Raw genomic sequence first — 53,307 nt, 5'->3', positions numbered from 1 at the left:
CGAAGGAGGAGGCGGACCGCAAGGCCGAGTCCGAGCGCGCCAGCCGCAGCACGGCCCGCACCTCGATCCAGAGCAACTCCGGTTCCTCCTCGAACGGGTCCTCCTCCGCGGGTTCCTCGCAGGGCAAGGGCACCGTCACGGCCCCCGTGACCGGCTCCGCCGCCGCCATCGTCAGCTTCGCCCGCGCGCAGGTCGGCAAGGCGTACGTCATGGGCGGCACCGGCCCGTCCTCGTTCGACTGCTCGGGCCTCGTCCAGGCCGCGTACCGCCAGGCCGGCATCAGCCTGCCGCGCATGTCGCAGGCGCAGTCCTCGGCCGGCACCTCGGTCTCCCTGAGCGCCCTCCAGCCGGGCGACATCCTGTACTGGGGCTCCAAGGGCAGCGCGTACCACGTGGCCATCTACGTCGGCGGCGGCAAGTTCGTCGGCGCGCAGAACCCCAGCACCGGCATCGTCGAGCGCTCCCTGAGCTACGACAAGCCGACGGGCGCCGTCCGCGTCCTCTGACATCTCCCCGCAGTCCCGGGCCGCTCCCGGTGACGCGCGAAAGGCCGGTACTCCCCCGCTCGGGGGTGGAGTACCGGCCTTTCGGCCGTCCTGGGGGCTTCTGAGGCGCCTGGGGTGCCTGGAGGCGGCCGGGAGGCTCCCGGAGCCTCCGGCGGGGCGTGAGGGGCGCCTGAGCCGTGCGCCGTTCGCTGCGCCGTTCCCTGCGCCGTTCCGTCAGTCGAGGAACGTCGCCGAGGTGATCTTGTTCTTGAAGTTGACGCTGGCGTTGCCCACGTAGCCCGGGGGGAGCGAACCGACCAGACCGGCGAGGTTCGGGTCGGTGGCCACCTTCCAGGTGTACGTGTCCCGGTTCCGGTAGGACGCGGTGTCGTCGTTCGTCACCCGGTTCCGGCCGGCGCAGCCCTCCGGCCCGACGAAGAGGTCGTTGAAGAAGTTCCAGTCCGACGACATCAGGTCGAAGACACAGCCGCCTTGGTAGGAGTTGTAGTAAAGGCCGAACTCGCTGGTTTCCAGATAGCCGTTCCGCTCCGTGTTGGCGGCGGCCGGCCCGGCTGCCGTCAGGAGAACGGCGCCGACGGATACCGCGGCGGCGCAGCCGGCGGCGATTCTGTTGAGGGCCTTGCTCATTGGCGATTTCTCCATCTTCAGGGAATTGATTCCGGCCGGGATTAAACCTTCCGGACCACTGCCGGGCAAGGGTCTTCTCGGCTGTTCAGGCCACAACCAGCATGGCGGATAACGGACTTGTCCGTATTGCGGGCATCCGATTACGATCTCCCGCGGCCTTCCGCCCCTCCCCCGCACCGACGCGCCCTTCCACTCCGCCGACCGCAAGGGAAACACCTCGTGCGTGTACGCGAAATATCCTCGTCACTCCTTTTGTGCCTCGCACTCACCGGATGCGGAGGCGGGGAAGTCCCGGGGAAGAACTCCGGAGCGGGAAAGCCCGGGCCCACTGCAACCCCCTCGCTCGCGGCGGCGGACGTCCCCTTCTACACGTGCATGCAACAGCACGGAATGAACGTCTCCTACGGGGAGAACGGGGCTCCTCACTTCGTGGAGAAGGAGAGCCCGCAGTACCCCGAGGCGCAGAAGGCCTGCCTGTCGCTGCTCCCGTCCCCCTCTCCCGTCCAGGCGGGCGCGCAGGAACTCGCCGCCGCGCGCAAAGCCTCGGCGTGCATGAGGGAGCGGGGCATCTCCTGGTACCCGGACCCGGATCCGGTCACCGGCGAGGTGCAGCAGAAGGACGGCGGCACCTCCGAGCAGTGGCAGGAGCTCAAGCGGGACCACCTCGACGCGTACCGGGCCTGCATGCCCCGGCCCTCCTGAGCGGCCCGCGCAGGGCTCAGAGCAGCCCGGCCGCCAGCTTGTAGCGGGCCTCGCGCTGCTTCTTGTACAGCGCGAGGGTCTCGGCCTGCTCCTCCACCAGCCGCTTCTGGTAGGCGGCTTCCACCGCCGCCCAGATGCCCACGAGGTTCACCTCGCGCTTGCAGGCGACATCGGCCTTGGCCGCGGTGACGGCTTTGGGGCCGCCCGGATCGGCCTCCAGGCCGAGCTTCTGGACCACCTCGTAGGGATCCTTCAGGCCGGTGTACCCCGACTTCTCCATGCACGCCGACCAGTTCTTCAGCACCTCGACCACCCGCGAATCGCCCTTGGAGCGTTCGTGCGCCTCCGATGCCAACCCGAACGGGAACAGCAGGTCCACGCTGTCCTTCGTCGGCGCGTAGAGCGTGCGGTAGGCCTCGCGCACGCATCCACCGGCCGGCACCTTCTGCCCGCCGACGTCGATGCCGCTGTCCACCTGGGCGGCCTCCTCCTCGGTCGGGGCGTCCGGGGGCTGCGCGGCTCCCTGTTCCCCGCCCGGCCGTTCGCCGTGCATGACCAGTGCGGCGCTCTCGCTCAGCGGGGCCGCCGGGGGCTTGACGGGCCGCCCCTTGCCCGCAGTCACGTCGTAGCCGTGGGCCGCCGCGAACTCGGGGTCGGCCGCCCCGAAGAGCACCCGGTGCCGCCCCTCGGGCCCCTGGGCGCCGGCCGGATCGGACGGCCTGACCTCCTCGTACGGGAACCCGTACCGGGCCATGCAGCGGGAGAGCAGCCGCTGCTGCACCTGCCCCATGCGGACCGTCTCGGCATCGGTGTCCGTGTACGCGTCGAGGGGCAGCGAGAGCGAGGCGGCGGCCGGGGCGACGGCGACCTCTCCGAGTTCCGGCTCCCCGTGCGCGCCGCCACCGCCGTCCGGATCCGAACAGCCGGCCAGGACGAGCGCCAGCAGGACGGCGGCCGGGAGGGCGGGGTGGCGGAGCGGACGGGGGCGCATGGCGGAAGACCTGTTCACTCTCGGAAATTGAACAGTCCGGCCGCTACCGGGGACAAGGCCTTCTCACCTGCTGGTCAGCCAATCTTGTTGCCTGGAAACCGACTTGCCGGGCCGTCCGCCTGGCGGGCACCTCGTGCCCGCCAGGCGGGGCCCTGCGAAGATGGTTCCGGGCGAGCGCGCCCGAGTCGCCCCAGGAAGTGGTGATCCGTGACGACCAGCCCGTCCGACGAAGCCCCCGGTGCCGGTGCCGTCCCGGCAGCCGCCGGGCTCGGCCTGCTGTCCCTCGGCGGCTGGCTGCTGACCACCACCCGCCCCTGGCAGAAGCCCGGCTCCCCGCTCACGCTCACCCTGGACTGGACGGCCTCGGGGACCCTGATGGTCTGCGGCCTGGTCCTGTTGACCCGCTGCATCCGCCTGGTCCACGGCACGCCCGAGCCCGCACAGGAGACCCCGCAGGAGGCCCCGCACGAGACTTCGTACGAGGCCCCGCGCGAGCTGCACCCGGCCAAGGTCAGGCTCAGGCCTTGGGGGCGACCTTGGTTCCGCTGAGGTAACCATCGGACGAGAAAATTCCTACCGGCGGTGTTACGTTTTAGGTATGAGCAGTCACGTGGCACCCCAGGCCGTCGAGCGGGCCGGCAAGAGATCCGTGTCGCTCGCCCAGTCATTGATCAAGGAAGTCGAGGAACGCGCCGGCAAGAGCGGGTTCTCCTCCGTTGTGGCCGAAGCTCTGGAGGAATGGCTCGCCGCGCAGAAGCTCCGCGAGGTCGTGACCGCCGACCGCAAGGCGTTCGGCCCCGTCTCCGCCGAAGCGCGGCGGCAGGCGGAACAAGAGTGGTAAGCAAGCGCCTCAAGATCAAGGCAAAGAGCGAGGGCACCCTCGTCCTTGACGCCCAAGGGCTTTCACTGCACGTCGACGGCGACGAGGGAATGCGCGCGCGCATCGAGGTCGCTCAGCAGAGCGGCCGGCGCGTGGCGTTGTCCGCGCTGACGCCCTTGGAGGTGCGCCGCACCGGCGAGGCCGCCAAGCGACTCCATTTCCTGCTGTCCCGGTTCGACGTGAAACCGGTCAACGACGCGGTGACAGAAGCCGCAGCGAAGCTGCTGGACGTCTCGGGCCTTGACGGGCACGAATGCCTCGTGGACGCACTCGTGGTGGCCACCGCCGCACTCTGCACTCCCCCGGTACTGCTCGTCACTTCTGACAAGTCGCACATCCCGGCGCTGTGCAAGGCCGCCGAGGAACTTCCGGGCTCACCCAAGGTGAAGATCGTCAACGTCTGAAGGTCGAGCGCCAAGAGCCTGGCCGCTCAGCTCCACCGAGCGGCCAGACCTTGAACGATCAGGCTTTTGGAGCGACCTTCGAAAGGCCGTTGATGACGCGGTCCATCGCGTCGCCGCCCGTCGGGTCGGTCAGGTTGGCCAGCATCTTCAGGGTGAACTTCATCAGCACCGGGTGGCTCAGCCCGCGCTGGGCGGCGACCTTCATGATCTTCGGGTTGCCGATGAGCTTCACGAAGGCGCGGCCCAGGGTGTAGTAGCCGCCGTAGGTCTCCTTCAGGACCTTCGGGTAGCTGTGCAGGGTCAGTTCGCGCAGGGCGGGAGTGGCGCGGGAGTGGGCCTGGACGATGACGTCGGCGGCGATCTGGCCCGACTCCATCGCATAGGCGATGCCCTCGCCGTTGAACGGGTTGACGAGGCCGCCCGCGTCACCGACGAGCAGCAGCCCCTTGGTGTAGTGCGGCTGCCGGTTGAAGGCCATCGGCAGGGCCGCGCCGCGGATGGGCTGCGTCATGTTCTCCGGGGTGTAGCCCCAGTCCTCCGGCATCGAGGCGCACCAGGCCTTGAGGACCTCGCGCCAGTCCAGCTCCTTGAAGGCGGAGGAGGAGTTGAGGATGCCGAGGCCGACGTTGGAGGTGCCGTCGCCCATGCCGAAGATCCAGCCGTAGCCGGGCAGCAGCCGGTCCTCGGCCCCGCGCCGGTCCCAGAGCTCCAGCCAGGACTCCAGGTAGTCGTCGTCGTGGCGCGGCGAGGTGAAGTACGTCCGCACGGCCACGCCCATCGGGCGGTCCTCGCGGCGGTGCAGGCCCATCGCCAGGGAGAGCCGGGAGGAGTTGCCGTCGGCCGCGACCACCAGCGGGGCGCTGAAGGTGACCGGGGTCTTCTCCTCGCCGAGCTTCGCCGTCACTCCGGTGATGTGGCCGGTACGGGGATCGCGTACGGGCTCGCCCACGTTGCAGCGCTCGTACAGCCGGGCGCCGGCCTTCTGCGCCTGGCGGGCCAGCGTCTCGTCGAAGTCGTCGCGCTTGCGGACGAGTCCGTAGTCGGGGAAGGAGGCCAGCTCGGGCCAGTCCAGCTGGAGCCGCTGGCCGCCGCCGATGATCCGCAGGCCCTTGTTGCGCAGCCAGCCGGCCTCTTCGGAGATGTCGATGCCCATCGACACGAGCTGCTTCGTGGCGCGCGGCGTCAGGCCGTCGCCGCAGACCTTCTCGCGCGGGAACGCGGTCTTCTCCAGCAGCAGCACGTCAAGTCCGGCCTTGGCCAGGTAATAAGCAGTGGTCGAGCCGGCGGGCCCGGCCCCGACGACGATCACGTCCGCGGAGTGCTCGGAGAGGGGCTCGGTCACGGCGGGTCTCCCGAAGGCTCGATAAAGGGTGCCCAACGGCACAAGACCTGTGCAGTCTATGCAGCGAGAGAGATCGCGATTCGAAGGGCTGCCCCCTGTGACCACCTCGCCGACCCGGCCGCTCCCCGTCGTCCAGCTCCGTGTGCCCACGGACGAGGACGCGCACGCCTGGCACCGGGTCTTCCGCGACCCCGATGTCATGGAGTTCCTCGGCGGACCCGCCGAGCTTTCCTTCTACGAGGAAATCACCGCCCGACAGCGGATGCACGACGCCCGGCTCGGCTTCTGCCTGTGGACGCTGCTCGACGCGGACGGTGAGGTCATCGGCTTCACCGGGGCCCAGCCGTGGCCGGAGGCGAAGGCGTGGGGTCCGGTCGGGGAGATCGAGATCGGCTGGCGGCTCGGTCGCTCCGCGTGGGGGCGGGGGTATGCGTACGCGGCTGCGCTGGCGACGCTGGAGCGGGTGCGGGGGGCTGGGGTTCCGGATGTGGTGGCGATGATCGACGATGCGAATGTTCGCTCGATCGCGGTGGCCGAGCGTTTGGGCATGACCCTGGCGGACCGCTTTCCGATCCCCGGCGGCCCCCGCCACGCCCGCCGCTACGCCCTGACCCTCCAACCCACCTAACCCCCGCTGCGCGGGGCCGCGCCCGCTTCGCGGGGCCAAGCCGCTCCGGTGAAGCCGTGCCCGCTTCGCCTGAGCGTGCCGCTGCGCGGGGCGGAGTTCCCCTACCCACCCTTCCGCCGTTCCCCGGGCGCTGCCCGGACCCGCGCCTCAAACGCCGGCGAGGCTGGGCGGCGCCGGATGGGCTGGAGGGGGGTGCCGGGCTGTGCCCGACGCCGGCGAAAATCCAGCCCCTCCGGCGTTTGAGGAGCGGGGGCCCGGGGGCTGGCCCCCGGCAACGGCGCCGCACCCGGCGATGGGTCGGGCGCAGCCCGGGGAGGGATCCGAGCGCAGCCCGAGGAAAGGTCCGGGCCCGGCCCCGGAAAGGGTCCGGGCGCAGCCCGGGGAACGGGCGAAGGGCGGGTAGGGGACCTCGCCCCGCAGGGCCAACCCAACCGCACCCGCCCACCGGACCCCACCCCGGGACGGCAGGGGCGAGCACCCCGACCGGGCCCCCGCCGGGCGGAGTCCGGCGCAGCGACGCGAAGCCCGCGCAGCGGTGCGAGTGGCGCGGTATTAGAAAACGCTCAGGCCCGTCAGGGTCGTGAAACGGTCCAGGGCTGCGACCGCGGCAACGGAGTTGCCCTGGGCGTCCAGGCCGGGGCTCCACGCGGCCAGCGTGCACGCGCCGGGCACGACCGCGACGATGCCCCCGCCCACCCCGCTCTTGCCCGGCAGGCCCACCCGGTAGGCAAACTCCCCCGCCGCGTCGTACGTCCCACAGGTCAGCATCACCGCGTTGACCTGCTTCGCCTCGCTGCGCGTGAGGAGGCGGGAGCCGTCCGCGCGCAGGCCGTGCCGGGCCAGGAAGCGGCCCGCCCGGGCCAGGTCGGCGCAGCTCATCTCGATGGAGCACTGCCAGAAGTAGTGGTCCAGCAGCGTCGGCACCGGGTTGTCTATGTTTCCGTAGGCGGCCATGAAGTGGGCCAGGGCCGCGTTGCGGTCGCCGTGTTCCTGTTCGGAGGCGGCGACCTCCGCGTCGAAGGCGATGTCCGGGTTCTGGCTCTCCTCCCGGAGGAACCGCAGCAGTTCGCTGCTCGCGTCGCCCGTCAGCGTCTGGAGCCGGTCGGTGACGACGAGCGCGCCCGCGTTGATGAAGGGGTTGCGGGGGATGCCGTTCTCGTACTCCAGCTGCACGAGGGAGTTGAACGGGTTGCCGGAGGGTTCCCGGCCCACCCGCTCCCACAGGCTGTCGCCGCCCTCGGCGAGCGCGAGGGCCAGCGCGAAGACCTTGGTGATGGACTGCGTGGAGAACGGCGTGTGCCAGTCCCCCACCCCGAACACGTTGCCGTCGAGGTCGGCGATGGCCATCCCGAACTGCCGGGGGTCCACGGACGCCAGCGCCGGGATGTACTCGGCGGTGGTGCCGCTGCCGATCAGCGGAGCGATGTCGGTGGCGACCTGCTCCAGCAGTGCTTGGTAGTCCATCTGCGGGGCCCCGTACCGCTAGTGCTTCGTGCCGCGGTGCAGGGCCACGATGCCGCCGCTCAGGTTGCGCCAGGCCACCTTGGACCAGCCGGCCTTCTGCAGCAGCGTCGCCAGCGCCGGCTGGTCGGGCCAGGCGCGGATGGAGTCGGCGAGGTAGACGTACGCGTCGGGGTTGGAGGAGACCGCGCGGGCCACCGGCGGCATCGCGCGCATCAGGTACTCGGTGTACACGGTCCGGAAGGGGGCCCAGGTGGGCTGCGAGAACTCGCAGATCACGACCTGGCCGCCGGGCTTCGTGACTCGGTACAGCTCGCGCAGGGCGGCGTCGGTGTCCTGGACGTTGCGCAGGCCGAAGGAGATGGTGACGGTGTCGAAGGCGTCGTCCTTGAAGGGGAGCTTCGTCGCGTCGCCGGCCGTCAGCGGGAGCCAGGGGTTGCGCTTCTTGCCCTCGCGGAGCATGCCGAGGGAGAAGTCGCAGGGCACGACGTACGCGCCGGCCGCGGCGAAGGGCAGCGAGGACGTGGCCGTGCCGGCGGCCAGGTCGAGGACCAGCTGCCCGGGGCGCGCGGCGACCGCCTTGGCGACCTCCTTGCGCCACAGGCGGGCCTGCCCGAGGGAGAGGACGTCGTTGGTGAGGTCGTAGTTCGCCGCCACGCCGTCGAACATGGAGGCGACTTCGTGCGGCTGCTTGTCCAGGGAAGCGGATGTCACTGGCGTGGGCCCCTCGGGTGCGGTGCGAATGGTTCGGCGGGCGGTTCGGCGGACGGTTCGGCAGGTCCTGCGGACCGTCCCGCCATTCTCGCAGGCCCCCGTCCCCCACACCCGGCCGCCCGCATTCGGCGCCGTCTTCGGCGACGAGGTGGACAAGGACGACGTGCTGGCGACGGGCGCCAGCATCTTCTTCGCCCTCGTGCTGCCGATCGCGATCGGCGCCGTGACCCTCCTCGGCTTCGCGGCCGCCATCGGCCGGCTCCGCTCGATCTTCGGCAGGCGGACGGCCGCGGGCCGGCCCTGGATGTGGATCGGTCCCGCGCTCGCGCTCATCGCCGCCGTCAGCCATGCCGCGGCCACCGACTGGAGCATCTGGCGGCCGGAGCAGATCCTCCTCATCGCGCTGCTCGGGGTCTGCGTGGGACTCGCCGAGGAGCTCGCGCCGCGCGGCTGGTCCGCGGGGACCGCCTCGGGCGGACGGACTCCCCCGGGCTCAGCGACGACGGTGGAGCAGCCTGCCGCCGATGACCGTGGCCACACAGGTGGTCGGGCCCTCCACCAGCAGTTCCGCCGGGCCGGAGACCGCGAAGACCGCGAACCGCGCCGGAGCGCCCGGCTCCAGGACTCCGTGGAAGGCCTCCTCGGCCGCGGTCCGGCCGGCGAGCGGGTCCAGGGAGGCCGGGCCCTCGTAGGGGGCGGGCGGGACGACGGTGAGCCCGGAGCGGACCACGGCCGTCCGGACGGCCGGGCTGGTGAAGCGGCCGGCCACCGCGACCACCCCGCGGGCGAGCAGCTTCTGCGTGCCGCGCCGCGCGCTGTTGCCCCAGCGCGGCTCGGTCATCTTCAGGTCCGCCAACGCCTCGGCGCCGCTGATCGGTTCGGCCCCGAGCTCGGTGATCTCGTAGGGGTCGTCCGGGTAGTACGTGCGCTCCAGCAGCTCGTCACCGCCGCGCACCAGCAGCCCCGGGGTCAGCACCCCGGGCCAGCTGCGGGCGCGCGCGTGCGGGTAGGCCGCGGCGAGCTCCTCGTACGGGCCCACCCGGGCGATGCGGTCCCCCTCGACCAGGACCGCGCCGCCGGGCAGCGGCGCGGGTCCGGTACCGGTACCGGTCGGTCCGGTGACGAGGAGTTCGGCGGTGTGGATCGTCAGCACGGGCGCGTCAGTTCGAGGAGATGAGCTTCAGCTCGGGGTGGGCCGTACCGCCCTCGATGGCGGTCGAGGAGATGTGCGAGACAACGCGGTCGTCGACCGGGTCGTTCGCCGGGTCCTCGTGCACGAGGAGGTGCTCGTACGTCGTGGCGCGCTGCGCGGGGACGCGGCCCGCCTTGCGGATCAGGTCGATGATCTCCATGCGGTTCGAGCGGTGCTTGGCACCGGCCGAGGAGACCACGTTCTCCTCCAGCATGATCGAACCGAGGTCGTCGGCGCCGTAGTGCAGGGAGAGCTGGCCCGCCTCCTTGCCCACGGTGAGCCAGGAGCCCTGGATGTGGGCGATGTTGTCGAGGAAGAGCCGCGCGATGGCGATCATGCGCAGGTACTCGAAGACGGTCGCCTGGGTCCGGCCCTTGAGGTGGTTGTTCTCGGGCTGGTAGGTGTACGGGATGAAGGCGCGGAAGCCGCCCGTGCGGTCCTGGGTGTCCCGGATCATCGCGATGTGCTCGATGCGCTCGGCGTTGGTCTCGCCGGTGCCCATCAGCATGGTGGAGGTGGACTCCACGCCCAGCTTGTGGGCGATCTCCATGATCTCCAGCCAGCGCTCGCCGGACTCCTTGAGCGGGGCGATCGCCTTGCGCGGCCGCTCCGGGAGCAGCTCGGCGCCGGCTCCCGCGAAGGAGTCGAGACCGGCGGCGTGGATGCGCTGGATGGCCTCCTCCGCCGACACCTTGGAGATCCGGGCCATGTGCTCGACCTCGGACGCGCCGAGGGAGTGGATGACCAGCTGCGGGAAGGCCTGCTTGATGGCGGAGAAGTGGTGCTCGTAGTACTCGACGCCGTAGTCCGGGTGGTGGCCGCCCTGGAACATGATCTGCGTGCCGCCCAGTTCGACGGTCTCCGCGCAGCGGCGCAGGATGTCGTCGAGGTCCCGGGACCAGCCCTTCTTCGCGTCCTTGGGGGCCGCGTAGAAGGCGCAGAACTTGCACGCCGTCACACACACGTTGGTGTAGTTGATGTTGCGCTCGATGATGTACGTCGCGATGTGCTCGGTACCGGCGTAGCGCAGCCGGCGGGCCGCGTCGGCGGCCTGGCCGAGGGCGTGCAGGGGCGCGTGGCGGTAGAGCTCGAGCGCCTCTTCCTGGGTGATCCGGCCCCCCGCGGCGGCTCGGTCGAGGACTGACTGGAGAGCGGCCTGGTCGGTCACCGGTGCGTCACCTTTCGGCTGTGTCGTTCGGCTGGCGCCCGGCTGCGGTCGAGATTCCCGGACCGATCCAGCCTACGCCAGCCCCTCCGGCTCCCGGGCTGGCCCCCTGCGGGATGTCCCGAAGGGCCCGGATCGCGGACCCGCCGCGGGAAGCCGCCTCACGGGGCCCCCGCTCGCCGAGCCCCGTGAGCGGAACCGGCTCGCGGGACGGGCTCACGCAACCGGCTCACGGGACGGGCTCACTCAACCGGCTCACGGAACGGGTCCGGCGCCCAGGACGGGACCCGACCCCAGGTCGAGCCCCAGACCCAGGCCCAGGCCCGCGTAGATCACGCCCGCGAGGGCGCCGCCGGCCATGAACGGCCCGAAGGCGATCGAGGCCCCGGGCTCCACCCGGCGCAGGGCGGCCCGGACGTACCCGTGCACGGCGGCCACGGCGAACGCGGAGAAGCTGCCCACGAGCAGCACGAACCACCCGTACCAGCCCAGGATCTGCCCCACGGTCAGGGCGAGGGTGACGTCGCCGAAGCCCATGCCCGGCGGGTAGATCAGATGGAAGACGAGGTAGACGCACCCGAGGGTGAGCCCTCCGAGCAGGGCGCGCGTCCAGGATCCGCCGGTACCCGTGAACAGGGCGGCAACGCCGAGCGCTGCCGCGGTGGTGGCCGCCAGCGGGAGGGTCACCACGTCGGGCAGCCGGTGCACGGCCTGGTCGACGAAGCAGAGCAGGACGGTGAACGGCGCCAGCAGCAGCCAGGCGACCAGTTCGGGCCGCGCCCCGACCCCGGCGCCCAGCGTGAGGCACACCAGGGTGCTGGCGAGCACGGCCCCCGTGGCGGGCGCATAACCGCCGCGCCACCGGGCTCCGGGCACGCACCGGGGGCACACGGCACGGCCCAGCCAGCCGCGGGCCGGGCCGGTCAGCGGATGCCCGGCCGGGCAGTCCGACCGCCAGGGCGTGCCCAGCTCGACGGAGAGGCGGTAGGCGGCGCGGGGCAGCAGCAGACCTGCCAGCACCCCCCAGAGCGTGACCCCGGCCACGAATCCCGCGATGCCCATGCCAGCTCTCGCCCCCGCCCTGCCCCGCCCCGCCGCGTCTTGGCGATGGACGCTAGCAGGGGCGGCCGTCCCCTACTACCCGCCCTTCCGCCGTTCTCCGGGGCTCCGCCGGGGTCCGGTCCGGGGGCGTTACGGCTCAGGCCGCCGACCTCGCCGAGCCGGCCGGTTCGAACCCGGCCAGCATCTGTTCCAGGGCCTGCTGGTCCGGGCCCACGAAGGGTTCGAGGCCCGGGGCGAGGCCCACGGTGTCGAGCATCCGGGCGATGAGCCCGATTCCGGCGGCCGGCGGCAGGTGGGTGGAGAGCACCAGCTCGGGATCCATCTCCTTGACCGGCTGGACCGTGGCGAGGAACTTCTCCCGGTCGGCGACGGCCGCCCAGGGGCTGTCCAGCGAAGCCCAGAACAACTGGGCGGCCCGCAGGTCCTCGGGCCCGACCGCCCCGGCGTCGCCGCCGGCCGCGAGGTCACCGTCCGGGAGGGGGGCGCCGAAGCAGTCGGAGCTGAAGCAGGCCCGCGACCGGTCGTCGTAGAAGCCCACGGTCGCGGGGTTGTCGTAGAGGGGCGGCCGGAAGGCGGTGAGGGAGCGGTCGCCCACGTCGAGGCGCTGGCCGGGGTTGAGGAAGTGGAGCCGGTCCATCGGGAGCGGGCGCTCCGTGGTCATCTCGCCCGCGCCGAGGAAGGTGGTCACCACGCGGGCCTCCGGGGCGGCCTCCAGCAGGGCGAAGATCCCGCCGGTGTGGTCCCGGTCCGGGTGCGTCAGCCAGATCCACCGCACGTCGGCGGGGTCGATGGCCTCGGAGAGGGTCGTCAGGAAGTCCCGGTCGGGCAGGCCGAGGCCGGTGTCGACGACCACGGGCTCCCGGGCGTGCAGGACGAAGGCGTTGACCGGGATGAAACCGACTCCGGGCGCTTCGAGCGCGTCCCCGAGCACCGTGATGTCCCGGCCGACTGTGCGTGTGGTCATGGCGGAGCTCCGATGGCCCCCTGGGTGAGCACGCTCGCGACCGCCGTCGGGCTTCCTCTCCCTCTCATCGTGTCCCCGGGCGGCTCCGGCCGCACGCCCGCAGGGGGTGCGGCCGGGGGGTGATGAAAGGAGACGGCATTCCCCGTAAAGGGCGGGCATTCACCTTTCCGTTCCATTCCGCTCTGCGGAAAGGCGAATACCCTCATAAGCCGCGCTAATGACCCGCTACGCCCACCGGCAGGAGCTCCACGTTCACATCGGGCGCATAGCCCGTCGTGAGTCCCGTCCGCCGCGCGAATTCACGTACGCCGGCCAGCTGGTCGGGGCCGAAGCGGAAGTCGAGCGTCGTGAAGTAGCGCTCCAGGAGTTCCGCGTCGAAGGCCTCCCAGCGGGCCGCCTGCTCGGCGACCTTGCCGACCTCCTCCAGGGACACGTCCCGGGAGGCGAGGAAGGCCTCGTGGACCTTCCGCACGACCTCCGGCTCGCGCTCCAGGTAGTCCTTGCGGGCGGCCCAGACGGCGAAGACGAACGGCAGTCCCGTCCACTCCTTCCACATCGCCCCCAGGTCGTGGACGGCGAGCCCGAGCCGGGGCGCGTCGTGCAGCGAGGCCCGCAGAGCGGCGTCGCCGATCAGCACCGCCGCGTCCGCCTCCTGCATCATCAGCCCCAGGTCGGGCGGGCAGGTGTAGTAGTCGGGCCGCACCTCGTACTTCTCCGCGAGCAGCAGCTGGGCCAGGCGTACGGACGTTCGCGAGGTGGATCCCAGAGCGACGCGGGCGCCGTCCAGCTGGTCCAGGGGGACCTGCGAAACGATCACACAGGACATGACGGGACCGTCGCAGCCGACCGCCAGGTCGGGGAAGGCGACGAGCTCGTCCGCGTTGCGGAGGAACTCCACGAGGGTGATGGGGCCGATGTCCAGGCCGCCCTGGACGAGGCTCGCGCTGAGCTTCTCCGGGGTGTCCTTGGTCAGCTCCAAGTCCAGCAGCGTGCCGGTTCTGGCCAGCCCCCAGTAGAGGGGCAGGCAGTTCAGGAACTGAATGTGGCCGACACGGGGCCGGCTGCGATAGGCGTCCACATCGCGAGACTAGCCCCCGCGTCTCCGTCAGCCGTCTGGCGGGTCTCAAACGTCCGAGTGACGTGATCTTTCCCTCTGGTCTCGGCCGGGAGGTGCGTGCTAGGCTCGACGCAAGTTGCAGTTTGGTTTCCCTTGCAGTACGAGGCCTGCGGAGAATGTGACCCGCAGGCTTTTGTAGTTTTCAGACTTCTTAGCAGGTTCTGGAGCAGGGCGACCCTTTGGCCCATAGGAGGGCTCATGGCTACCGGAACCGTCAAGTGGTTCAACGCTGAAAAGGGCTTCGGCTTCATCGCCCAGGACGGCGGCGGCCCGGATGTCTTCGTCCACTACTCCGCGATCAACGCCGCCGGCTTCCGCTCCCTTGAGGAGAACCAGCTGGTGAACTTCGACGTCACCCAGGGCCCGAAGGGCCCGCAGGCGGAGAACGTCACCCCGGCCTAGTCGCCTGGGCCAACCAATCGCGGTTGGATATGCAGTACCCAAGGAGCCCTGTCTTCTCTGCGCGAGCAGAGTCGACGGGGCTCCTGCCTTTGCCCCGGCCGGGTTGTTCGACCGGGCCGGGGGCGCAGCGCCCCTCGGCACCTTCGACGGTGCCGGGGGGCGCTTTGCCGTATCCGGCCGTGACATATCCGGCCGTGACGTATCTGGTCGTGACGTATCCGGCGGTACGGAGCGAAACGACCCCCCGCTCCTTCCTTCCTAGGCCCCCTAGGGTCATACCTAGGGGGCCTAGGTATAAGTTGTGGGAACTGAGCAACGGGAGGGGCACATAGTGCGGATGGGGTTGACGGCCGAGCGGGTCACCGCCGTGGGGGCCGAGGTGGCGGATGACGTGGGGCTGCACCGGGTGACCATGGCGCAGGTCGCGCGGCGGCTCGGGGTGCAGGACGCGAGCCTCTATGCGCACGTCCGCAGCCTGGAAGACCTCCGCGGGCGGATCGCGCTGCTGGCGGCGGACGAGAAGACGCTGCTCATCGCGGAGGCGACCGCGGGGCTCGCGGGACGGGACGCGCTCGTCGCGTTCGCCAACGCCTGGCGGGAGTACGCCCACCGGTTCCCCGGCCGCTACGCGGCGACGCAGGCCCCGATCAAGATCGACCCCGAGCTGGCCGCGAAGGCCGCCGGGCCGCGGCGCGCGGTCGCGCTGACCTACGGCATGCTGCGCTGCTACGGACTGGCGGAGCCCGATCTGACCGACGCGGCCCGGCTGCTGCGCAGCACGTTCCACGGGTTCGTCGCCCTGGAGGCCTCGGGCGGTTTCGCCCACGCGCGGACGCCGCAGGCGTCCTGGCTCTGGTCCCTCGACGCCCTGGACGGCCTGCTGAAGCTGAAGCGCCGCACTGCCTCCCGCGAAGGAGTCTCCGCATGAGCACCCCGACCACCGGCAGCCTCCGGGTGCCCGGCGCGACCCTGCACTACGAAGTGCGCGGCCGGGGCCCGCTCCTGCTGCTGATCCCCGGCGGGACCGGCGGCGCGGCAGCCTTCGACGGCGTCGCCGATGCCCTGGCCGCCGAGTACACCATCGCGTCCTACGATCCGCGCGGCATGTCCCGCAGCCCGCTGGACGACCCGGAGGCCGGGCAGAGCGTGGCCGAGCACGCCGAGGACGCGCTGCGGCTGCTGGACCTGCTGTCGCCCGCCGAGCCCGCCCGGGTCTTCGGCTCCAGTTCGGGCGCGATCGCGGCCCTGCACCTGCTGACCGCCCGGCCCGAACGCCTCGTACGCCTCGTGGCGCACGAGCCCCCCGTGGTGGAGGTGCTGCCGGACGCCCCCGCGCACCGCGCGTTCCTCGCGCGCGTACGGGACACCCTGGACGCGGAGGGGCTCGTGCCGGCGATGGGCGTGTTCGCGGCGGGGCTGAAGAGGGCGGATGGCGAGGGCCAGGGCACGGCGGAGGGCCGGGCTGACCGAGATGCCGAGCCGTCGGCCCGCGCCGGGCTTCCGCCCGCCGCGGCCGCCCGGGTCGAGCGGACGATGGGCGACCTGCCCTACTTCCTCGGGCGCATCGTGCCGGGCTTCATGGCCTACTCCCCGGACCTCCGGCGGCTGGAGGCGGTCTCGGACCGGCTCGTGCTCGCCGGCGGCCGGGACTCCCGTGGCGAGCTGCCCTACCGGCCGGCCGCGTTCCTCGCCGAGCGGTTCGGCAAGGAACTGCTGCACTTCCCCGGCGGGCACATCGGCCTGAGCACGCACCCCGCCGAGTTCGGCGGGGTGCTCCGGCAGGCGTTCCTGTACTAGGCCCTGCGGGCCGGCGGCTCCGTCGCGGGAGGCTCGGTGACGGGCGGCTCGGTGACCGGGGGCTCGGTGACGGTGATCTCCAGGAAGAGGACCGCCTGGTCCGAGATCCGCACGCGGAGCGTGTACGTGCCCGCGGCGACGCCCGTGGTGGACAGTTCCGGCAGGGCGATCTTGCCGTCCGCCGCGGTCGCCGGGAGCGCCAGCTCCGTCAGCTTCTTGCCGTCCTTGTCCAGGAAGTACGGGGTCTTCCCCGCCGTGGCCGGGTCCGCCGGGACCCACTTCCCGTCCTTGTCCTTGGTCCCGAGCCCGGCCGTGGCCTTGGCCCCGGCGACTGCCTTGCCCTTCGCCGTCGCCAGGAACTGCACGCCGTTGATCCCGGTCCCGGCCTCTGCCGTGAGCGGCTTGCCGGCGTTCGCGTCGCTGCGGACCAGCTGGTCCGCCTCCGGGACGGGTACCGGCTTGGCCGGGGTGACCTTGCCGCCGATCCGCAGGGAGACCTCGACCGAAACGGCGTAGCCCGTGGCGCGCAGGGAGAAGGAACCCGCCTTGAGGCCCGCCTTCAGCTTCGGAACCCTGACCAGGCCCTTGGCGTTGGTGCGCACGACCGCGAAGTCCTTGCCGTCGGCCGCGAAGACGGTGCGGCCGGTGGTGTCGTCGTCGACCGAGATCACGATCGCCTGGTCGACGGCCGGCATGCCGTCGGTCAGCACGGCCTTGATGAGCGGGGTGCGCCCGAACTCGGTCCCGGCCTCGGCGGTGAGCTCGGCGGTGCCGACCCGGATCAGCTTGTCCAGGGTCGGCGTCGGGGTCGGCGGCTTGGGAGTCGGCGTCGGGGTCGGGGTCGGCGTCGGCGTGGGGACCGGCGCGGGTGCCGGCGGGGCCGGCGGCGTCGGCAGCTGCGGCGGGTTCGGCGTCGGGTAGTTGCCGGAGGGCGGGTTCGGAACCGGGGTGGCGCCCTGGCCGGCCTGGTACTGCCGCATGTAGCCGAGCACCGTGTTCACGTACTCGCGCGACCTGTTGTAGCTGAGGATCGCCTTGTCGAGGTCGCCCGCGTCGGTGAGGTTGCGCTGCCCCGCGCAGAGGTAGAGGCCGGCACCCAGTGCGGCGTCGTAGATGTTGTTCGGGTCGCGCTTGCCGTCGGCGTTGCCGTCGGCGCCCCAGGTGGACCAGGTGGAGGGGATGAACTGCATCGGGCCGACCGCACGGTCGTACTCCAGGTCCGCGTCCCACTCGCCCTTGTCGGTGTCCCTGATCTCGGCGAAGCCGTTGCCGTCCAGGCGCGGCCCGCGGATCGGCTTCTCGGTGTACCCGTCCGCCTTGAGCCCGTAGCCGGAGGCGTGCACGGACTCCACCCGGCCGAGGCCCGCGAGCAGTTGCCAGGGCAGGTGGCAGCCGGGGAGCGCGGCGGCCACCGAGATCTCGGCACGCTTGTAGGCGTCGAGGGCGGTCGCGGGTATGCCGGCGGTGGCCCCTTCGGGGCTGGCGGCGCCGGGGGGCGCCGGCGGCGGGTCGGCGACCAGGTCCGGAAGGTCCAGCCGGGCGTCACCGCGTTCGGTGGCCTGGGGGCTGTCGGGGGTCGGCTCGGCTTCCCCGGCACCCGCGATCGGTGTGTTGGTCACGACCGCGGCAGTGGTCAGGCTGGCCGCGAGGGCGGCCGTGCACACGACTTTGCGCGAGGTGTTGACGAGGTGACGGTGAAGTGGCTTCACAGTGCGGCGATCCCCCCAGAGCGGAGGCCGATCCGGGCCCCCGTAAAACGTAAGAAGTCACATGATGCTCCGCACGCCCCGACATCTTCGTGCGGACGGCCGGTCGATCGGGCCGTGGAGGTTAACTGTCTATCAGTTCTTCGGACGCGACTCACCGCCACCCCCGGAGATGTGCCCCACCATTCGTCTCATCTTCACGGACCCCTCGCCGGGACGCGGACCAGGGACTTAAGTCCCCGCCCGATTCGCACCAATGGCACCTACTTGACCGCTCTCCGATCTTTATCCTTGGGGAATGGCAACCAGCAAGAAGGACCAGCGGCGCGAGGCCCGCGAGCGCATGCGCGAGGAGCGCGAGGCCCAGGCCCGGCGCGAGAAGCTGCGCGGGCGCGTGCTGATCGGCGGCGCGCTGGTCGCCGTACTGGCCCTCGCGGTCGGCATCGGCCTGTACGCGGCGAACTCCTCGGACTCCGGCGACGAAGCCGCCGGCAAGCCGTTCGTCCAGCCGGCCAACACCACCGGCAAGGACGGGATCGTGATCCCGTACGGCAAGGCCGACGCGAAGAACGTCCTCTCCGTCTGGCTCGACCCGCGCTGCCCCTACTGCGCGGGCGTCGAGATCGGCCTCGGGAAGACCATCAAGGAGCAGGCGGACGCGGGCACGTACCGCGTCGAGTACCACTTCGCCACGTTCCTGGACAAGGCGCTGGGCGGCGGCAAGGGATCCAAGCGCGCGGTCAACGCGCTGGGCGCGGCCGCGAACGAGAGCCCGGAGAAGTTCATGGAGTACCTCCAGGTGCTCTACCAGAACCACCCGGAGAAGGAATCGGACGACAAGTTCGGCTCCACGGCCACCCTGCTGGACCTCGCGAACCAGGTCCCGGGGCTGCGCACGCCCGCCTTCAACCAGGCGGTCAAGGAACTCACCTACATGCCGTGGGTCGAGAAGGTCGGCCAGGCCTTCTACGACCAGAACATGCAGGGCACGCCGGACGTCTCCATCAACGGCAAGAAGCTCACGGTGAACTCCGGCAAGGGCATCGACTCGATCACCCCGGACGAGTTCAAGAAGCTGATCAGCGACAACCTGAAGTAGCGGGGCGGGCGGCGCCGGCCTCCACGCGCCGCTTGTCCTTGCCCTCGCTGCGGATCACGGCGACCGTCCCCACCATCACGAGCAGCGCGGCGATGATCCCCACCGGCAGGAGCCAGGGCCAGTCCCGGTCGTCGGCGTAGTACGCACCCGCGGCTGCGACCAGCCCGGCGATCACGGTGCCCTCAACGAAGTTCGTGCAGCCGTCGCCGGTCTTGTTCGGCGCCGGGGCCAGCCGTATCCGGTCCTTGCCCCGCTGCACGTCGGCGACCGGGACGTTGTCCGCCGTCCCGCAGCCGGGGCACGCCACCTGACTGCCTTTCGCTTCCCCGTAGTTCGTCATGGGCTCCATGATGACGGCCTCGGAACCAACGGCTGTGGCCTGGCGTTCTCTTGGTCGAAAGGGCCGTGCGCGCTGCTGCGCGGCAGTACGTTCAGAGGTGGCTCTTCGAGGGCCGCGTACGAGGGATCCGGGAACACGGGGGGTGGCTGCGAAGTGCTGGCCGAGTCATTGGAAGCGTTGGCCGCGATGGGGGGCGCCGCAGTGGTGCAGGCCGCGACGACGGACGCGTGGACGGAAGTCCGCGACCGGGTCGCGCGGTGGTTCGGGCGGGGCGACGGTGAGCTGGAGCGGGTCCAGCTGGAGCGCCTGGACCGGAGCGCTGCCGAACTCGCGGCCGGGGGTGGGTCGGAGCAGGAGCAGGCTCGCCAGGCGACGGTGTGGCGGACCCGCATCGAGGACCTCCTCGAAGGCCTGGACGAAGAGGAGCGGGAGCAGGCGGCCACCGAGCTGCGCGCCCTGCTGGACGCCACTGCGGATGCCCGCAGCGTCTCGGCCGGAACCGGCGGCGTGGCCGCCGGGCGGGACGTCAGCGTGAAGGCCGAAGGCGGATCGATCGCGGCGGCCGTCCTGCACGGAGGCGCGCACATCGGCCCCCCTCCGGTGCCGGATCCGTCCCAGGGCTGACCGGACCGGCGTTCCCGAGCCTCCCCACCATCACCGCGCCACCGGCCGGCGGCGTGCTCGTCCACGCCGGGCAGGGCAGCCTGGCGGCGCACCACATCGGCCAGGTCACCTACCAGGCCGCTGCGCGGCATGCCGTCTCCTGGCCGCACCAGGTCGGGGTGATCCCCCGCCGGGCCGGTTCGTTCCAGGACCGGGCCGAGGTGCAGCGACTGCGGTCCGCCGTGGAGGGCGGCGGCACGGCGGTCCTGTGTCAGGTGCTGTCCGGGATGGGCGGCGTGGGCAAGACCCAGCTCGCGGCCGACCATGCCCGCCGCGCCTGGGCCGACGGACAGGTCGACCTGCTGGTGTGGGTCACCGCCGCCACCCGCCAGGCCGTCATCGACGCCTACGCCCAGGCCGCCGCCGACATCCTGCACACGGACCCCGCCGACCCGGAGCGGGCCGCCCAGGCGTTCCTGGCCTGGCTCGAACCCGCGCCGGGCCGTCCCCGCTGGCTGATCGTCCTGGACGACGTCGCCGATCCGGGCGACCTGCGCGACCTGTGGCCGCCCGTCCATGACCGTGGGCGGACCCTGGTCACCACCCGTCGCCGCGACGCCGCCCTCGCCACGCACGGCAGTCTGGTCCCGGTCGGCCTGTTCACCCCGGCCGAGGCCACGGCCCACCTCCAACACGCACTGGCCGCCCAGGGGCGCCGCGAACCCGCACCGGACCTCGCGGCTCTGGCCCAGGACCTGGGTCACCTCCCGCTGGCCCTGTCCCAGGCCGCGGCCTACCTGGTCGACACGGAACTGTCCGCCGCCGACTACCGCACCCGCCTCGCCGACCGCGCCCGCCAACTGGCCGACCTGCTCCCCGAGCCCGACCACCTGCCCGACGACCAGTCGACCCCCGCGGCGGCCGCCTGGTCCCTGTCCGTGGACCGCGCGGACGAACTCCGCCCGGCCGGCCTGGCCCGGCCCATGCTCCAGCTCGCCGCGATGCTCGACCCGAACGGGATCCCGCACCAGGTCCTGGCCGGCGATCTGGTCCTCAGCCACCTCACAGCCCAACGATCGTTCCGCCACCGTGGCAGGCCCACCCCGGAACCCCCCGCGGTCACCGAGGAGGAGGCGACCGGCGCGCTGCGGGCGCTTCACCGGCTGAGCCTGATCGACCACTCCCCCTCCGAAGCCCACCAGGCCGTACGCGTCCACCAGATCGTCCAACGGGCCATCCGCGACCCTCTCGGCACCGACTACCGGGACGCACTCGTGCGCGTCGCGGCCGGCACCTTGCTCGAAGCCTGGCCCGACACCGAACGTGATGCCGGCCTGGCCAGCGCCCTGCGCGCCAACACCACCGCCCTGATCGCGTGCGCCGAGGGCGCCCTGCACCAGCCTGCCGTCCACAGGGTGTGGTACCGCCTTGGTGAAAGCCTCGGACAGGCCGGGCAAGTGGCTGCCGCCATCCACCACCTCCAGCAGCTCACGGACACCATCACCCACCGCTTGGGCCCGGACCACCTCAGCACTCTCACCAGCCGGTCCAACCTCGCCCTCTGGCGTGGGCAGGCGGGGGACACCGCCAGGGCTGCGGAGGCAACCGCCCTCCTATTGGAGGACCACCTGCGCGTACTGGGCCCGGACCACCCCAACACCCTCACCACCCGTTCCAACCTCGCCCACTTGCGGGGGAAGGCGGGGGACGTAACCGGGGCTGCTACCGCGTTCGGTGACCTATTGGAGGACTACCTGCGGGTACTGGGCCCTGACCATCCCGACACCCTCACCACCCGTTCCAACCTCGCCCTCTGGCTCGGAGAGGCAGGTGATGCGACGGGGGCCGCTGGCGCGTTTGCCGCCCTGTTGGAGGACTACCTGCGGGTACTGGGCCCTGACCATCCCGACACCCTCACCACCCGGAACAATTTGGCGGCCTGGCGGGGGACCGCCGGTGATCCGGCCGGGGCCGCTGCCGCGTTCGCCGCCCTGCTGGAGGACTGTCTACGGGTACTCGGCCCGGACCACCCCGATACCCTCACCACCCGGCACAACCTCGCCCACTTGCGGGGCGAGACAGGGGATCCGGCCGGAGCCGCAGACGAAGCCGCCGCACTGCTAGAGGACCAACTGCGAGTTCTGGGCCCGGACCACCCCGACACCCTCAACACCCGTCACAGCCTCGCCCACTCGCGGGGCGAGGCAGGAGATCCGGCCGGAGCCGCAGACGAAACCGCCGCACTGGTAGAGGACCACCTGCGAGTTCTGGGCCCGGACCACCCCAGAACACTCATCAGCCGCTCCAGCCTCGCCCACTGGCACGGGGCAGCCGGGAATCCGCTGGGGGCTGCCGCCGCACTCGCCGTTCTGCTGGAGGACCGCCTTCGGGTACTGGGGCCAGACCACCCCGAAACCCTCGCCACCCGATTCAATCTCGCCACCTGGCAGGGGATAGCTGGGGATCCGGGCGGGGCGGCGAAGGCTACCGCCTCATTCCTGGAAGACCACCTGCGCGTGCTGGGCCCGGACCACCCCGACACCCCCATCATCCGGGTCGGTCTCACCCACTGGCGCCGGGAGGCCGGGGAGCATTGACGGTCGCCCGCGCGAGGCGGAGAGCAACCCCACGATGCGCAGGCCTCCGCCGCGACGACGCTCCGGTCAAAGGCACGCCCACACCGTCTTCCCCGGCCCGCCCTGCGCCCTGGGCGCGACTCCCCACTCCCGCGCCAGGGCCCGTACGAGCATCAGCCCGCGGCCGGCCTCCGCCGACCAGGGGTCCACCGCCGCCTCCGCCTCGGGCGGCTGCCGGTCGCCCCGGGCGTCGGTCACCTCGATGCGGACCCGTAGGCCGTCGTAGCCGAGCCGTACCTCGAAGTCCCGGCCGGGCACCCGCCCGTGCAGCACGGCGTTCGCGGCCAGCTCCCCCACCACCAGTTCCACGTCCTCCGCGAGGCCGCAGCCGTGCGGGATCCCCCAGGCCGCGAGCTGCACCCCGGCCAGCCGCCGGGCGAGCCGGGCCCCGCGCGGGGTGGCGGAGAGGCGCTGCCGGAACTCCGCCGGTGCCATGTCACTCATTTCGGTCGTCACCTCACCGAGCGTGGCCGGTCCGCCGTACGCTTTCCAGGAACGGCGGCGCTACGGGGAAACCCCGTAGGACCGGCGGTTGTTGCGTGTACGGGTAGTACGGGCGAGGGCGGTTCAGCAGATGAACGACCTGTCGGAGCGCGAGGAAGAGCCGGAGCGACCGGTGGAGGTCGACGGCACCGCGTACCTTTTCAAGGCGCTCGGCAAAATCATCAAGGTGTTGCGGGAACGCGCGGGCTTGCAGCAAAAGGAGCTCGCCGCACTCGTGCACGTGGGAGAGGACCTGGTGTCCTCCATCGAGCGGGGCGTACGAACACCCCAGCCGGACTTCCTGGAGAACGTCGACCGGGCGCTCGGCGCCGGGGGCGTCCTGATCGCGGCCGTCCCGGACGTGAAGGAGGCGCTGAAGCGGGCGCGGACCCGGCACCCGGATTGGTTCCGGAAGTTCGCGGACGCGGAGGCGGGGTCGGTGGCGCTGCACTACTACGGCGTCCAGGCGATTCCGGGGCTGCTCCAGACCGAGGCTTACGCGCGGGCATTGTTCCGGCACCGCCGTCCTGTGCTAGACGAGGAGACCATCGAGAAGCGCGTGGCGGACCGGCTCGCCCGCCAGGTGATCCTGGACCGGTGGCCCGCGCCCACGTTCAGCTTCGTCCTGGAGCAGTCCGTCCTACTGCGCCCGACGGGCGGCAAAGACGTCCACCGCGCACAGTTGCGCCGCCTGCTGGACGTGGGCAGCCTGCGTACCGTGCAGCTCCAGGTGATGCCTCTGGATCGCGACGAACATCCGGCACTGGACAGCGCGTTCACCCTCCTCCGCCCTAAGGGCCGCAACGAGGTTGCCTACACCGAGAGTTACGGTCACGCGAACCTCATCACCGATCCGGAACAGGTGAGGGTCTACAGCGAGCGCTATGGGATCATCCGGGCACAGGCACTCACGCCCCACGAGTCCCTTGCCCTGATCGAGAAGATGCTGGGAGAACGGTAATGAACACCACGGACCTGGCCTGGTTCAAGAGCAGTTACAGCTCCGGCGAGGGCGGCGAGTGCCTCGAAGTCGCCTTCGACTGGCGGAAGTCCAGCTACAGCAGTGGTGAGGGCGGCAACTGCGTAGAGGTCGCCGGCTGCGCCGACTCCGTGCACGTCCGGGACTCCAAGGTGACGGCCGGCCCCCAGCTGGCCATCGCCCCCGGCGCCTGGGCCGCGTTCCTCGACGGAGTCACCACCGCATAGGAACGGGGGGCCACTCCACATGGCCCCCCGCCTTCCGTTTCCCGGTCAGCCCAGCAGCGCCTTGACCGCCGCGATCACCGGAACTCCCGCTTCTCCGATCAGCGTCGCAATTCCGGAGAAGGTCGCGAGGATTCTCCTGAATCTCGCCTCGGGGGGATTCTCCCCGAGCTCTTCCACCGCCGCGTCGACTTCCGCCCGGTCACTCTCGTCCAGGTGCTCCCTCATCGCCTGGACTTCTTCGATGAGCTTTTCGATAGCCGAGGCCTCCGGCGGAGTTCCGCCGACGTATTTTCCTCCGGCCACGATGTCCCCGGAGCCCGAGTGCTTGGCGTTTCCGATGGCTCCGGGTCCGCTCACCGTGTACTGGTCGCCGGCCATCATCGAGCGCCTCCCCTGATGTCTCCCGAACCGCTGTGCCGGGCCTGGCCGATCGCCCCTTCTCCGTACACCTTGAACTGGTCGCCCATCACCGCTTCCTTGATGTTGATGGTCACCGGGGCGGCATCCGGCCGGCCGATGGCCTTGGTGATCTCGTAGACGAGGTTCTCGATCTCGGCGCGGTCCAGGGACCACACGGCCTCGCGCTGGATGCCGGAGGTGTTGAGGACGAGGCCGTACACCGGGGGCGTGCCGATCACCTTCACGAGTTGCCAGATCAGCAGCCCGAGGACGGCGACCGCGATGACCCCGGCGACGTTCCCGAAGATGGCCACCGCAATGGCTCCGAGGACGATGCAGAGCGCCGCCCGGCGGATGAACCTGCGCCAGGCCGCTCCTTTGTCCACCTCCAATACGCGCTGCCCCACGTGGGAGATGTTGTGCAACGGATAAGCCTCACCGTCGACCCACAGCACACCGTCTTGCACACGGACTTGGACCGTCGAATTGCTAACCGCCATTTCGCGCCCCCCTGGCTCTTTTTGGCGTTGACGGCTCGAAGTGTAGGGCGGGCCAGACCGGCCAAGTAGGGATCGGACCATTTCGACGTAGTCATGATCGATTTCGAATTCCGCTTGACATGCCACACCGCGGAATATCGGGTTCCCCCTGGGACGGCGGTTCCCGGGCTTACTCGTAGGTCGGCTGCCAGTGGCCTCGTACGTGCTTCTCCAGGGCCTCCGTCCAGACCTGCGGGTCCAGCTCCGCGTAAGCGAAGGTGACCGGCGGGAAGCCGCCCGGGTGGGCGTCGAGGGAGTCCTCGCGGGCGATGAGGACCGTCTCCAGCTCTTCCCGCCCCCGCTTCCAGGACTCCGGGAAGAAGAAGTCGATCTCCTGCCAGCACTCCTCCGTCTGCCGGGACTGCATGCTCGGCGCCAGCTCCGGGAGGAACCCGATCTTGACCTCGGCCTCGCGCAGTCGGAATCCCAGGTCCGTGTAGGCCTGGAGGATCGCGTCCTGGGCCGGGAGGGCGTGCACCTCGATCTCGTCGAAGTCCCCCTGGTCCACCGACTTTTCGACGGCCAGCTCGGTACGGACGGCGACCCGTCCGCCGGGGATGGGTGCGCCCATTCCGTGCGTGAGCGGGGTCTCCCACGGCAGCGCGACCTCGCCGCGGACCGTCACCGTCTCGCCGGCGGGCAGCCGGAAGCCGTCGAGGTCGACCGTCACCACCGTGTAGGGGTGCTCCCAGGCGGTCTTGGCGCCGCTCGGTTCGAGGTCCTCGGCCCGTACGACCACCTCCAGCCGCACCCGCGCGATGTCCATGTCGGCGCCGCCGCCCACGGCGGTGACCACGCAGCGCAGGATCCCGCCCGGGTGGACCTTCGGGTTCTCGACGACCGTTTCCACGCTGGGCGCGTTGACGCCGAGGGCGCTCAGAAACTTGCGGAATGCCATGACTCTCCCCGTTCACGGACCGGCTCCCCCGCCGGTCGACGAGGTCACTGTAAACAGCTTGCCCAGCGCCGGCGTTGGGGCGGGGACGGGTGTTCAGCCGACAGAACCCGCTTCCTTGCCGTGCGCCTTCATGCAGGCGTTGTCGAAGGCCAGCAACCCGATCGTGCCGCCGGACGGGGCGCCCCGGTACTCGGCGACGACCCGCCAGCCGCGCTGCTCCAGGAGCACCTTGGAGACGTACACCTCGCCCTTCTCGTCCTTGCGCTGCTCCGCTTTCCCGGCTTCCTTCCAGGCGCGCTTGCCCAGCTCGCGCACCGTGGCCTCGAACCGGGCCAGGTCCACCGGCACGGCATCGGTCCCGAAGCCCTTGAAGGCAACGGCGCACGACACGGCCGAAGCCGCCTCGCTCGTACGGAGGTAGTCCGGATCGTTCGCCGGCGCGCCCGCGGCCGCAGCCGAGGTGTCGAGGTCCGTACGCACGACCTCCCTGGTCAGCGGCCCGGTGCCCGCGGGGCGGGGCGACACCGCGGCGGAGGCGGACGCGGACGCGGCCCCGGACCCCGCCCCTCCGGTACCGGAGTCGCTCGTGCCGCAGCTCACGGCTCCGAGCGCGATGACCGCTGTCGCCACGGCAGCCCACTTCATCCTGTTCACAGTCCCCCCATGCCAGGGACCGTTCGCCCCCGTGATCGAGGAGGGAGTCTGGCACAGCGGGGATCGGGACGACCCCGACGGGTCCATTCGTGCAGGTCGCCGCGGGATTCGGCGGGCTCCAACCGCCGTGACAGTCCGGTGACATGGAGCAGACGCTTCGCCTACACACCCTCCGTAATTTTCTTCTTGCAGCCCCACCAAGCCCCGACAGGCGACAGTCCGTCCGGCAGAGGAGGTGCCGTGAAAACCCTCCTTCCTCCACCACCTGCCACGGAGTTCCCCATGTCGATCCGCACCCGCTCCCGCCGTCAGACCCTCCTCCGCTCCGCCGTCGCCACCGCCGCCCTCGCGGGAGCCCTCCTGGCTCCGGGCACCGCCTTCGCGGCCGATGCCCCCAAGGCCGGCGCCCCGAAGGCCGACGCTTCGGTCCAGGGCCTGGGCGGGGAGCTCGTCAAGCACCTCGTCCTGGCCAACGGCACCAAGGCGGACCTGTGGAAGAAGGGCAAGGCCTCGTACTGGCTGGACGTCTACTCCGAGGGCAGCAGCCAGCTCGGCCGGCTCAGCGTCGGCGGTCCGGGCGAGCAGGCGGAGGACGGCGACCAGATCGCCGGCATGTGGGTCACCCTGGACGGCAAGGGCCAGGTCCGGTCGTGGAAGAACCCGGAGTCCCGGGGATTCGCGCAGGGCGGCAGCGAGACGCGGCAGGGCTGCACGGTGACGACTCACATGGCCACCCCCCTCGACGGCGTCAGCCTCGAACTCTCCAACGGCCCGTCGGGCCCGGTCGCGAAGCTCATCGACGCGAAGAGCTCCCGGACGCTCGCCACGCTCACCCCGGCCAACCCGGTCGGGCTCGCCGGTGGCGTCCGCATCAAGGAAGCCTGGGAGCCGCAGGCACGCCAGCTCCAGGTGCACGTCGCCGACGGCGTGATCCCGTGGCTGGGCGTCAGCTTCCCGGCGCCCCTCAAGGACTGCGGCGCCAAGCCCTCCACCCCGGCCAAGCCCTCCGCCACCCCGAAGCCCGCGATCTCCGCCCACGGCGGCTCGCAGACCGTCGTGGTCCCCAAGGGCGGCGTGGCCGCCGGCGCGGAGGTGGCCGACTCCACCAACAGCGCGTCCGCGTGGATCGCTGCCGGCGCGGGCTCCGCGGTCCTCGGCGCCGCCGGCTTCCTCCTGCTCCGCCGCCGTTCGGCCCAGCAGCGCTGAGCCTCACCGAACGCCCCCGTAAGGCCCCCCGGCCTTGCGGGGGCTTCCGGGGTGCTCCGGGGGCTCCTGGCGGCTTCCGGGGGCTCCTGCCCGTCCGGAGACCGGCTGGGAGGGATGCCACGGGGGTGCGACCCTCGCAGCCACCGGTCGGCCGGCAGTCCCCGGAGCACCTCGTGTACCTCGTGTACCTCGTGTACCTCGTGTGCCCCGCGCCCCGCCAAGCCCCCGCCCGGTCGTCCTACGCGTACAGCTCCTCGATCTCGCGCGCGTACCGCTCCGCCACCGCCCGGCGGCGGAGCTTCAGGGTCGGGGTGAGGGTGCCCGCCTCCACGGTGAACTCCCCGGGCAGGACCCGGAAGGCGCGGACGCGGGCCGGGCGGGAGACCGTGGCGTTGGCCGCCTCGACCGCTTCCGCGACGAGGGCCCGTACGGCAGGGTGCTCGCCGGGGGCGGCCGGGTCCAGGGTCACCGACTCGCGGGCCGCCCAGGCGGCGATCTCCTCCGCGTCCAGGGTGATCAGGGCCACCGGGTGGGGTCGGCGGTCACCGATCATGACCGCGCGGGAGACGTAGCGGGAGCGCTGGACGGCGAACTCCAGCTCGGTGGGGGTGATGTTCTTGCCCGCCGAGGTGATGATCAGCTCCTTCTTGCGGCCGGTGATGGAGAGGTAGCCGTCCGGGTCGACCTCGCCCAGGTCGCCGGTGTGCAGCCAGCCGTCCGGGTCGAGCGTCTGCGCCGTCGCCGTGTCGTTGGCGTGGTACCCGGGGAAGATCATCGGCCCCCGGGCCAGGACCTCCCCGTCCTCGGCGATGCGGACCTCGCACCCGGCGATCGGGCGGCCCACCGATCCGTAGCGGATCCCGCCCGGGTGGTTGAGGCTGATGACCCCGCCCGACTCCGTCATGCCGTAGCCCTCGAAGACCGCGATCCCGCAGGCCCGCAGGAAGTCGAGGGTGGCCGGGGCGATCGGGGCGCCGCCCGTCAGAGCCCATTTCAGGCGCCCCCCGAAGGCGCCCCTGACCAGGGAGTACAGGGATTTCTCGGCAGCCTCGTACGCCGCCCGGTCCGTATCCGGGAGGCGTCCCTCGGAGGCCAGCACCCCGAGGCGGACCGCCTCCGCGAAGCGGTCCGTACCACCCTCCTGGGACTCCGCGAGGGAGAGGACCACGGAGTGCAGCTTCTCGAACAGGCGGGGCACGGACGGCAGATGGGTCGGGCGGGCTTCGGCGAGCTCGCCGATGACATCCTCGATCCGGCCGCCGAAGTAGCAGAGCTCCCCGCCCTCCAGGAGGGTGGTGAACTGGATCAGCTGGGCCAGCAGGTGGGCGAGGGGGAGGTAGAGGTACGTGGAGTCCCCCGGGCCGCCCTTGACCAGCGGGAGGGTGGCATCCTGGATCGCGCCGAGGTTGGCGTGCGTGAGGCGGCACCCCTTGGGCAGGCCGGTGGTGCCCGAGGTGTAGACGATGGAGGCGTCGGCCGCGGGGTCCACCGCCGCGGCGCGGGCGAGGAGTTCGGCTTTCGGCGCCGGGCCGGGTAGGGCGCGCAGCCCGTCCATCTCCACCACCGCGCGCAGCCCCGGGAGCTTCGGGCGCAGCGCCTCCACCCGCGCCGCCTGCCCGGCGTCGTCGCAGACGACCACCACGGCCGCGGAGTCCGACAGCACCCAGGCGAGCTCCTCCTCCCCGGCCGTCGGGTACACCGGCACGAGGACGGCCCCCGCGGCCAGGACCCCGAAGTGGGTGTACGTCCACTCCGGGCGGGTCTCCGCGAGCACCGCGACGCGCTCGCCGGGGGCCACCCCGAGGCCGAGCAGGGCGCGGCCGGACTCTCGCACGCGGGAGCGCAGTTGACCGTAGGAGACGGTGGTCCAGCTCCCGTCCCCTCCCCCCTTGTGGCGCAGGGCGGTCTCGGCCGCGTACCGCTCGCCCGTCCACTCCGTGAACACCGCCAACGTGCGCGGCCGCACGGCACCGCCGGTCTCGCTCCCACTCATCGGGCTCATCGGGCTCATCGAGTACGTCGGGTTCACCGGGATCGCCTCCCCTTCGGGTCGTACCGATGACGCTAGGCACCGCTGAGGCGTCCGCGGCATGACCGGAAGCGTCACCCCCGCTGACCTCAGCGCTCATTGCGGCTACCGTCGGACCCATGGGGAGGCGGACGGTCACCGTGCACCACGTGCGTGCCGTGCTCGCGGGGGCGCGCGGCCGCGGGCTCGACACCGTGCCGCTGCTCCAGGAGGCGCAGATTCCGCCGCTGCTGCTGGGCGACGACCGGGCGCGGGTCACGCCGGCGCAGTTCGCGCGGCTGTTCCGGGCGCTGTACCGGGCGATGCAGGACGAGTTCCTGGGACTGTCCGCCGTCCCCAGCCGGCCCGGGACCTTCGCGATGATGTGCAGGGCCTCCCTGGGCTGCCCCGATCTCGGTGCGGCGGTGGAACGCTCCGCCACCTTCTACGGGCTGTTCCCGGGCGGGCCGGAGCTGGCGCTCGAAGTCGAGGGCGGGCAGGCGTGGTTCATGGTGCGCAACGAGTTCGCGCGGGACGAGGAGCGCTTCCTCACCGAGTGCGTGCTCGCCATCTGGCACCGGCTGAGCAGCTGGCTGATCGGCCGGCGCATCCCCCTGGCCCACGCCTCCTTCGCGTATCCGGCGCCGCCGCACGCGGAGGAGTACGAGCTCCTCTTCGACTGCCCGGTCCGCTTCGGCGAGGCCCGCACGGGCGCGGCCGTGGCCTTCGACGCGCACTGGCTGACGGCTCCGCTCGTACGGGACGAGGCCGCGCTCGACGCGATGCTCCGGCGGGCCCCCTTCGACCTGCTGTCCCGGCCGGCGTACGGGACCACGGTCGCGGAGCAGGTCCGCCGGACCCTGACCCAGGCCCTGCGCGGCTCGCCCCGCCTGCCGGAACTGGGCGAGGTGGCGGCGCGCCTGGCGGTCTCCCCGGCCACGCTGCGGCGGCGGCTCCAGCAGGAGGGCACGTCCTTCCAGCAGCTGAAGGACCACGTGCGGCGCGATGCGGCGATCGCCGGCCTGGCGGAGAGCCGCGAACCCATCGCGGAGCTGGCGGCCCGCCTGGGCTTCTCCGAGGACACGGCCTTCCACCGTGCCTTCCGCCGCTGGACGGGCACCACCCCGGGCGCGTACCGCATCGCGTCGGGCGGCTGAGGCGCGCGCCGGTCCATCGGGGCGCGCCTAGGCCAAGCCCAACAGCTCCAGCACCCGGCCCACCGCCTCGATGATCGGCCGCCCGACCTCGCCCGCGAGGGTCGCGAGGCCCAGTACGGCCATCAGGGCCCCGTGCCGCGCCTCCGGGCCGCTCTCCGGGGAGACGATCACCGGCAGGTTGGTGTCGATGGTGCCCGCGCCGGCCGGCGTGACCTGGGCGCGGAGCTCCAGGAGCAGCCGCTCCAACTGCTGGATCGCCTCCTGCGGGGTGACCGGGGCCGCCTGCGGGGCGCCGATGGTCGGGGACTGGTTCTTGACGATGCCGATGTTGCCCGATCCGTTCACGGTGACGCTGTCCCCGTAGTGGTACGAACTGCTGCTGCCGCTGTCCGTCGTCATGTCTTCACCACTCCGATGTTTCCCGAGCCGTTGATGTTGGCGGTGTCACCGACGTGGACGTAGTGCCCGATGTTCACCGTCGGCTGGGCCACGTAGAGGGAGAACTCCGTCTCCGGGCGCTCGATGGCGTCGACGATCCGAGCGACCAGCCTCCGCAGCTCGGCCCGGTCCGCGAGGGTCACCACCGCGACGGGGGCGCCGGAGGTCTCCACGCCCACAGCAGGCGATTGCTGACCCGCAGCACGAGGTCGGGCACCCCGAAGTCCTCCCGCCCGGCCGGCTTCGCCGGCGGGGTCGGCGCCGGCACCCACAACGGCGTCAGCGGAGGCGACTGGGAAGGGGGCCGCTGCGGCGGCTGCCCCCACTGCGGGGGCGGTGGCGGCTGCGGCGGTACCGTCACGTCTTCACCACCCCCGAGTTGCCCACCCCGCCGTAGATGTTCACGCTGTCGCCGAGGTGGTAGCTCTTCAGGTTGAGCTCCACCCGGTCCATCCGGATCGAGAACTCCGCCTCCGGGTGGTCGATGGCGTGGACGATGTGCTGGACGACCACCCCCAGCTGACTCTCGTCCCGCATCGTCACCAGTGCGATGGACGCGCTGGCCACCTCCACGGCCAGGACGTGCAGGTCCGGCCTGGTCGCCTTGTAGACGAGCTGCGCCACGAGGTAGAGCGCCGCAATGATCCCGAAGGCCCACAGCATCTCGAACTCGGAAGTCATCTCCTCCTCGCACCAGCGGGAGGAGTAGTCGCACGAGTTGAACGTCTCGTCGATGACGAACTCCGCGAACAGGAAGAACACCACGACCAGGGCCGCCCCCCACTTCAGGAACTGCACGACGGCCTTCGCCCGGTCGGGCGACAGCACCGAGGTGTGGACCCGGACGATGTTGTGCAAGGGATAGGCGGCCGTCCCCACCCACAACAGACGGCGGCTGATGCGCAGTTCGACGCCGTACGCCCCCGCGCCCGGCGGCAGGGGCGGCAGCGGCGGCCCCTGCGGTGGTGGCGGTGCGACCCCGTTGAATTCCATGACTCCCCCAGTCGACGGCGCAGTCGACTGCGCCGGAAACCATTAAGCACACCGACCGGCTGTGATGTAAGCGTCAATTACCCGCCAACTCTCTTATGGATCACGGCTGTTGAGCACACCACCTCGACACCATCGCCCGCGCGGCGCGCGTTTGTACCGCACCCGCGGCCACCCCGACAAGGTGCCGACAAGGCGGGCGGGGCAAGCAGGTCGGGGCGAGCGGGGTGGGCGACACGGCGGGGTGCGGCCCCGGGTCAGGAAAGCTGAGCTGTGCGGTCAGCGACGTTCCTACCGGTCGGTCACTACCTTCTCCTCACCTACCACCCCCACCCGGACCCTTGGGAGAGCCGCCCCATGCGCATCCGAAGCTCAGCACTCGCCGCAGTGGCCGCCCTGGCCCTGTCGGCCGCGATCCCGACCACCGCCACCGCCTCCGCCCAGGGGGAGGAGGCCGCCGCCCGCCCCGGCGACATCGTCAGCAGCGCGCCGTCCGCGTTCCACCCACTGCCGGGTCAGCCCACCAACACCAAGGCCTGGAAGATCCACTACAACTCCACGACCGCCGACGGAGCCCCGAACGTCGTCTCCGGCACCGTCATCGTCCCGCAGGACGGCCGCACCGGCCCGCGCCCCCTGATCACCTACGCCGTCGGCACCGTCGGCATGGGCGACTCCTGCGCGCCGAGCAACAACCTCCCGTACGGCACCGCCCTGGAGGCCAACCTCATCCAGCAGCTCACCCTGCGCGGCTGGGCCGTCGTCGTCACCGACTACGAGGGCCTCGGTACCCCCGGCGTGCACACCTACACCGTCGGCCCCTCCGCCGGCCACGCCGTGCTCGACGCCGCCCGCGCGGCCACCCGCCTCCCCGAGGCCGGGCTGTCGGCCACGACGCCCGTCGGCATCATGGGGTACTCCCAGGGCGGCCAGGCCAGCAGCTGGGCCGCCGAGCTGCAGGGCTCGTACGCACCGGAGTTGCAGGTCAAGGGCACCGCGACGGGCGGCGTCCCGGCCGACCTGCTGAAGGTGGCCGACTTCAACAACGGCTCCTACGGCTCCGGCCTCATCTTCATGGCCGCCGCCGGCCAGGACGCGGCCTTCCCGGAGCTGAAGCTCGACTCCTACCTCAACCCGGCCGGCAAGCTCCTGGTCGGCGCCATGAAGGACAACTGCGTCGCGATCGACTCCATCGCCGGCTCCTTCAAACGGATCTCCGACCTGACCACCCGCAACCCGCTCGCGCAGCCGGACTGGCAGGCCCGCCTGAACCAGAGCAAGCTCGGGCGCACCGCCCCGGCCGCGCCCGTGTACCAGTACCACGCGCTCGGTGACGAGCTCATCCCGTACGCCGTCGGCAGCCGGCTGCGCTCCGACTGGTGCGCGCGGGGCGCGAACGTCGAGTTCGACACCATCTGGATCGGCGAGCACGTCAGCGGCGTCATCACGCAGTCCCTGGCGGCGGGCAACTGGCTCGCGGACCGTTTCGCTGGCCGCTCGGCGCGCCCCAACTGCTGATCCGGCACAGGATGTTGCTGCCCCGTCCGGGAGGGAGCCGTGTTCCGCGGTCTCACTCCCCGGCGGGGCAGGAGCGCGTCCCGGAGGGCAGCCGGCCGTCGATCAGGAAGTGGTCCACGTACCCCTGCACACAGCGCGAGGCGGCGTACCCGGTGTGCCCGTCGCCCTTGTAGTCCACGACCACGGTGTTGCCGAGCCGCTTCGCCGTCTCCTCCGTCCACTCGTACGGGGTGGCCGGGTCCCCGCGCGTACCGACGAGCAGGATCCGCGGGATACCGGCGGGGCGGTCGATCCTGCGGATGAAATCGGTGCCGGCCGGGCGCCCGTAGCAGGCCAGCACGGTCATCAGCTGGCGCGGCCCGAAGATCGGCGAAGCGGCGAGGAAGACCGGCTGGAGCTCCCCCAGCTCCTGCGCGACGGCCGCCGGGGAGGCCTTGGCGTCGCCGCGGTCCGGGTCGTCGGCGCAGTTCACGGCGACGAGCGCGGCGGCCGCGTTGTCGGCGGGCACGGCGACGGCGCCGGCCGCCTCCTCCCGGGGCGGCGGCGGTTCGTCCGGACCGCCGAGCTGCATCAGCCCCACGGGGTCGCCGTTGCGCTCGACCAGCGCGAGCGCGTCCGCGAGGTCGGGCCACCACTTCTGCGAGTACAGGGCGATCCCGATGGCGTCGGCCACGTCCTGCCCGGTGAAGCGCAGTCCGCCCTCGCCGGTCAGCGGCGCTGCGTCCAAGCGGGTGACGAGGGCCTGGACCTTCTCCTTGGCGGTACGGGTGTTCGTGCCGTAGACGCAGTCCTGCCGGTGGGCGCACCAGACGAGGAAGTTGTCCAGCGCCCGCTGCTGGCCGACCGCCGACAGCAGGGCCTGCTCGCCGAGCGGCTCGGTGAGGGTGTCGACCCCGTCGAGGGCCATGCGGCCGGTGCGGCGCGGGAACAGCGCGGCGTAGACCGCACCGAGGCGCGTGCCGTAGGAGAAGCCGAGGAAGTCGAGCTTTTCCTCCCCGAGGGCCTCGCGCAGCAGGTCCATGTCGCGGGCCACGCTGACGGTACCGACGTACGGGAGCACCGGGCCGGAATCGAGGGCGCAGCGCTTGGCGACGGCGCGGAGCGCGGCGAGCTGGGCGGCGGGCCCGGCGGGGGCCGCGCCTCCCCCCGGGGCGCCTCCTCCGCAGGTGACGGGGGCGCTGCGGCCGACGCCGCGGGGGTCGAAGGTGACGAGGTCGTAGCGCTTGTTGAGCTCCGCGAAGGCGTTGGGGTCGGCGGCGAGGGTGGAGATGCCGGGGGCGCCGGGGCCGCCGAAGTTCATCACGAGGGAGCCGAGCCGCTTGCCGCCGGGCGCGGTGGCGGGAAGCTTGGCGACGGCGATCCGGAGCGTGCCCTTGGTTCTTCCGTTCCCCCCGTGGTCGATCGGCACGGTGAGGGTGCCGCAGCGCATGCCGGCGGGCACGGGCTTCTCGGGGCACGCACCCCACTGGATCCCCGTACGCGCAGGTGTACGCGCAGGTGCCGGACCGGGCACGGCGGCGAGCAGGGCGCCGGCCAGGGCGGTGCCGACGACTCCGGCGCCTATCCGGGTACGGGCCCGCGTAGCCGAGCGGCAGCCGGAGCGGGAACGGGAACGGGAACGGTGCACTGCACCCTCCTGGAGCGGCCCCCCGGACCAGTGAGCCCACCATAAACGCGCCCCCGGCACGCCGCTCCGCAAGCCCATCACCCATCCGGCCCCTTGACGCGCCCGACCGGACACCGCTGCGCGGGGCTGAGTCCCCTACCCGCCCTTCCACCGTTCCCAGGGCTGCGCCCTGACCCCCCTGGGGCTCCGCCCCAGACCCCGGTCCTCAAACGCCGGACGGCTGAAAGGACCCGGCACGCCGGCCAAATCCAGCCGCCCCGTCACGGGCGGCGGTACAAGGACTCGATCTCCCGCTCGAAGTCCCGCGCGACCGCGCCCCGCTTCAGCTTCATCGAAGGCGTCAGGTGCCCCTGTTCCTCCGTGAAGTCCCCCTCCAGCACCGCGAACCGCCGGATCGACTCCGCCCGCGACACCAGCCGGTTCGCCTCGTCGACCGCCCGCTGGAGGTCCGCCCACAGTTCCTCGTCGGCCACCAGCTCCCTGATCGGCACGCCCACCTTCTTGTGCATCTGCCGCCAGTGCTGGAGCCCTTCCGGTTCCAGGGTGATCAGTGCGGTGACGTAGGGCCGGTTGTCGCCGACCACCATGCACTGGCCCACCAGCGGGTGGGCCCGTAGCCAGTCCTCCAGGGGTGCGGGGGCCACGTTCTTCCCGCCGGAGGTGATGATCAGGTCCTTCTTCCGCCCGGTGATCGTCAGGTAGCCGTCGTCGTCGAGCTCCCCGATGTCCCCCGTGGACAGCCACTGCTCCCCGCCCACCGCGACGCCGCTGTTCCAGTACCCCGCGAACACGTGCGGCCCCCGCAACAGCACCTCCCCGTCGTCGGCGATCCGTACCGCCGTGCCCGGCAGCGGCCACCCCACCGTGCCCAGCCGGGGCCGCAGCGGCGGGGTGACGGTCGCGGCCGCGGTCGTCTCCGTGAGCCCGTAGCCCTCGAAGACCTCGATGCCCGCGCCCGTGTAGAAGGCGGCGAGGCGGCGGCCCAGCGGGGAGCCGCCGCTCAGGATGTACCGCACGCGCCCGCCCAGTGCCGCCCGGATCCGCCGGTACACGAGCGGTTCGTACAGCGCCCGGCCCAGCCGCAGGCCCAGCCCCGGCCGCTTGCCCTCCACCAACTCCCCGAAGCTGCGCGCGATCCGCGCCGCCCGGTCGAAGGAGGAGGCCCGGCCCATCTTCTCGGCCGTGGCCCGGCCGGTGTTGTAGACCTTCTCCAGGACGTACGGGATCGCCAGCAGGAACGTCGGCCGGAAGCCGGCCAGGTCGGACAGGAGGTCCTCGCTGCGGATGCTCGGCGCGTGCCCCAGCTTCACCCGCGCCCGCATGCAGCCGACGGCCACCATCCGCCCGAAGACGTGCGACAGCGGCAGGAAGAGCAGGGTCGAGGCCGGGTCCTTGCTGACCGATTTGAAGACGGGGTGCAGCAGCTCCACCGAGTTGTCCACCTCGGCGAAGAAGTTGGCGTGCGTCAGCACGCACCCCTTGGGCTGCCCCGTCGTCCCGGAGGTGTAGATCAGCGTCGCTACGGACTCCGGCGCGCACCCGGCCCGCCGGGCCGCCACGACCTCGTCGGGCACGTGCTCCCCGGCCTTGACCAGCCGGGCCACGGCCCCCGTGTCGAACTCCCAGAGATGGCGCAGCCAGGGCAGGTTGGCCCGCTCCGAGCTGATGATGCGCGCCTGCGCGGTGTCTTCGACCGCGCAGGCGACGGCGCCCGAGTCCTGGATGATCCAGCGCGCCTGGATCGCGGAGGAGGTCGGGTACACCGGGACGGTGATCAGCCCGGCCGCCCAGCCCGCGAAGTCGAGCAGGGTCCACTCGTAGGTGGTCCGCGCCATGATGGCCAGCCGGTCGCCCGGCCGCAGCCCCTCGGCGATCAGCCCCTTCGCGACGGCGAGCACCTCGCCGGCGAACTCGGCGGCCGTGACGTCCCGCCAGGTCCCGTCCTGCTCCTTGCGGGCGAGTACGGCGTCCCCCGGCGCCTCCCGGGCATTGTCGAAGGGGATGTCCCCGAGGGACCCGCGGACCGGCACCGGCGCCAGCGGCGGCACCCACACCTGGCGCACTCGCCCGTCGATCACGGTCTTGACGGGCTCGACGGGTTGTGGCGGCTTGACGGCCCTCACCAGGCTCGATTCGGCGGTCACGGCGTGCCTCCCTGGCCGGACGGAGTGTTACCGCCGGTAATCTACTTAGCGGTAACCATCCCTGAACACCCCTGTGCCCGCCTTTTCACCGTTGCTCCACGCCACGCCGCCCACACCCCCACCTCACGCGCACTCCCACCACTCCCGCGGGTGCCGCGGGTGCCGCAAGTGCCGCGTAAAACCGGTGCCGGAAGATCATCCGTCCGTAAGACTTCCCCCATGACCTCCCCCGACCCGAACCCCAAGGCCGAGCTCCACTTCTACCTCCAGTCGGCCCGCGAAGCGCTGCTCTGGAAGCTCGAAGGCCTCTCGGAATACGACGCCCGCCGCCCGCTGACCCCGACCGGCACCAACCTCCTGGGCCTGGTCAAGCACGCGGCCACCACGGAGCTGGGCTACCTCGGCGACACCTTCGCCCGCCCCTCCGGCGAACCCCTCCCCTGGGTCGCGGAAGATGCCGAACCCAACGCGGACATGTGGGCCACCGCAGACCAGTCGCGCGCGGACGTCATCGGCCTCTACCACCGCGCATGGGCACACGCGGACGCGACGCTCGACGCCCTCCCCTTGGACACGATCGGCACGGTCCCGTGGTGGCCGAGCCACGACAACAAGGTCTCCCTGCACCACGCCGTGGTCCGCATCATCTCCGACACCCACCGCCACGCCGGCCACGCCGACATCCTCCGCGAACTCCTGGACGGCACCACGGGCATGCAGCCCACCAACGTCGGCCTCCCCCCGGCCGACACCACCTGGTGGGAGGCCCACCACGCCCGCCTGGAGCAGGCGGCGCGCGAGGCCTAGAACCGGCTCAAGGCCTCCGGGGCACCCGGTTCGGATCGCGTACGGCCCTCGGTGCCCGCGCCCCGGTCGCCCGACGGTTCGCCGGAATGCCCTGTTGTCAGCCGGCGTCCCAGACGGTCACCGTGACATCGAACTCGGCAGGTCCGGACACATTGGTGACGGTGAAGTAGCCGAGGCGGCCGTTCCACGTCCTCAGGCAGGCCATGTCCCCCGTCTGGACCGCGAGCGAGCGCCGTGCCAGCCGTCCCTTCGCCGCGGAGCAGTCCCGGTAGCCCGGCGGCGTCGCGCCGTCCCACGCCGCGATCGCGTTGCCGGAGACCTCACCGGGGTGGCAGTCGCACTCCAGGCCGAGATCGCCGACCGCCGCGCCGGAGGGCGGTACATGGTCCAGCCACCAGCCCACCGGTCCCCCGTTGCTGTAGAGCAGCAGGGTTCCCTGCCAGCGCACCTTCGGGGTTGGGGCCGGCTTCGGCGACATCGGCGGCACGGAGGACGTCGACGGGGTCGACGGAGCTGACGGGACGGAGGGTGAGGGCAGCGGATCCGGAGGCGATGACTGCGCCGGCATCGAAGGGGTGGGCGGGGGTGCGGCACCGCCATTGCCGGTGGCCTTGCCTTGATCGGACCCGTTGACGTCGTGACCGGCGCAGTCTGCGCCGGTGCTGCAGTTGTTCTGCGTGCCGATCTCCGTCCCACCGCACGACGACAGAGCCAGAACGGCGCTCGCTGCCAGCGCGGCACCTCTGACGGCCCCCGATCTCCGCGCCCTCATCACCCCTTCTCGTTGATGTCGCGGCCCGCACACTGGGATGAGTTGCTGCAGTCGTTCCTGACGTCGCCCTTGTCGGAGTTCGTAAGGAACATCGCCGCCGCGGTGATCAGCGCGGCGACGATCGTGCCCATCACGGACAACACGGCGATCCACTGATTCCTGGTCAAAGTGGCCACTATTCATCCTTCCCCTCAGCGACTCTCCACGGGAAGAGCACTGTTCGAAACGCCTCCGCCGCACGGATGGTTCCGCAAATCCATTGAATGCAAGGTCAGTTCGAGGATGAGCCGCGCCGGAGAGGAGATGCCTGCCCTCAGGCGGCCGCCGTCGCCTCGGCGGGCGGGCAGGTGCGGCAGCGGCTCGGCTCCGGGGCTCTGAAGGCCCGGTCGCAGCCGTCGCAGTTCTGGAGCGGATCCGGGCGCCGCCCGTCGCCCGCCACCCCCGCTGCCGCCAGCCGTACCGGAGGCAGCGGGGGCGGGAGCATGGCCCGGAGCCGGTAGTCCAGCACGGAGGCCGCCTCGGGTTCGGGTTCGGGCTCCGGCTCCGGTACGGGTACGGGTACGGGCTCCGGCTCCGAATCCGACTCCTCGACGGGCTCCGGCACGGGCTCCTCGTCCGGCGGCGGAGGCGGCGACGTTGGGGGCGGGGGGCAGCCGGGCTTGTTGTACGAGTAGGTCCGCGTCACCACGCGACCGTCCTCCAGCCGTTCGCGGCGCCGCTCCAGGTACCCGTGCCGCTCCAGCTCCCGCAGGGCGGTACCGAGCCTGATCTCACCCTCCGGGAACCGCCCGGCGAGCGCCTTGATGCCGACGGGCGCACCATCGGGCAGCGACTGGATGTACGCCGCGACCCCGATCGCCGTCGCCGACAGCTCGCGGTGTTGGAGGAGGTGGTTGCCGATCACGGTGTAGTGAGTCGCGTGCCACGTGTTGACGTGGATGACACCGGATCGAGGGGTCCCGGCACGAACTCGGGACGATGCGCGCGAGGGCGCGCTAGGCTGCTCAAGAGCCATGAGGAAGGTACTGCTTCCTGCTTGGTCAGGCCCTCGACCGGGATTGCAGTCCCGCCGGGGGCCGTCTCATGTCTGTTGTTGTCGTCAGGGCGAGCATATGCCCGGCAACCGGTCTGAAATCCAGCTCAGTTGGCACAGTTCACCCGACCGAGCGACGGGGCCCTGCGAGCGGGCCGGACGCGGGCCGATCGGGTTGGGTCGGTTGGTTTTTTCCCCGGTTCTTTGGGTCTTTATGCGTCGGGCGCCGCCGGACAGCGGAGCCCCGCGACCCGGGCGTCGAGGCGGACCTCCGCCCACACCTCCCCCCACACCACCTTCAGCGGCGCCGCCCCCTCCCTCGAGCCCCGGCACTCCGCGAGCACCCCGACCGGCACGATCCCGTACCCCGCGTCGCGGATCCCCGGGATCCGGCCGCGCGTCACGGCATTCACCCCGAGCTCGGCGACGATCTGCGCCGGACCCTCGAAAGGGAGCCTCCCCGGAGGGCTCCGCCCCCGCCGGGAATCGCCTTGCCCAGGAGGCGTGGCCCTCGGATGATCTCCGCATGGACGACACCCCGAACCAACTCCCCTCCGCCCTGCCCGCGTTGCGTACCGAAGCGGCCGACGCGGGCTTCACCCTGTCCAGCGAGGACCGCACCGGCAGCTTCCTGGCGGCGCTTGCCGCCGGCCGGCCCGGGGGGCGGATCCTCGAGCTCGGTACCGGTGTGGGCGAGGGCGCCGCCTGGCTGCTCAGCGGTATGGACCCGGCCTCCCGCCTGACCACCGTCGAGCTCGACGCCACCGTCCAGGCCGTCGCCCGGAAACAGCTGGGCGCGGACCCGCGGGTGACCTTCGTGTCCGGGGACGGCGGTACGTGGCTGGAGGACTTCGACGGCGCGCCCTTCGACCTCGTCTTCGCGGACACCTGGCCGGGCAAGTTCACCCACCTGGACAGGGCCCTGGAACTCGTGGCTCCCGGCGGGACCTACCTGATCGACGACCTCCTCCCCCAGCCCGGCCGGCCGAAGGACCACGAGGCCTCCGTCGAACGCCTGCTGGGCGAGCTGGACGCGCGCGAGGACTTCCGGTGCGTCCGCCTGGCCTGGGCGAGCGGCCTGCTGATGGCGGTACGCACAGCCTGACGACGCCGGCGGCCGCCATGCCGCCGCCCTACCCGATGGACTCCTCGCCGACCTCGCCCGTCACGTACACGGCGTCCCTCAGGAGCGCCTCGGTCACCCGGACCCCCGTGAGCCGCTCGGCGAGCGCGAACACCGCCGCCTTCTCGTCGACATCGGGGTCCGGGTCGCCCGCCGGGTTCAGGCCGAGCTCGCTCATCACGGAGTTCAGCGCGTCGGGGGTGCTGCCGGTGCGGTCCGCCGGGTACTCGAAGGTCGTCCGCAGCTCCCCGTCTTCGTACCAGTGGAAGAAGTCCATGGGCTTCCCCCCGTTGCTCGTGTGCGAGACGGCGCGCGACCCGGCGGACAGGGCCTCCATGAACCGCGGCCGCGTCCCCACATCGCCGCCGAACTCCATCACGAGGGTCCAGTCCTCACACCCCCCACCGACAGCCGCAGCCCCCGCCCGGACGGGGGCGGGGGCTGCGGCGGTTGAGTGGCGAGGCTCAGGCGGTGACGAGGACCTTCGCCGGGTCGGCGTCCGTGGCGTCGGACGGGGCCGGGGCCTCGGCCGGGTCGTCCAGGAGGGACGAGGAGGCGGTGGCGTAGGCCACCTTGTCCAGGATGCCTTCGCGGGCCGCGACGATGACCGGGACCAGCGCCTGGCCGGCCACGTTGGTGGCCGTGCGCATCATGTCCAGGATCGGGTCGATCGCCATCAGCAGGCCCACGCCCTCCAGCGGGAGACCCAGCGTGGAGAGGGTCAGGGTCAGCATGACCGTGGCGCCCGTCAGGCCGGCCGTGGCGGCGGATCCGACGACCGAGACGAAGGCGATCAGCAGGTAGTCGGTGATGCCGAGCTGCACGTCGAAGATCTGCGCGATGAAGATCGCGGCGAGCGCCGGGTAGATCGCGGCGCAGCCGTCCATCTTGGTGGTCGCGCCGAACGGGACGGCGAAGGAGGCGTACTCCTTCGGGACGCCGAGGCGCTCGGTGACCTTCTGGGTGACCGGCATGGTGCCGACCGAGGAGCGGGAGACGAAGGCCAGCTGGATGGCCGGCCAGGCGCCCTTGAAGAACTGGAGCGGGTTGACCTTGGCCACGCTCCACAGGAGCAGCGGGTAGACGCCGAACATCACGAGCGCGGAGCCGACGTACACGTCCACCGTGAAGGTGGCGTACTTGCCGAGCAGGTCCCAGCCGTAGGTGGCGATCGCGGTGCCGATCAGGCCGACGGTGCCGATCGGGGCGAGGCGGATGACCCACCACAGGGCCTTCTGGAGCAGCTCGAGCACGGACTCGGCGAGGTTCAGCACCGGCTGCGCCTTGCTGCCGAGCTGGAGGGCGGCGATGCCGGCGACGGCGGCGAGGAAGACGATCTGCAGGACGTTCAGCTCGGTGAACGGCGTGATGATGTCGGTCGGCACGATGCCGGTCAGGAAGTCCAGCCAGGACCCGTGGCGCTTCGGCAGCTTGCCGTCCTGCGGGGTCAGGCCGGTGCCGGAGCCCGGGTTGGTGAGCAGGCCGATGGCGAGGCCGATGGCCACCGCGATCAGCGACGTGATCATGAACCAAAGCAGGGTGCGCGAGGCGAGCCGCGCGGCGTTGTTCACCTTCCGGAGGTTGGTGATCGACACCAGGATGGCGAAGAAGACGAGCGGGGCGACGGCCAGCTTCAGGAGCTGGACGAATATATCGCCTATCTGCTCCAGGGTCGTACCGAGCCAGCTGATCTCCTGACTGCGGGAGACCCAGCCGAGCAGAACGCCGAGCACGAGGCCGGTGACGATCTGGGCCCAGAAGGGGAACTTGAGCGAGGACTTCTTCGCCGGGGCGGCCTCTACGGGGGCCTCGGCGGCAGGGGCCTGCGGTGACGCGGACACGGACACTCTCCGGGTGGTTCTGCGGTTTCTGCGGTGGGGTGGTGGTGCGGTGCGGCAGCACCCGGAAATGCGAAGAGCCGGGCGGGCGGGACCGCTGCTGTGCCGGGGCTGGTCGCGGGACTCAGCGACAACAGCAACAGGCCGCGGACGCGCGGCGGCAGAGGTCGACGTGCAGGCGCGCCACGAGCGGAACGCTCGGGGTCATCTGGTGCGCGGCTGTCGTCAACATGTTGAACACGCTAACACTTCACCTTTGGGAATCTCAAAGCCTCCCTTTGGGTCAACTGGCCCGCCGCAGGCCGCAAACCCCTGCGAACCCTCCGGAAAACGCCGAAAGCCCCGGCGTCGCGGGTGGTGAACCCGGCGCCGAGGCATTTCGGTGTGTGATGAAGCTAACTGGCGCGCGCGGCCTCGTCGACCGCGTCGTCCTCCTGGCTGCGGTTCGCGGCGAGCTTGTCCTTCGCGCCCGCGACGCGTCCGGAAATGGCCACGGACATCTCGTCGCGCTGCTTGCGCAGCAGCACGAAGGAGAGCGGCGCGGAGATCACGAGGGCGAGCAGCACGACCCAGGCGGGGTTGGCGTCACCGAGACCGGAGGGCACCCAGCCCAGCCGGACCAGACCGGCGACGAGGACGAGGCACCCGATGAAGATCCCCAGGCGCATCGCGGTGTAACGGATCGTCGCGCTCGGCTTGAGGGACACGGTGACCCCTGCTCTCTGTGTCGTCCAGGTCGGTTTCGTGCCCGTCCAGTGAAGCACGCCGGGCCTACGCGCACGGCCGCCGGGGGTCGTCGACGGGCACCAGCCGCAGCGCGGACAGTGGGATCTTGAGGGCGGCCTTCTCCCGCGGGTCCCACAGGACGGCCGTTCCGCCCGCGTCGCCGAGGGAGAGATAGGGGCGTACGGGGTCCAGCGTCCCCCCGTCCACGGGCACCCGGGCCACGTCCTTGACCGGATGGACGCAGACCCACTCGGGCTTGATCCCGTAGTAGCGGCTCGGGGTCCTCCCCTCGGCGGCCGCGGCGACGGCTTTCTGCCCGGCGGACGAGGCCGACACGAACGCCAGGCCGACCACACCGGCCATCAGCGCGTAGACGCTCACGAACGCGACGGCGGTGTACCCGAACCAGCTGCCCGTGATCATGCGGTGGGTGTGGCGCATGTAGCCGAGAACGGCCGGGGCGATGAGCAGGACCAGTGCCGCGGCCAGCAGCCTGAACGTCGCCAACAGGCGCATCGCCGCCGGGACCTCGACGTCTTCCATGTCGAGGCCGAAGGCGTCCAGGTAGAGGGTGGGCAGGGACAGCCCGAACCCGGGGAACAGGCCGGGCAGGAAGGCCAGGAGTGCGGGCAGCAGCCAGGGCAGGGTCAGCGCCCACCGCGACTGCCGCACCCAGAGCCACACCCCGGTGAGCACCAGGTAGCCGAAGCCGATCCCGATCACCACGACCCCGAAGCCCACCCGCCGGTCGGGGGCCGTCGCCACGGCGAAGGCGCCGAAGGCGGCCGCCAGCAGGGGTGCGCTGCACCCCAACGCCAGGAGCCTCGCACCGGAGAGCTCGGGGAGCACCCAGCGGGCGATCATGAGCGCGGCCGCCATGGCGCCGAGGAGGAACGGCAGCGGGGGCACCACCGACCAGAGCGGCCCCGCGCCCCACAGCCCCGCCGTCCAGGCACCGCAGACGAGTCCGACCAGCGCCGGGAACCGCATCATGGCCATCCGCCGCGAGCGCGCGCGCCGCAGGGGCCAGACCGACGGCGGTGGCGGCGGCGTCACGTCCATGGAGCGGCGTACGGCCACCTCGGCCGACGCCCCGGGCACCCCTGACACCCCTGGCAGGGAACGTGCCGCGAGGACCAGGGCCTCCTCCTCGCTGCCGGCCCGCACCTGACGGCCCGTGTCCCGGCTGCCCAAGGTGCGGGCGGCCCAAGCCGCGACGCTCGCCCGCCACCGGCCCGCCCGGGTCTCCGCCGGCTGCTCCCCGGCCGCCGGGGGGCGGTACACGTACCAGACGGGCAGGTCCACCGGATCCCGCTCGACGCACTGCACCGCCTCCACCACGAGGTCGAGCACCAGGCGGTCGGATATGACTTCGAGGTGTTCCCGGGCGGCGGTCGACGCCCGGATCGCCGACCCGGGGAACCTGAGCTCGACCGTGTACTGACAGTCGACCTCGCCCCGGGGCCCGGAAACCTGTTCCTCGCGCCGGTTCAGCACCGGCCAGCCCCGGGCCTGCAGTTCGGCCTCGAACAGCGCGCAGTCCGTCGAGGTCCCCTTCAGCCGCGCCAGCGCCACGGCCCGCTGGTCCCAGCGCTGCCCCGATCCCGTCACTCCCACCGCTGCCTCCCCCGCTCCCCTTCGGACCGGCGAAGCGTACTGGCGGTCAGCCCAGCGGCAGCATCATCGTGATGTCGTCGCGGTCGTCGCCCGGGGCCACCCGGATCGCGCCGGGGACGCGGCCGACCTCCTTGTAGCCGCAGGCGGCGTAGAAGTGCTCCAGGCCCAGGCCGCCCCGGCAGCCGAGGCGGACCGCCTCGATGCCCTCCATCGTGCGGGCGGCGTCGGCGACGGCGTCCATCAGCGCGCGGCCGGCGCCGCGGCCCTGGAGGGCGGGGTCGACCATGACGGTGTAGACCCAGACCCAGTGCTTCTGCAGCCGGTGCTGGTTGGGGGCGATGACGGCGGTGGCGCGCACCCGGCCCGTGGCGTCGCGCCCGACGAGCAGGCGGCTGCGGCCCTCGGCGGCCGCGGCGAGGTGCTTGTCGACCTCGGGGCGGACGTCCTCGATGGCGACGGGCGGTACGAAGCCCACCGCGCCGCCGGCGTTGGACACGTCGGTCCAGAGCGCGGCGAAGTCTTCGGCCAGGGCGGAGTCGACGTCGGGGTCGACGACCGGATCGAAGGTAAAGGTAAGGGTCATAGGGCTAGATTAGCCATTACTCCACACGGTGCGCAAAGGGCCCCGGCCTCCAAAAACGGAGGACCGGGGCCCAGGCGTCACCGCATCCGACCGGGCGTCAGAGCCGCATCGCCTGCGGCGTCTCGCGGAGCTCCGCGTCCGCGCCGGGGTACTCGCGGATGATCTCGTAGCGCGTGTTGCGCTCGACCGGGCGGAAGCCCGCCTCGCGGATCAGTTCCAGGAGGTCTTCGCGGCCCAGCTTGTTCGGGGTGCCGTAGTTGTCCGCGTCGTGCGTGATCTTGTACTCGACGACCGAGCCGTCCATGTCGTCCGCGCCGTGCTGGAGGGCGAGCTGCGCCGTCTGCACGCCGTGCATCACCCAGAAGACCTTCACGTGCGGGACGTTGTCGAAGAGCAGGCGGGAGACCGCGAAGGTCTTCAGCGCCTCGGCGCCCGTCGCCATCGTCGTGCGCGCCTGGAGCTTGTTGCGTACCTTGCCGTCCTTCATGTCCACGAAGTCGTGCTGGTAGCGCAGCGGGATGAAGACCTGGAAACCGCCGGTCTCGTCCTGCAGTTCGCGCAGCCGGAGCACGTGGTCCACGCGGTGGCGCGGCTCCTCGATGTGCCCGTAGAGCATCGTCGCCGGGGTCTTGAGGCCCTTGGAGTGCGCGAGGCGGTGGATGCGCGACCAGTCTTCCCAGTGGGTGCGGTGGTCGACGATGTGCTGGCGGACTTCCCAGTCGAAGATCTCGGCGCCGCCGCCGGTGAGCGATTCCAGGCCCGCATCGATCAGCTCGTCCAGGATGTCGGAGGCCGACATGCCGGAGATCGTCTCGAAGTGGTGGATCTCGGTCGCCGTGAACGCCTTCAGCGAGACGTTCGGCAGCGCCTCCTTCAGCGCGGAGAGCGAGCGCGGGTAGTACCGCCACGGCAGGCTCGGGTGCAGGCCGTTGACGATGTGCAGCTCGGTGAGGTTCTCGTTCTCCATGGTCTTGGCCAGGCGGACGGCTTCCTCGATGCGCATCGTGTACGCGTCCTTCTCGCCCGGCTTGCGCTGGAACGAGCAGTACGCGCACGAGGCCGTGCACACGTTCGTCATGTTGAGGTGGCGGTTGACGTTGAAGTGGACGACGTCGCCGTTCTTGCGCGTGCGCACCTCGTGGGCGAGACCGCCGAGCCAGGCCAGGTCGTCCGACTCGTAGAGGGCGATGCCGTCCTCACGGGTCAGCCGCTCGCCGGAGCGAACCTTGTCCTCCAGCTCACGCTTGAACCCAGCGTCCATGCCGGTCCTCTCCTCTGTCCTCTGTCCCCATGCCCGCCCTGCGCGGTCCGCGGCGCGGTACGTGTGCCCCACAACCGCGTCCCAACCGTACTCTCAGCGCCCTCAGGCTTCCTCCGGCAGGCCCCCGACCCGGTTCTCCCACTTGGTGGAGAGCACGATCGTCGTGCGCGTGCGCGAGACGCCCTTGGTGCCGGAGAGCTTGCGGATGATCTTCTCCAGCCCGTCCACGTCACCGACCCGGACCTTGAGCATGTACGAGTCGTCGCCGGCGATGAACCAGCAGTCCTCGATCTCCGAGAGGTCGCGCAGCCGGCGGGCCACGTCCTCGTGGTCCGCGGCGTCGGACAGCGAGATGCCGATCAGTGCCGTGACGCCGAGGCCGAGCGAGGCCGCGTCCACGGTCGCGCGGTAGCCGGTGATGACTCCGGCCGTCTCCAGCCGGTTGATCCGGTCGGTGACGCTGGGGCCGGAGAGGCCCACGAGCCGGCCCAGCTCGGCGTACGAGGCACGTCCGTTCTCACGAAGTGCCTGGATGAGCTGCTTGTCCACCGCGTCCATATACCTGAAGCCTTCCATTATTCGGCGATCCCTCAAGTTTACGTATAGAATCCAAGGCACACAGGGTCGACACCCTGTGAATCTTTCAACAGATCAAAGATGATCTGGCAATCTTCAGGAGTGGTTCACCGTGTACACGATCGAGATGGCCTACGCGCACATGCGACAGCTCCAGGAGCTGGCCAACCGATCCCGCACCGACCAGCCCGCCGCCGCACACCGCGTCGACAAGACCCGTAAGCCGGGGCGCGCCAAGAAGCGCTAAGCGCCACCGCTTGCCTCCCGGGGACGGGAGCCTCCGAGCTCCCCTTCCCACCGGCGGTACAGCCCGTGCGGCACCCCTGCCGCGTCGAGCACCCGCCCCGCGACGAAGTCCACCAGATCCTGGATGTGCGTCGCACCCGCGTAGAACGCCGGAGAGGCGGGCAGCACCACTGCGCCCGCCTCGTCCAGGCTCACCAGATGCTTCAGCGTCTGCCCGCTCAGCGGGGTCTCCCGTACCGTCACCACCAGCCGGCGGCGCTCCTTGAGCGTCACGCTCGCGACCCGCTGGAGCAGGTCCTTCGACAGCCCGAGCGCCACCCCGGCCACGCAGGCCGTGGACGCGGGCACGATCAGCATCCCCTTGACGGGGTACGAGCCGCTGCTCGGTCCGGCCGCCAGATCCCCCGCCGCCCAGTGGCGCACGCCGTCCAGGTCCGGGCGCGCGAAGGTCGCGGGCTTGCCGTCGGCCCCCCGTTCCAGCCACTCCCCCAGATCGTCACGCCAGTGTGCGTCGCGGAAGGCGATCCCCGTCTCGTCCAGCAGCGTCAGGCGCGAGGCCCGGCTCACCACCAAATCCACGCTCTCGCCCGCCGCCAGCAGCCCGCGGATCACCGCGGCCGCGTACGGCGTCCCGGACGCCCCGGAAACCCCGACCACCCACGGGGTGCGCTTGCCCTCAGTCATACCTCCGAGACTATCCGGCCACCGCCGACGGGCACTGGCTAAGGTGTCCGCACGTTCAAGGGGTGGACACGGCGGAGGGGTCGTCATGAGGGGAAGCAGTACACACCCGGGCGGTACGGGCTCCTTCGCCTGGAGCCGGACCGGCCGGGCCGTGGCCGCCGCGAAGCTGATGCTGGGCTGGGTGGCGCTGCTCTGGCTGATCGAGGCCGTCGACTACGCCACGGGCCACGCGCTCGACGCGTACGGGATCACCGCGCGGGAGGCCGACGGCCTGAGCGGGATACCCCTGGCGCCCTTCCTGCACTTCGGCTTCGACCACGTGGCCTCCAACAGCGTCCCGCTGCTGGTCCTCGGCTTCGTCACCGCACTGAGCGGCATCGGCCGCTTCCTGGCCGTCTGCACCGCCATCATCCTGGCCGACGGGTTCGCCGTCTGGCTGATCTCCCCGCCCCACAGCATCACGGCGGGCGCCTCGGGCCTGATCTTCGGCCTCTTCGGCTACCTGCTGGTCCGCGGCTTCGTGGAGCGCAGCCCGCTGGGCGTGGCGGTCGCCGTCGTCATCGCCGCCTTCTGGGGCACGACCTTCCTGGCCGGAGCCCTCCCGACGGACTCGGTGGTCAGCTGGCAGGCCCACCTCTTCGGCCTCCTGGCCGGCGCTGCGGTGGCCCTGGCGGCCCGACCGCGGCCGGAGGTGGCGGCGGTCTAGCCTGCGGCGCCGGGGTCCACGGGGAGGGCGGCCGTGTCCACGGCGACCTTCCCGATGCCGGTCTCCACGGTGACCAAGGGAACGGCAACATCGCTGAGGAAGCCCCACTCGTCCGACAGCTGAGCCTTGAGTTCGCTCCACAAAGCCCAAATGGTGGCGTTGTGGATCGGCTTGAGCGGACTCATCACGATGGCGCCCTCGACCATCTCCATCCGGTAACCGGGGAACATGTCCTCGAACCGGCTGAGCTGTGAGTGCAGGCGGTCGCTCTCCGAGACGGTCACGTCGGCCTCCCTGTCCATGCACTCGATGGTATGCCGCACGCTAGCCACCGGGGCAGGTCGCGAACCGCCGGTTCCGGCAGGGCACACACGATCGAGTTACAGCGACAGCCCCCGCACCACCAGGTCCGCCAGCGCGCACACGAACAGGGCCATGCCGATGAAACCGTTCACCGTGAAGAAGGCGCGGTTCAGGCGGGACAGGTCGTGGGGCGTGACGATGGTGTGCTCGTAGACGAAGGCGGCCACGACGATCAGCAGGCCCAGCCAGAACAGCCAGCCCGCGTCCGTCGCCACCGCGTACCAGGCCAGCAGGCCCGTGGTCACGACGTGCGCGCCGCGCGCGCCCCACAGGGCGGCCGGGATGCCGAAGCGGGCCGGGACGGACTTGACGCCCTCCGCGCGGTCAGCGGCCACGTCCTGGCAGGCGAAGATCAGGTCGAAGCCGCCGATCCACACGCCCACCGCGAGGCCGAGGATCACCGCGTCCCAGGACCACTCGCCGGTGATCGCGATCCAGGCCCCGACCGGGCCCATCGCCTGGGCGATGCCGAGGATCGCATGCGGGAAGTTCGTGAACCGCTTCCCGTACGGGTACACCACCATCGGTACGACGGCGATCGGCGCCAGCATCAGGCAGAGCGGGTTCAGCAGCGCCGCCGCGCCCAGGAACACGACGAGGGCGATCCCGGCGCCGGTCCACGCGGAGCGGACCGAGACGGCGCCCGTCACCAGCTCGCGCCCGGCGGTCCGCGGGTTCCGTGCGTCGATCTCCCGGTCGATGATCCGGTTGGCGGCCATCGCGAAGGTCCGCAGCCCCACCATGCAGACGGTGACGAGCAGCAGCTCGGTCCAGTGCATCCGCTCATCGAGCGTGTACATGGCGGTGAGCGCGGCGATGTAGGCGAAGGGCAGCGCGAAGACCGAGTGCTCGATCATCACGAGCCGCAGGAAGGCCTTCACCTTGCCGACCGGCTGCGGCGCCGGGCCGGACGAGCCGAGCAGTTCGTCGGCGGTCGTCATCATGCGAGGCTTCTCCGGAAGTCTTCGAGGTCGGCCAGCAGGTCCGCCGTGTGGAGGGGGCCGAGCTCCAGGGTCCACGGGCCCGCGTCGTGGCCCTCGGGCGGGGTGACGTGGGCGGTCAGCTGCCAGGTGACGGCGGCGGACGGGCTCGCCTCCAGGCGCAGGAAGTTCCCGGCCTCGACGGTGAACGGCTCGGCGGACGCCAGGGCGCGCTGGAGCTGCTCCGCGAAGTCGTCCGCCTCGATGTCCCGCGCGCCGGGCAGCTCGAAGCCGTCGCCCTCGCCGTCCTCGTCGAGCATCAGCGCCCAGACGTTGCCGGGCCCCGCGAACTCCTCGGGCGAGACGCCCGCCTGCTCGGCGGCCTCGCGGACGCCCGGATCGGCCGGGTCGAGTTCCGGGCGCACCAGGGCCACGTAGACCGTGTCGGTCCCGATGAAGAGGGCGGGGCCACCCGTCTCGATGTCGCTCACAGGCCGTACTCCTTCCAGCGGCTGTCCACCAGGGCCGCGGTCGCCGGGTCGGACTCGACCATGTCAGGCCAGCCGCCGTCCCGCGTGTAGCCCTCCGTCGGCAGCTTCTTCGTGGCGTCGATGCCCGCCTTGCCTCCCCAGAACTGCTGGTAGGAGGCGTGGTCCAGGTGGTCCACCGGGCCCTCCACGACGGTGAGGTCGCGGGAGTAGTCCGTATTGCCGAGCGCCCGCCAGGAGACCTCGTGGAGGTCGTGGACGTCGCAGTCCTTGTCCACCACGATGATCAGCTTGGTCAGCGACATCATGTGCGCGCCCCAGATGGCGTGCATGACCTTCTGCGCGTGCTTCGGGTACTTCTTGTCGATCGAGACGATCGCGCAGTTGTGGAAGCCGCCCGACTCGGGGAGGTGGTAGTCCACGATGTCCGGGACGATGATCTTGAGGAGCGGCAGGAAGAAGCGTTCCGTCGCGCGCCCGAGCGGGCCGTCCTCCGTCGGCGGCCGGCCGACGACGATCGACTGGATCAGCGGACGCTTCCGCATCGTCACGCAGTCGATCTTCAGCGCGGGGAACGGCTCCTGCGGGGTGTAGAAGCCGGTGTGGTCGCCGAAGGGGCCTTCGGGAAGCGTCTCCCCGGGCTCCAGCCAGCCCTCGATGACCACCTCGGCGTGGGCCGGGACCTGGAGCGGGACCGTCTTGCAGTCCACCATCTCGATCCGCTTGCCCGCCACGAACCCGGCGAAGAGGTACTCGTCGATGTCGCCCGGCAGCGGCGCGGTCGACGCGTACGTCACGGCCGGCGGGCAGCCGAAGGCGATCGCGACCGGCAGCCGCTCACCGCGCGCCGCGGCCACCGCGTAGTGGTTGCGGCTGTCCTTGTGGATCTGCCAGTGCATGCCGATGGTGCGCTTGTCGTGGCGCTGGAGGCGGTACAGGCCGAGGTTGCGCACGCCCGTCTCCGGGTGCTTGGTGTGCGTGAGGCCGAGGTTGAAGAAGGATCCGCCGTCCTTGGGCCAGGTGAAGAGGGCCGGCAGCTGGTCCAGGTCCACGTCGTCGCCGGTGAGGACGACCTCCTGGACGGGCGCGGACTCGCCCTTCACCTTCTTCGGCGGCACGTGCACCATCGAGCCGAGCTTGCCGAAGGCCTCGCGGACGCCGATGAAGCCCTGCGGCAGCTCCGGCTTGAGCAGGCCGCCGATCTTCTCGCTGATCTCGGCGTACGACTTCAGCCCGAGGGCCTTCAGCAGTCGCCGGTCGGTCCCGAAGACGTTCATGGCCAGCGGCATCGCCGAGCCCTTGACGTTCTCGAAGAGCAGCGCGGGTCCGCCCGCCTTGTTCACTCTGTCGACGATCTCCCCGACCTCTAGGTACGGGTCCACTTCGGCCTTGATGCGCTTGAGGTCGCCCTCCCGCTCAAGGGCCCGGAGCAGCGAGCGGAGATCGTCGTAAGCCATGGGGGCAATTGTGGCATCCCCGCTCAGAGCCCGAACCGCGGCGGGGCCTCTACCCTGGAAGAGTCCACGGCGGACCTGTCCGGTCCGCACCGTTCTTCTGGGGGTCGGTCCCACACCGTGCTGCGCTATCTGCCGTTCCTGCTGATCATCGCGCTGACCATCTACACCTTCATCGACTGCCTGAACACGCCGGAAGAAGAGGTCAAGCACCTTCCGAAGGTCGTCTGGGTCCTGATCATCCTGCTCTTCTCGATCGTCGGTCCGGTGGTGTGGCTGTTCGCGGGCAAGAAGCGGGTGCCCGGCGGCGCCGGCCGGCCGCGACAGGGCCGCCGCACGTGGGTGGCCCCCGATGACAACCCGGAGTTCCTGAAGTCCCTGCGCGAGGAGCGGGACGAGAAGGAGAAGGACAAGGAGTAGGCCCCGGCCCCGGCCCTACGGGGCTCCCGTGCCCGCCCGCGCCGCCGCCCGCTGCGCCGCCTGCGCGAAGGCCCGTACGGCGCCG

62 protein-coding genes and 1 pseudogene (2 of these 63 cut by a window edge) are annotated in these 53,307 nt (G+C 71.4%); 22 read left to right on the top strand and 41 right to left on the bottom strand.

Features of this window, described 5'->3' with window-relative positions:
• Positions 1 to 506: the 3' portion of a C40 family peptidase gene (locus ACFVX6_RS08295; protein WP_389689202.1), read on the top strand. The gene continues 355 nt to the left of window position 1, outside the view; only the last 506 of its 861 coding nucleotides appear in the window; its start codon lies off the left edge, out of view; its stop codon occupies positions 504 to 506.
• Positions 507 to 719: 213 nt separating this feature from the next.
• Here ACFVX6_RS08295 and ACFVX6_RS08290 read toward each other — a convergent pair whose 3' ends face one another.
• Complete coding sequence (locus ACFVX6_RS08290; RefSeq protein WP_389689200.1) at positions 720 to 1,133, bottom strand: hypothetical protein; 414 nt, start codon at positions 1,131 to 1,133, stop codon at positions 720 to 722.
• Between the two features lie 375 nt (positions 1,134 to 1,508).
• On the opposite strand from ACFVX6_RS08290, the gene ACFVX6_RS08285 reads away from it, so the two are divergent.
• Positions 1,509 to 1,835 (top strand): hypothetical protein, encoded by a 327-nt coding sequence (locus tag ACFVX6_RS08285; protein ID WP_389689198.1) that lies wholly within the window; start codon positions 1,509 to 1,511, stop codon positions 1,833 to 1,835.
• 16 nt (positions 1,836 to 1,851) lie between these two features.
• Here the strand turns inward: ACFVX6_RS08285 and ACFVX6_RS08280 are convergent, their stop codons facing one another.
• Positions 1,852 to 2,844 carry a hypothetical protein gene (locus ACFVX6_RS08280; RefSeq protein ID WP_389689196.1) on the bottom strand — a complete coding sequence of 331 codons (993 nt, stop codon included), beginning with the start codon at positions 2,842 to 2,844 and terminating at the stop codon, positions 1,852 to 1,854.
• 189 nt (positions 2,845 to 3,033) lie between these two features.
• Between ACFVX6_RS08280 and ACFVX6_RS08275 the strand changes: the two genes are divergently transcribed.
• Genes ACFVX6_RS08275 through ACFVX6_RS08265 form a run of 3 tightly spaced genes read left to right on the top strand, consistent with a single transcriptional unit; the run spans position 3,034 to position 4,110 of the window.
• Positions 3,034 to 3,375, top strand: coding sequence for a hypothetical protein (locus ACFVX6_RS08275; protein ID WP_389689194.1), 342 nt, complete (start codon positions 3,034 to 3,036; stop codon positions 3,373 to 3,375).
• 49 nt (positions 3,376 to 3,424) lie between these two features.
• Entirely contained in the window at positions 3,425 to 3,667 is a 243-nt protein-coding gene (locus tag ACFVX6_RS08270) for a hypothetical protein (RefSeq protein ID WP_147420012.1), read from the top strand.
• Positions 3,661 to 4,110 (top strand): DNA-binding protein, encoded by a 450-nt coding sequence (locus ACFVX6_RS08265; RefSeq protein ID WP_389689192.1) that lies wholly within the window; start codon positions 3,661 to 3,663, stop codon positions 4,108 to 4,110. Before ACFVX6_RS08270 ends, ACFVX6_RS08265 begins: the two co-directional genes overlap by 7 nt.
• Before the next feature lie 58 nt (positions 4,111 to 4,168).
• Here ACFVX6_RS08265 and ACFVX6_RS08260 read toward each other — a convergent pair whose 3' ends face one another.
• Entirely contained in the window at positions 4,169 to 5,452 is a 1,284-nt protein-coding gene (locus tag ACFVX6_RS08260; protein ID WP_389436044.1) for a geranylgeranyl reductase family protein, read from the bottom strand.
• Between the two features lie 97 nt (positions 5,453 to 5,549).
• Between ACFVX6_RS08260 and ACFVX6_RS08255 the strand changes: the two genes are divergently transcribed.
• On the top strand, positions 5,550 to 6,080 hold the full coding sequence (locus ACFVX6_RS08255) for a GNAT family N-acetyltransferase (protein ID WP_389689190.1): 531 nt from the start codon (positions 5,550 to 5,552) through the stop codon (positions 6,078 to 6,080).
• 552 nt (positions 6,081 to 6,632) lie between these two features.
• Here ACFVX6_RS08255 and ACFVX6_RS08250 read toward each other — a convergent pair.
• From ACFVX6_RS08250 to ACFVX6_RS08220, 7 genes are all read right to left on the bottom strand, one after another.
• On the bottom strand, positions 6,633 to 7,544 hold the full coding sequence (locus tag ACFVX6_RS08250; RefSeq protein WP_389689188.1) for a glutaminase: 912 nt from the start codon (positions 7,542 to 7,544) through the stop codon (positions 6,633 to 6,635).
• An 18-nt stretch (positions 7,545 to 7,562) separates the two neighbouring features.
• Positions 7,563 to 8,255 (bottom strand): demethylmenaquinone methyltransferase, encoded by a 693-nt coding sequence (locus ACFVX6_RS08245; RefSeq protein WP_389689186.1) that lies wholly within the window; start codon positions 8,253 to 8,255, stop codon positions 7,563 to 7,565.
• Between the two features lie 493 nt (positions 8,256 to 8,748).
• Positions 8,749 to 9,408, bottom strand: coding sequence for a hypothetical protein (locus ACFVX6_RS08240; protein WP_389689184.1), 660 nt, complete (start codon positions 9,406 to 9,408; stop codon positions 8,749 to 8,751).
• 7 nt (positions 9,409 to 9,415) lie between these two features.
• The gene (gene mqnC, locus ACFVX6_RS08235) at positions 9,416 to 10,615 is read right to left on the bottom strand and encodes a cyclic dehypoxanthinyl futalosine synthase (protein ID WP_389689182.1); all 1,200 of its coding nucleotides are present in this window, start codon (positions 10,613 to 10,615) and stop codon (positions 9,416 to 9,418) included.
• Positions 10,616 to 10,867: 252 nt separating this feature from the next.
• On the bottom strand, positions 10,868 to 11,674 hold the full coding sequence (locus tag ACFVX6_RS08230) for a prepilin peptidase (protein WP_389689180.1): 807 nt from the start codon (positions 11,672 to 11,674) through the stop codon (positions 10,868 to 10,870).
• A gap of 136 nt (positions 11,675 to 11,810) precedes the next feature.
• Positions 11,811 to 12,638, bottom strand: coding sequence for an MBL fold metallo-hydrolase (locus tag ACFVX6_RS08225; RefSeq protein WP_389689178.1), 828 nt, complete (start codon positions 12,636 to 12,638; stop codon positions 11,811 to 11,813).
• 214 nt (positions 12,639 to 12,852) lie between these two features.
• Entirely contained in the window at positions 12,853 to 13,716 is an 864-nt protein-coding gene (locus ACFVX6_RS08220) for a menaquinone biosynthetic enzyme MqnA/MqnD family protein (RefSeq protein WP_389689176.1), read from the bottom strand.
• Positions 13,717 to 13,953: 237 nt separating this feature from the next.
• On the opposite strand from ACFVX6_RS08220, the gene ACFVX6_RS08215 reads away from it, so the two are divergent.
• The 3 genes from ACFVX6_RS08215 (at position 13,954) to ACFVX6_RS08205 (ending at position 15,954) form a co-directional block, all read left to right on the top strand.
• Positions 13,954 to 14,157, top strand: coding sequence for a cold-shock protein (locus tag ACFVX6_RS08215; RefSeq protein WP_112451444.1), 204 nt, complete (start codon positions 13,954 to 13,956; stop codon positions 14,155 to 14,157).
• Positions 14,158 to 14,485: 328 nt separating this feature from the next.
• Positions 14,486 to 15,085, top strand: a complete 600-nt coding sequence (locus tag ACFVX6_RS08210) for a TetR/AcrR family transcriptional regulator (RefSeq protein ID WP_389689242.1) — start codon at positions 14,486 to 14,488, stop codon at positions 15,083 to 15,085.
• The gene (locus ACFVX6_RS08205; RefSeq protein ID WP_389689174.1) at positions 15,082 to 15,954 is read left to right on the top strand and encodes an alpha/beta fold hydrolase; all 873 of its coding nucleotides are present in this window, start codon (positions 15,082 to 15,084) and stop codon (positions 15,952 to 15,954) included. The genes ACFVX6_RS08210 and ACFVX6_RS08205 overlap by 4 nt, the downstream gene beginning before the upstream one ends.
• On the opposite strand, the gene ACFVX6_RS08200 is transcribed toward ACFVX6_RS08205, so the two are convergent.
• Positions 15,951 to 17,663 carry a lytic transglycosylase domain-containing protein gene (locus tag ACFVX6_RS08200; RefSeq protein WP_389689172.1) on the bottom strand — a complete coding sequence of 571 codons (1,713 nt, stop codon included), beginning with the start codon at positions 17,661 to 17,663 and terminating at the stop codon, positions 15,951 to 15,953. The two genes, ACFVX6_RS08205 and ACFVX6_RS08200, sit on opposite strands and share 4 nt — an antisense overlap.
• Before the next feature lie 295 nt (positions 17,664 to 17,958).
• On the opposite strand from ACFVX6_RS08200, the gene ACFVX6_RS08195 reads away from it, so the two are divergent.
• A complete protein-coding gene (locus tag ACFVX6_RS08195; protein ID WP_389689170.1) occupies positions 17,959 to 18,759 on the top strand; it encodes a thioredoxin domain-containing protein in 801 nt (266 codons plus the stop codon).
• On the opposite strand, the gene ACFVX6_RS08190 is transcribed toward ACFVX6_RS08195, so the two are convergent.
• Positions 18,740 to 19,099 carry a hypothetical protein gene (locus ACFVX6_RS08190; protein ID WP_389689168.1) on the bottom strand — a complete coding sequence of 120 codons (360 nt, stop codon included), beginning with the start codon at positions 19,097 to 19,099 and terminating at the stop codon, positions 18,740 to 18,742. The two genes, ACFVX6_RS08195 and ACFVX6_RS08190, sit on opposite strands and share 20 nt — an antisense overlap.
• 186 nt (positions 19,100 to 19,285) lie before the next feature.
• Between ACFVX6_RS08190 and ACFVX6_RS08185 the strand changes: the two genes are divergently transcribed.
• Both ACFVX6_RS08185 and ACFVX6_RS08180 read left to right on the top strand, forming a co-directional pair.
• Positions 19,286 to 19,723, top strand: coding sequence for a hypothetical protein (locus ACFVX6_RS08185; protein ID WP_389689166.1), 438 nt, complete (start codon positions 19,286 to 19,288; stop codon positions 19,721 to 19,723).
• Between the two features lie 53 nt (positions 19,724 to 19,776).
• Positions 19,777 to 22,299, top strand: a complete 2,523-nt coding sequence (locus tag ACFVX6_RS08180; RefSeq protein ID WP_389689164.1) for a tetratricopeptide repeat protein — start codon at positions 19,777 to 19,779, stop codon at positions 22,297 to 22,299.
• Between the two features lie 66 nt (positions 22,300 to 22,365).
• On the opposite strand, the gene ACFVX6_RS08175 is transcribed toward ACFVX6_RS08180, so the two are convergent.
• The gene (locus ACFVX6_RS08175) at positions 22,366 to 22,782 is read right to left on the bottom strand and encodes an ATP-binding protein (protein WP_389689162.1); all 417 of its coding nucleotides are present in this window, start codon (positions 22,780 to 22,782) and stop codon (positions 22,366 to 22,368) included.
• 130 nt (positions 22,783 to 22,912) lie between these two features.
• Here ACFVX6_RS08175 and ACFVX6_RS08170 point away from each other — a divergent pair, with 130 nt between their 5' ends.
• Both ACFVX6_RS08170 and ACFVX6_RS08165 read left to right on the top strand, forming a co-directional pair.
• A complete protein-coding gene (locus tag ACFVX6_RS08170) occupies positions 22,913 to 23,782 on the top strand; it encodes a Scr1 family TA system antitoxin-like transcriptional regulator (RefSeq protein ID WP_389689160.1) in 870 nt (289 codons plus the stop codon).
• Complete coding sequence (locus ACFVX6_RS08165; RefSeq protein ID WP_389689158.1) at positions 23,782 to 24,027, top strand: DUF397 domain-containing protein; 246 nt, start codon at positions 23,782 to 23,784, stop codon at positions 24,025 to 24,027. Before ACFVX6_RS08170 ends, ACFVX6_RS08165 begins: the two co-directional genes overlap by 1 nt.
• A gap of 45 nt (positions 24,028 to 24,072) precedes the next feature.
• Here ACFVX6_RS08165 and ACFVX6_RS08160 read toward each other — a convergent pair whose 3' ends face one another.
• The 4 genes from ACFVX6_RS08160 to ACFVX6_RS08145 form a co-directional block, all read right to left on the bottom strand.
• Entirely contained in the window at positions 24,073 to 24,408 is a 336-nt protein-coding gene (locus tag ACFVX6_RS08160; RefSeq protein WP_389689156.1) for a hypothetical protein, read from the bottom strand.
• On the bottom strand, positions 24,405 to 24,926 hold the full coding sequence (locus ACFVX6_RS08155; RefSeq protein WP_389689154.1) for a DUF6232 family protein: 522 nt from the start codon (positions 24,924 to 24,926) through the stop codon (positions 24,405 to 24,407). Before ACFVX6_RS08155 ends, ACFVX6_RS08160 begins: the two co-directional genes overlap by 4 nt.
• 169 nt (positions 24,927 to 25,095) lie before the next feature.
• Complete coding sequence (locus ACFVX6_RS08150; protein WP_389689152.1) at positions 25,096 to 25,863, bottom strand: sporulation protein; 768 nt, start codon at positions 25,861 to 25,863, stop codon at positions 25,096 to 25,098.
• Between the two features lie 93 nt (positions 25,864 to 25,956).
• Complete coding sequence (locus tag ACFVX6_RS08145; RefSeq protein ID WP_389689150.1) at positions 25,957 to 26,508, bottom strand: hypothetical protein; 552 nt, start codon at positions 26,506 to 26,508, stop codon at positions 25,957 to 25,959.
• 291 nt (positions 26,509 to 26,799) lie between these two features.
• Here ACFVX6_RS08145 and ACFVX6_RS08140 point away from each other — a divergent pair, with 291 nt between their 5' ends.
• On the top strand, positions 26,800 to 27,723 hold the full coding sequence (locus ACFVX6_RS08140; protein WP_389689148.1) for a hypothetical protein: 924 nt from the start codon (positions 26,800 to 26,802) through the stop codon (positions 27,721 to 27,723).
• Between the two features lie 238 nt (positions 27,724 to 27,961).
• Here the strand turns inward: ACFVX6_RS08140 and ACFVX6_RS08135 are convergent, their stop codons facing one another.
• Positions 27,962 to 29,725: an AMP-dependent synthetase/ligase gene (locus ACFVX6_RS08135; RefSeq protein ID WP_389689146.1), complete on the bottom strand. Its 1,764-nt coding sequence runs from the start codon at positions 29,723 to 29,725 to the stop codon at positions 27,962 to 27,964.
• A 146-nt stretch (positions 29,726 to 29,871) separates the two neighbouring features.
• On the opposite strand from ACFVX6_RS08135, the gene ACFVX6_RS08130 reads away from it, so the two are divergent.
• Positions 29,872 to 30,888, top strand: coding sequence for an AraC family transcriptional regulator (locus ACFVX6_RS08130; protein WP_389689144.1), 1,017 nt, complete (start codon positions 29,872 to 29,874; stop codon positions 30,886 to 30,888).
• Positions 30,889 to 30,915: 27 nt separating this feature from the next.
• Here ACFVX6_RS08130 and ACFVX6_RS08125 read toward each other — a convergent pair whose 3' ends face one another.
• From ACFVX6_RS08125 to ACFVX6_RS08115, 3 genes are all read right to left on the bottom strand, one after another.
• A complete protein-coding gene (locus ACFVX6_RS08125) occupies positions 30,916 to 31,287 on the bottom strand; it encodes a hypothetical protein (protein ID WP_389689142.1) in 372 nt (123 codons plus the stop codon).
• Positions 31,284 to 31,499: a hypothetical protein gene (locus ACFVX6_RS08120; RefSeq protein ID WP_389689140.1), complete on the bottom strand. Its 216-nt coding sequence runs from the start codon at positions 31,497 to 31,499 to the stop codon at positions 31,284 to 31,286. The genes ACFVX6_RS08125 and ACFVX6_RS08120 overlap by 4 nt, the downstream gene beginning before the upstream one ends.
• Before the next feature lie 184 nt (positions 31,500 to 31,683).
• The gene (locus ACFVX6_RS08115; protein WP_389689138.1) at positions 31,684 to 32,319 is read right to left on the bottom strand and encodes a DUF6232 family protein; all 636 of its coding nucleotides are present in this window, start codon (positions 32,317 to 32,319) and stop codon (positions 31,684 to 31,686) included.
• A gap of 354 nt (positions 32,320 to 32,673) precedes the next feature.
• Here ACFVX6_RS08115 and ACFVX6_RS08110 point away from each other — a divergent pair, with 354 nt between their 5' ends.
• A complete protein-coding gene (locus ACFVX6_RS08110; protein ID WP_389689136.1) occupies positions 32,674 to 33,834 on the top strand; it encodes a lipase family protein in 1,161 nt (386 codons plus the stop codon).
• A 52-nt stretch (positions 33,835 to 33,886) separates the two neighbouring features.
• Here the strand turns inward: ACFVX6_RS08110 and ACFVX6_RS08105 are convergent, their stop codons facing one another.
• Positions 33,887 to 35,461, bottom strand: coding sequence for an alpha/beta hydrolase (locus tag ACFVX6_RS08105; protein WP_389689134.1), 1,575 nt, complete (start codon positions 35,459 to 35,461; stop codon positions 33,887 to 33,889).
• A 260-nt stretch (positions 35,462 to 35,721) separates the two neighbouring features.
• Entirely contained in the window at positions 35,722 to 37,605 is a 1,884-nt protein-coding gene (locus ACFVX6_RS08100) for an AMP-dependent synthetase/ligase (RefSeq protein WP_389689132.1), read from the bottom strand.
• Positions 37,606 to 37,824: 219 nt separating this feature from the next.
• Between ACFVX6_RS08100 and ACFVX6_RS08095 the strand changes: the two genes are divergently transcribed.
• Complete coding sequence (locus ACFVX6_RS08095) at positions 37,825 to 38,412, top strand: DinB family protein (RefSeq protein WP_389689130.1); 588 nt, start codon at positions 37,825 to 37,827, stop codon at positions 38,410 to 38,412.
• Between the two features lie 97 nt (positions 38,413 to 38,509).
• On the opposite strand, the gene ACFVX6_RS08090 is transcribed toward ACFVX6_RS08095, so the two are convergent.
• From ACFVX6_RS08090 to ACFVX6_RS08075, 4 genes are all read right to left on the bottom strand, one after another.
• On the bottom strand, positions 38,510 to 38,890 hold the full coding sequence (locus ACFVX6_RS08090) for a hypothetical protein (RefSeq protein WP_389689128.1): 381 nt from the start codon (positions 38,888 to 38,890) through the stop codon (positions 38,510 to 38,512).
• Between the two features lie 293 nt (positions 38,891 to 39,183).
• A complete protein-coding gene (locus tag ACFVX6_RS08085; RefSeq protein ID WP_389689126.1) occupies positions 39,184 to 39,360 on the bottom strand; it encodes a hypothetical protein in 177 nt (58 codons plus the stop codon).
• A 137-nt stretch (positions 39,361 to 39,497) separates the two neighbouring features.
• On the bottom strand, positions 39,498 to 40,088 hold the full coding sequence (locus ACFVX6_RS08080) for a helix-turn-helix domain-containing protein (RefSeq protein WP_389689124.1): 591 nt from the start codon (positions 40,086 to 40,088) through the stop codon (positions 39,498 to 39,500).
• A gap of 341 nt (positions 40,089 to 40,429) precedes the next feature.
• Complete coding sequence (locus ACFVX6_RS08075; RefSeq protein ID WP_389689122.1) at positions 40,430 to 40,621, bottom strand: hypothetical protein; 192 nt, start codon at positions 40,619 to 40,621, stop codon at positions 40,430 to 40,432.
• A 122-nt stretch (positions 40,622 to 40,743) separates the two neighbouring features.
• Here ACFVX6_RS08075 and ACFVX6_RS08070 point away from each other — a divergent pair, with 122 nt between their 5' ends.
• Complete coding sequence (locus ACFVX6_RS08070) at positions 40,744 to 41,322, top strand: O-methyltransferase (RefSeq protein WP_389689120.1); 579 nt, start codon at positions 40,744 to 40,746, stop codon at positions 41,320 to 41,322.
• Between the two features lie 28 nt (positions 41,323 to 41,350).
• Here the strand turns inward: ACFVX6_RS08070 and ACFVX6_RS08065 are convergent.
• From ACFVX6_RS08065 to ACFVX6_RS08030, 8 genes and pseudogenes are all read right to left on the bottom strand, one after another.
• Positions 41,351 to 41,761 (bottom strand): annotated as a pseudogene (locus ACFVX6_RS08065) (DUF6461 domain-containing protein); the annotation flags it as partial.
• Positions 41,762 to 41,804: 43 nt separating this feature from the next.
• Positions 41,805 to 43,187, bottom strand: coding sequence for a dicarboxylate/amino acid:cation symporter (locus ACFVX6_RS08060; RefSeq protein WP_389689118.1), 1,383 nt, complete (start codon positions 43,185 to 43,187; stop codon positions 41,805 to 41,807).
• A 115-nt stretch (positions 43,188 to 43,302) separates the two neighbouring features.
• Positions 43,303 to 43,410 carry a putative leader peptide gene (locus ACFVX6_RS08055; protein ID WP_323182336.1) on the bottom strand — a complete coding sequence of 36 codons (108 nt, stop codon included), beginning with the start codon at positions 43,408 to 43,410 and terminating at the stop codon, positions 43,303 to 43,305.
• Between the two features lie 163 nt (positions 43,411 to 43,573).
• Positions 43,574 to 43,885 (bottom strand): DUF4229 domain-containing protein, encoded by a 312-nt coding sequence (locus ACFVX6_RS08050; RefSeq protein ID WP_389689115.1) that lies wholly within the window; start codon positions 43,883 to 43,885, stop codon positions 43,574 to 43,576.
• Between the two features lie 64 nt (positions 43,886 to 43,949).
• Entirely contained in the window at positions 43,950 to 45,521 is a 1,572-nt protein-coding gene (locus ACFVX6_RS08045) for a hypothetical protein (protein ID WP_389689113.1), read from the bottom strand.
• Between the two features lie 46 nt (positions 45,522 to 45,567).
• A complete protein-coding gene (locus ACFVX6_RS08040) occupies positions 45,568 to 46,104 on the bottom strand; it encodes a GNAT family N-acetyltransferase (protein WP_389689111.1) in 537 nt (178 codons plus the stop codon).
• Positions 46,105 to 46,201: 97 nt separating this feature from the next.
• Positions 46,202 to 47,365: an aminofutalosine synthase MqnE gene (mqnE, locus tag ACFVX6_RS08035; protein ID WP_389689109.1), complete on the bottom strand. Its 1,164-nt coding sequence runs from the start codon at positions 47,363 to 47,365 to the stop codon at positions 46,202 to 46,204.
• A 102-nt stretch (positions 47,366 to 47,467) separates the two neighbouring features.
• Positions 47,468 to 47,923, bottom strand: a complete 456-nt coding sequence (locus ACFVX6_RS08030; protein ID WP_389689240.1) for an Lrp/AsnC family transcriptional regulator — start codon at positions 47,921 to 47,923, stop codon at positions 47,468 to 47,470.
• 130 nt (positions 47,924 to 48,053) lie between these two features.
• Between ACFVX6_RS08030 and ACFVX6_RS08025 the strand changes: the two genes are divergently transcribed.
• On the top strand, positions 48,054 to 48,188 hold the full coding sequence (locus ACFVX6_RS08025; RefSeq protein WP_275431884.1) for a hypothetical protein: 135 nt from the start codon (positions 48,054 to 48,056) through the stop codon (positions 48,186 to 48,188).
• On the opposite strand, the gene ACFVX6_RS08020 is transcribed toward ACFVX6_RS08025, so the two are convergent.
• Positions 48,185 to 48,871, bottom strand: a complete 687-nt coding sequence (locus tag ACFVX6_RS08020; RefSeq protein ID WP_389689107.1) for a UbiX family flavin prenyltransferase — start codon at positions 48,869 to 48,871, stop codon at positions 48,185 to 48,187. The genes ACFVX6_RS08025 and ACFVX6_RS08020 overlap by 4 nt on opposite strands.
• 85 nt (positions 48,872 to 48,956) lie before the next feature.
• Between ACFVX6_RS08020 and ACFVX6_RS08015 the strand changes: the two genes are divergently transcribed.
• Positions 48,957 to 49,577: a rhomboid family intramembrane serine protease gene (locus ACFVX6_RS08015; protein WP_389689105.1), complete on the top strand. Its 621-nt coding sequence runs from the start codon at positions 48,957 to 48,959 to the stop codon at positions 49,575 to 49,577.
• On the opposite strand, the gene ACFVX6_RS08010 is transcribed toward ACFVX6_RS08015, so the two are convergent.
• The 4 genes from ACFVX6_RS08010 to ACFVX6_RS07995 all read right to left on the bottom strand — a co-directional run bounded on the left by ACFVX6_RS08010 (position 49,574) and on the right by ACFVX6_RS07995 (position 52,805).
• Positions 49,574 to 49,879: a hypothetical protein gene (locus ACFVX6_RS08010; RefSeq protein WP_389689103.1), complete on the bottom strand. Its 306-nt coding sequence runs from the start codon at positions 49,877 to 49,879 to the stop codon at positions 49,574 to 49,576. The two genes, ACFVX6_RS08015 and ACFVX6_RS08010, sit on opposite strands and share 4 nt — an antisense overlap.
• A 78-nt stretch (positions 49,880 to 49,957) precedes the next feature.
• Positions 49,958 to 50,884 carry a menaquinone biosynthesis prenyltransferase MqnP gene (gene mqnP, locus ACFVX6_RS08005; RefSeq protein WP_389689101.1) on the bottom strand — a complete coding sequence of 309 codons (927 nt, stop codon included), beginning with the start codon at positions 50,882 to 50,884 and terminating at the stop codon, positions 49,958 to 49,960.
• On the bottom strand, positions 50,881 to 51,351 hold the full coding sequence (locus ACFVX6_RS08000; RefSeq protein ID WP_389689099.1) for a hypothetical protein: 471 nt from the start codon (positions 51,349 to 51,351) through the stop codon (positions 50,881 to 50,883). The genes mqnP and ACFVX6_RS08000 overlap by 4 nt, the downstream gene beginning before the upstream one ends.
• Positions 51,348 to 52,805, bottom strand: a complete 1,458-nt coding sequence (locus ACFVX6_RS07995; protein WP_327305209.1) for a menaquinone biosynthesis decarboxylase — start codon at positions 52,803 to 52,805, stop codon at positions 51,348 to 51,350. Before ACFVX6_RS07995 ends, ACFVX6_RS08000 begins: the two co-directional genes overlap by 4 nt.
• 117 nt (positions 52,806 to 52,922) lie before the next feature.
• Between ACFVX6_RS07995 and ACFVX6_RS07990 the strand changes: the two genes are divergently transcribed.
• Positions 52,923 to 53,222 carry a PLD nuclease N-terminal domain-containing protein gene (locus tag ACFVX6_RS07990; RefSeq protein ID WP_389689097.1) on the top strand — a complete coding sequence of 100 codons (300 nt, stop codon included), beginning with the start codon at positions 52,923 to 52,925 and terminating at the stop codon, positions 53,220 to 53,222.
• Between the two features lie 15 nt (positions 53,223 to 53,237).
• Here ACFVX6_RS07990 and ACFVX6_RS07985 read toward each other — a convergent pair whose 3' ends face one another.
• Positions 53,238 to 53,307: the final stretch of a LysR family transcriptional regulator gene (locus ACFVX6_RS07985; RefSeq protein WP_389689095.1), read on the bottom strand. Its footprint extends 842 nt past the window's final position; 70 of the gene's 912 nt are visible here — the last part of the coding sequence; the start codon falls outside the window, past its right edge — the gene reads right to left on this strand; it ends in the stop codon at positions 53,238 to 53,240.

It is taken from the genome of Streptomyces sp. NPDC058289 (genome assembly GCF_042880975.1).
Classification (GTDB): Bacteria; Actinomycetota; Actinomycetes; order Streptomycetales; family Streptomycetaceae; genus Streptomyces; species Streptomyces stoeckheimensis.
The sequence above is the reverse complement of the archived record's forward strand: the minus strand, read 5'-3'. Positions and strand labels throughout refer to the sequence as shown.

Bases quoted from the DNA above. Each gene is read 5' to 3' on its own strand.
- ACFVX6_RS08140 (WP_389689148.1), top strand. From the start codon at position 26,800: ATGTCGATCCGCACCCGCTCCCGCCGTCAGACCCTCCTCCGCTCCGCC.
- ACFVX6_RS08170 (WP_389689160.1), top strand. From the start codon at position 22,913: ATGAACGACCTGTCGGAGCGCGAGGAAGAGCCGGAGCGACCGGTGGAG.
- ACFVX6_RS08070 (WP_389689120.1), top strand. From the start codon at position 40,744: ATGGACGACACCCCGAACCAACTCCCCTCCGCCCTGCCCGCGTTGCGT.
- ACFVX6_RS08040 (WP_389689111.1), bottom strand. From the start codon at position 46,104: ATGACCCTTACCTTTACCTTCGATCCGGTCGTCGACCCCGACGTCGAC.
- ACFVX6_RS08015 (WP_389689105.1), top strand. From the start codon at position 48,957: ATGAGGGGAAGCAGTACACACCCGGGCGGTACGGGCTCCTTCGCCTGG.
- ACFVX6_RS08165 (WP_389689158.1), top strand. From the start codon at position 23,782: ATGAACACCACGGACCTGGCCTGGTTCAAGAGCAGTTACAGCTCCGGC.
- ACFVX6_RS08115 (WP_389689138.1), bottom strand. From the start codon at position 32,319: ATGGAATTCAACGGGGTCGCACCGCCACCACCGCAGGGGCCGCCGCTG.
- ACFVX6_RS07995 (WP_327305209.1), bottom strand. From the start codon at position 52,805: ATGGCTTACGACGATCTCCGCTCGCTGCTCCGGGCCCTTGAGCGGGAG.
- ACFVX6_RS08270 (WP_147420012.1), top strand. From the start codon at position 3,425: ATGAGCAGTCACGTGGCACCCCAGGCCGTCGAGCGGGCCGGCAAGAGA.
- ACFVX6_RS08190 (WP_389689168.1), bottom strand. From the start codon at position 19,099: ATGACGAACTACGGGGAAGCGAAAGGCAGTCAGGTGGCGTGCCCCGGC.
- mqnE (WP_389689109.1), bottom strand. From the start codon at position 47,365: ATGGACGCTGGGTTCAAGCGTGAGCTGGAGGACAAGGTTCGCTCCGGC.
- ACFVX6_RS08110 (WP_389689136.1), top strand. From the start codon at position 32,674: ATGCGCATCCGAAGCTCAGCACTCGCCGCAGTGGCCGCCCTGGCCCTG.
- ACFVX6_RS08095 (WP_389689130.1), top strand. From the start codon at position 37,825: ATGACCTCCCCCGACCCGAACCCCAAGGCCGAGCTCCACTTCTACCTC.
- ACFVX6_RS08155 (WP_389689154.1), bottom strand. From the start codon at position 24,926: ATGGCGGTTAGCAATTCGACGGTCCAAGTCCGTGTGCAAGACGGTGTG.
- ACFVX6_RS08225 (WP_389689178.1), bottom strand. From the start codon at position 12,638: ATGACCACACGCACAGTCGGCCGGGACATCACGGTGCTCGGGGACGCG.
- ACFVX6_RS08185 (WP_389689166.1), top strand. From the start codon at position 19,286: ATGGGGGGCGCCGCAGTGGTGCAGGCCGCGACGACGGACGCGTGGACG.
- ACFVX6_RS08195 (WP_389689170.1), top strand. From the start codon at position 17,959: ATGGCAACCAGCAAGAAGGACCAGCGGCGCGAGGCCCGCGAGCGCATG.
- ACFVX6_RS08150 (WP_389689152.1), bottom strand. From the start codon at position 25,863: ATGGCATTCCGCAAGTTTCTGAGCGCCCTCGGCGTCAACGCGCCCAGC.
- ACFVX6_RS08020 (WP_389689107.1), bottom strand. From the start codon at position 48,871: ATGACTGAGGGCAAGCGCACCCCGTGGGTGGTCGGGGTTTCCGGGGCG.
- ACFVX6_RS08055 (WP_323182336.1), bottom strand. From the start codon at position 43,410: ATGTTGACGACAGCCGCGCACCAGATGACCCCGAGCGTTCCGCTCGTG.
- ACFVX6_RS08125 (WP_389689142.1), bottom strand. From the start codon at position 31,287: ATGACGACGGACAGCGGCAGCAGCAGTTCGTACCACTACGGGGACAGC.
- ACFVX6_RS08090 (WP_389689128.1), bottom strand. From the start codon at position 38,890: ATGTCGCCGAAGCCGGCCCCAACCCCGAAGGTGCGCTGGCAGGGAACC.
- ACFVX6_RS08250 (WP_389689188.1), bottom strand. From the start codon at position 7,544: ATGGACTACCAAGCACTGCTGGAGCAGGTCGCCACCGACATCGCTCCG.
- ACFVX6_RS08290 (WP_389689200.1), bottom strand. From the start codon at position 1,133: ATGAGCAAGGCCCTCAACAGAATCGCCGCCGGCTGCGCCGCCGCGGTA.
- ACFVX6_RS08145 (WP_389689150.1), bottom strand. From the start codon at position 26,508: ATGAAGTGGGCTGCCGTGGCGACAGCGGTCATCGCGCTCGGAGCCGTG.
- ACFVX6_RS08285 (WP_389689198.1), top strand. From the start codon at position 1,509: ATGCAACAGCACGGAATGAACGTCTCCTACGGGGAGAACGGGGCTCCT.
- ACFVX6_RS08135 (WP_389689146.1), bottom strand. From the start codon at position 29,725: ATGAGCCCGATGAGTGGGAGCGAGACCGGCGGTGCCGTGCGGCCGCGC.
- ACFVX6_RS08160 (WP_389689156.1), bottom strand. From the start codon at position 24,408: ATGATGGCCGGCGACCAGTACACGGTGAGCGGACCCGGAGCCATCGGA.
- ACFVX6_RS08175 (WP_389689162.1), bottom strand. From the start codon at position 22,782: ATGAGTGACATGGCACCGGCGGAGTTCCGGCAGCGCCTCTCCGCCACC.
- ACFVX6_RS08030 (WP_389689240.1), bottom strand. From the start codon at position 47,923: ATGGACGCGGTGGACAAGCAGCTCATCCAGGCACTTCGTGAGAACGGA.
- mqnP (WP_389689101.1), bottom strand. From the start codon at position 50,884: ATGATGACGACCGCCGACGAACTGCTCGGCTCGTCCGGCCCGGCGCCG.
- ACFVX6_RS08010 (WP_389689103.1), bottom strand. From the start codon at position 49,879: ATGGACAGGGAGGCCGACGTGACCGTCTCGGAGAGCGACCGCCTGCAC.
- ACFVX6_RS08230 (WP_389689180.1), bottom strand. From the start codon at position 11,674: ATGGGCATCGCGGGATTCGTGGCCGGGGTCACGCTCTGGGGGGTGCTG.
- ACFVX6_RS08130 (WP_389689144.1), top strand. From the start codon at position 29,872: ATGGGGAGGCGGACGGTCACCGTGCACCACGTGCGTGCCGTGCTCGCG.
- ACFVX6_RS08205 (WP_389689174.1), top strand. From the start codon at position 15,082: ATGAGCACCCCGACCACCGGCAGCCTCCGGGTGCCCGGCGCGACCCTG.
- ACFVX6_RS08215 (WP_112451444.1), top strand. From the start codon at position 13,954: ATGGCTACCGGAACCGTCAAGTGGTTCAACGCTGAAAAGGGCTTCGGC.